Origin of the sequence: Mycobacterium sp. (genome assembly GCF_035697385.1) — a bacterium.
Lineage (GTDB): Bacteria > Actinomycetota > Actinomycetes > Mycobacteriales > Mycobacteriaceae > Mycobacterium.
Genome location: NZ_DASSCY010000272.1, coordinates 1 through 41,926 on the forward strand (window position 1 = coordinate 1; position 41,926 = coordinate 41,926).

Below are 41,926 nucleotides of genomic sequence, written 5' to 3' on the forward strand. Positions count from 1 at the left end.
ACAAGGTCGTACTGCGCGACCTCGTAAACGGTGCGCCCCGACGACACCAACAGAACGTCGCCAGGGAGTAGGCCGGCCGCCGACAACGCGCGACCGACGGCAGGTGCGAGGGCTCCGCCCATCACGTCGAGGACCGTCCGACCGGGTCCGGGATTCGGCAACGGATGGCTGAGGTACACGGTCGTCAGCGACAGGGCGCGCGTCAATCGGGCAGCGATATCGCCCGACGCGACCTCGGCAGGTGGCACTACCTCGATGCGCACAATGCCGCGCCGTTTGGCCTCCGCAAGCAGCCGGCTGACGGTTGCCCGGCTGGTGCTCAACTGGCCTGCCACCTCGGCCTGGGTCGCGTCCTCGCCGTAGTAGAGCTTTGCCGCCGCATACAGCAGCGAGGCTGAAAAATGGCCGGCGTCGGCGTCGGGCGCGGAGCCATCGACGTCGGCTGGATTGGCTGGCTGTGCGGGCCTGGGCACGTGACGAGTATGACACTGAACATCTGTTCGCGGCCAAATTTCTATGAACATTTGTTCTGGACATATGTGCATAGCCTGATTTAGTGTGACTGCAACCACACCGATATCGCGATGTGACCAGCCGGTGAGCAGCCGGGGCGCGAGAGCGAGAGGAGCCGCAGATGCCCGACCAGATTCCCGAGAAGATGCAGGCGGTCGTTTGTCATGGGCCGCACGACTACCGACTCGAGGAAGTGGCAGTGCCGCAGCGCCGGCCTGGCCAGGCTCTGGTCAAGGTCGAGGCCGTCGGCATCTGCGCCAGCGACCTGAAGTGCTATCACGGCGCGGCCAAGTTCTGGGGCGATGAAAGCCGCCCGGCGTGGGCGGAGACGATGGTGATCCCCGGTCACGAGTTCGTCGGGCGCGTGGTCGAACTCGACGACGTAGCCGCCGAGCGGTGGGGCATCGCGGTAGGGGATCGGGTGGTATCCGAGCAGATCGTCCCGTGCTGGGAGTGCCGGTTCTGTAAGCGAGGCCAGTACCACATGTGCCAGCCCCATGATCTGTACGGCTTCAAGCGGCGCACTCCGGGGGCAATGGCCAGCTATATGGTGTATCCGGCGGAAGCGTTGGTGCACAAGGTCTCTAGCGACATCGCACCGCACCACGCGGCCTTCGCCGAACCGTTGTCATGCTCGCTGCACGCTGTCGAGCGGGCGCAGATCACGTTCGAGGACACCGTCGTGGTGGCCGGCTGCGGACCGATCGGGCTGGGCATGGTCGCCGGCGCAAGGGCCAAGAGTCCGATGCACGTCATTGCGCTGGACATGGCACCCGAGAAACTGAAGCTCGCCGAGGCCTGCGGCGCCGACATCACGATCAACATCGCCGAGCAGGACGCCGTCGCCGTGATCAAGGACCTGACAGGTGGTTACGGCGCCGACGTCTATCTCGAGGGCACCGGCCATCCCTCGGCGGTTCCGCAGGGGCTCAACCTGTTACGCAAGCTTGGCCGGTACGTCGAGTACGGCGTTTTCGGTAGCGACGCCACCGTCGACTGGAGCATCATCAGCGACGACAAGGAACTCGATGTACTCGGCGCCCATCTGGGGCCGCACTGCTGGCCGGCCGCGATCAAGATGATCGAATCCGGCGTTCTGCCGATGGACAGCATCTGCACACACCAGTTGCCGCTGACCGAATTCCAGAAGGGCCTCGACCTGGTGGCCAGCGGTAAGGAATCGGTGAAGGTCTCCCTGATTCCTGCTTGATCCCGATAGTGCGAGCGAAGGGCCTCAAATGAGTCGAGAGCGATTCTCCGGGCAGCCGATGTCGCGGCGGAACATGTTGGCGGCGTTGGGACTTGCCGGGGCAGCCGCTGCCAGCGTTCCGATCCTGAGCTCCTGCGGCGTCGGTGGCAAGGCCAGCGCCCCGAACGGGGCCAACGAGGTCACCGGTGGCTTCGACTGGAAGAAGGCCTCCGGTACCACGATCAACGTGTTGCAGACCCCGCATCCCTACCAGAAGTCGTACCAACCCCTGCTTCGCGAGTTCACCGAACTCACCGGGATCAACGTCAACGTCGACCTGGTGCCCGAGGCCGACTACTTCACCAAGCTGAACACCGAACTGGCCGGCGGCACCGGAAAACACGACGCGTTCATGCTGGGCGCGTACTTCATCTGGCAGTACGGACCGGCCGGCTGGATCGAAGACCTCAACCCGTGGCTGCAGAACTCCGCTGCGACTGGGCCAGATTACGACTTCGAGGACATCTTCGAGGGGTTACGCACATCCACTCGTTGGGATTTCACCGCAGGCAACCCTCTTGGTAGCGGTGGACAATGGGCGATCCCATGGGGTTTCGAGAACAACGTGGTCGCCTACAACAAGGCCTACTTCGATCAGCGTGGCATCAAGAAGCTGCCGGATCGGTTCGACGACTTCATCCAGCTGGCGATCGATCTCACCGACCGCTCCGAAAACCGGTACGGCATCGCCACCCGCGGCTCCAAGTCGTGGGCGACGATCCACCCCGGCTTCATGACCCAGTATGTCCGCGAGGGCGCGGTGGATTACACGTTCAACGGGTCTGAACTCGTCGGCGAGATGGACAGCGACAAGGCGGTCGATTTCACCCGCAAGTGGATCGAGATGCAGCATAAGGCCGGCCCGACGTCGTGGACTGCCTACGAATATCCCAACGCCACAGGCGATCTTGGCGACGGTAAAGCGATGATGGTGTACGACGCCGACAGTGCCACCTATCCGAAGAACCAGCCCGGTGCCAGCGCAGAGGCTGGCAATCTCGGGTGGTACGCAGGCCCGGCCGGAGCCGACGGCAACTACAAGACCAACCTGTGGACCTGGAGCTGGGCGATGAACGCCAACTCCCGCAAGAAGCTCGCGGCATGGCTGTTCATCCAGTGGGCGACCGGCAAGGACTCGCTGAACAAGGCCGTCGAGGGCGGCACGTACGCCGACCCGGTCCGAAAGTCGGTGTTCGACACCACGTTCAAGCGGGTCGCAGCCAGCCAACCGGGCTACCTCGAAGCGTTCGAGACGGTGATCGGCTCGTCGAAGATCCAATTCACACCGCAGAAGAAGTTCTTCGACACCACCAAGGATTGGGCGGTCGCTCTGCAGGACATCTATGGCGGTGACGACGCGGCGTCACGCCTGCGAAGCCTGGCGAAGACAAATACCTCCAAGGTCAACCTGTAGGAGCCAGCCACATGACAACGCAGACACCCAAGGCACCGGTATCTACCGAAAAGCGCGCTGAGTCGACCGTCCGCTCGCTCCCACAAGTCCCGACCTGGCGCCGCAAGTTGCGGCCCTATCTCCTGTCCATCCCGGCATTGGTGATCGTCATCGGGATTCTGTATCCGTTTGTGGTTGGCGCGTACTACGCATTTCTCAACTACGCGGCGGTGAATCCCGATCCGCACTTCGTGTGGTTCGAGAACTTCACATCCGTTCTCGGAGACCAGATCTTCTGGCAGAGCGTGTCCATCACCGGGATCTTCGCCGTGGTGGCGACCGCCGTCGAGACCATGCTCGGTGTCGGACTTGCACTGTTGCTCAACCGCTCCAGCATCATCGGCAAGCTCTTCGAGCGAGTGCTGATCGTGCCGCTGATGATCGCACCGGTGATCGCCGGTGTGATCTGGAAGCTGATGTTCAACCCGCAGTTCGGCATCCTCAATCACGTCCTCGGGTTGGGCAGCACTTTCGACTGGCTGTCAGGCACCACCGCCCTTTGGTCGGTCATCCTGGTCGATGTCTGGATCTTCACGCCGTTCGTCGCGATTCTGGTGCTCGCAGGTATCCGGTCACTGCCCAAGGAACCGTTCGAGGCGTCCGAGGTCGACGGCGCGAGTTGGTTCTACATGTTCCGCAAGCTGATGCTGCCGATGTTGTGGCCGTACATCCTGGTTGCCGTCATCTTCCGGTTCATGGACAACCTCAAGGTGTTCGACCACATCTACGTCCTCACCGCCGGCGGCCCGGGCGTGGCCACCAGAACGCTGCAGATCGGCGCTTTCGAGGACTCGATCATCAACCTCGACTACTCCCGCGGCAGCACCTACATGTTGCTGCTCTGGATCATCGTCTTCATCACCGCGCGCTACCTGGTGAGCGTGCTCGGAAAAGCGCAGCGCCGCGCTGCCGGAGCGGAGTCGTAAATCATGGCACTGAAAATGACCAACCGCGAACAACTTCCGGGGCAGAGGCGGTTCTCCGTCGGGTCGGTGACCGCAGACGTCGGGCTGATCTTTTGGTTCGTCTTCTCCTTGTTCCCGATCGTCTGGATGGTGCTGCTCGCACTGAAGAACGCCGAGCAACAGACCACGACGTACTTTCAGTTCAGCCCCACCTGGTCGAACTTTGCGACGGTGCTGTCCAGCAAGGGCACCGAGATGACGAGCGTCGACTTCAAGGCGTCGCTGCTGACCAGTCTGATCAACTGCGGTGGCGCGGTGATCGTCTCGCTTGTGATCGGCATCCCCGCGGCATACGCCGCCGGACGATGGCAGTACCGGGGCAGCAACGACCTGATGTTCCAGATGCTGTCGTTCCGGTTCGCGCCCGAGCTGATGGTGATCGTCCCGTTGTTCGTGATCTACAACCAGATTGGGCTGTTCGACACCAAGGTCGGCATGATCTGGGTGTTGCAGCTTGTCACGATGCCGCTGGTGGTCTGGATCCTTCGGTCGTATTTCCAGGATCTTCCGGAAGATCTCGAGCAGGCCGCGCTGCTTGACGGCTACACCCGCAAGCGCGCGTTCTTGATGGTCGCGCTGCCGATCGTGCGGCCGGGTATCGCCGCCGCGGCCCTGCTGGCCTTCATCTTCGCCTGGAACAACTACGTGTTCCCGCTGATCCTTGCCGATACCAATGCCGGCACGGTGACGGTGGCCATCACGAAGTTCCTTGGTGGCGGCGGTCAGGCGTACTACAACCTCACCGCCGCGGCGGCGATCATAGCCGCGCTTCCGCCCCTGATCCTGGCGCTGACCATTCAGCGCTACCTGGTACGGGGCCTGTCATTTGGGGCGGTGAAGGCCTGATGGCTACGGTCACGATTTCGGACCTGCACAAGACGTTCGGCACGACTTCCAAAAAGATCCGAGCCGTCGACGGAATCTCGGTCGACATCGCCGACGGTGAATTCTTCGTCATCCTCGGTCCCAGCGGCGCAGGCAAGACCACGACGCTGAAGTCGATCGCCGGCCTGATCGACATCGACGGCGGATCGGTGAGCATCGGCGGCAACGACGTCACCAACGTCGAGCCCTACCACCGCAACGTCGCGATGGCGTTCGAGAGTTACGCGCTCTACCCGCAGAAGACGGTGAGCGAGAACCTGGCGTCGCCGCTGAAATCCGGCCGCACCGGTAACTACTCGGAGCAACAACGTGCCGAGCGCATCGATCAGGTCACCACCACGCTGGGAATCAACCAGCTGCTCAAGCGATTTCCGCGCGAGCTGTCGAACGGGCAGCGGCAGCGAGTGGCGCTGGGCCGGGTCCTTGTCAGACCCGCCGACATCTACCTGCTCGACGAACCGCTCAGCCACCTCGATGCAAAGCTGCGGGCGGCGATGCGGGCCGAACTCAAACAACTCGGCGCGATGTCGAACACCACCACCCTCTACGTCACACATGACTACCAGGAGGCACTAGCGCTCGGTGACCGCATCGCCGTCATGCGGGAGGGCAGATTGATCCAGATCGGAACGCCGCAGGAGATCTGGCGGCGGCCCGCCGACACCTTCGTTGCTCGCGCGCTCGGCCAACCGGAGATCAACATCCTCGACGGCGTCGTCGATGACGGCAGGATCCGGCTCGGCGACGGCACGTTCGACGTCGCAATCCCTACGGGCACGCCGTGCGGGCGCGGCGACCTGGTGCGAGTGGGTCTGCGGCCCTGCGATATTCACGTCGTAGGTGCTCACACCAACGGGTCGGGGATGCGCGGCAGGGTGGTTCTGGCCGAACGCCTTGGCCGCAACGTGGAGCTCACCGTCGACGTCGGTGGTGCTCAACTGATCGTGCTGGCTTCGGGGCGCGAAGGCGTCGAGGAGGGCGCGCAGATCGTAATGACGATCGCGGATTCCGACATCCACGTCTTCGCCGCAGGCGACGGTGACACCCCACGGCTTGATCGCGAGTCCGCATTGGAGGCAGCACAGTGAGCATGACGACGACTCGTTCACGCAGCCATCGCTCGAACGGTGCACCCCAGACCGCACAGAGCCTCACCCTGACCAACCTGGTCAAGGTGTACCACGGCAGGGAAGACGTGCCCGCGGTCAACGGCATTGACCTGTCGATCAACGCGGGCGAACTGGTGGCCCTGTTGGGCCCGTCCGGCTGCGGCAAGACCACCACGTTGCGAATGATCGCCGGATTGGAAACGGTGACAAGCGGTTCCATCCGCATCGGTGACCGGGAGATCTCTGCCCTGCCTGCGGCCAAGCGGGGCATCGGCGTCGGTTTCGAAAGCTATGCGCTCTACCCACCGATGTCCGTTCGCGAGAACCTGCTGTACGGCCTGAAGGCACGCAAGGTCAAGGGCGCCGAGCAGATGGTGGCGTCGCTGAGCCGCCGGCTGGAAATGGACGACATGCTGGAACTGCGGCCTGCCGGATTGTCCAGCGGCCAGAAGCAACGGGTGGCACTGGCCCGCGCACTGGTGCGCAATCCGCCGGTGCTCCTGCTAGACGAACCGCTCAGCCACCTCGACGCGTCGGCACGTCAGCGGGTACGTCGTGAACTCAAGGTCCTGCAGCGCGAATTCGGCTACACCACGATCGTCGTCACGCACGACCAGGTCGAGGCATTGTCGCTGGCCGACCGGCTCGCGGTGATGGACGCCGGTGTCGTGCAGCAGTTCGGCACCCCTGACGAGGTGTTCGACGACCCGGCCAACCTGTTCGTCGCGCAGTTCGTCGGGGAACCTCAGATAAACATCCTGCGCGGTGTGGCGAGGGTCGAGGCCGGCCGTGTGCGGGTCGAGATCGGTTCCAATGCAGGGAGTCTGGACACCGTCGTCACCAATGTGCCCGACGGAACGCGTGTCAACGTCGGCATCCGGCCGCAGGATTGCGCGATCACCGTCGATCCCTCAAAAGGCATCACCACGACCGTCGCGTACTTCGAGCACCTGCTCGAGTTCGGCTTGGCGACCAGCACTGCCGCCGGTGTCGAGGAAGGCATCGTCGTGCAGACCCCGGCCGCCGACAGTTACGAACCGGAGCAGCGGGTGGTGGTGACGGCTGCGCCCGAGCGGGTGTACCTGTTCGACGTCGAATCGGGGCAACGGCTCCGATGACCAAGCTGTTCAACGATCCCGCGCGGTTCACGGAGGACATGCTCGCCGGCTTCCTCGACGCCAACGCCGCCTACGTGACCGGTGTGCCCGGCGGCGTGGTGCGCGTGCACAAGACCCCACCCGGCAAGGTCGCCGTGGTGATCGGCGGCGGGTCCGGGCATTACCCGGCGTTCTGCGGAACCGTCGGTCCCGGATTCGCCGACGGCGCCGTCGTCGGCAACATCTTCACGTCACCCTCGGCGGAGGAGGCCGCCTCCGTGGCTCGGGCGGCACACAGCGATGCCGGGGCGCTCCTGACGACCGGAAACTACGCGGGCGACGTGATGAACTTCGGTCTGGCGGTCACCCAACTGCGCAGCGAGGGCATCGATGCACGCTACTTCGCCGTCACCGACGACGTCGCCAGCGCCCCGAAGGGCGAGGAAGCGAAAAGGCGTGGCATTGCTGGTGATTTCACGGTCTTCAAGTGCGCCAGCGCCGCTGCCGAGGACGGGCTGGACCTCGCCGGGGTGGCGCGGGTGGCCGAAGCGGCCAACACCGCGACCCGCACACTCGGGGTGGCATTCGACGGTTGCACGCTGCCCGGCGCCGACCAGCCCCTGTTCACAGTGCCCGAAGGCGTGATGGGCGTCGGTCTCGGCATCCACGGAGAACCCGGTGTGGCCGAGGAGAAGATGCCGACCGCGGCGGGTCTTGCCGCAACGCTGGTCGATGGAGTGCTCGGCGACCGTCCGGATACGCCGTCACAACGAATCGCGGTGATCCTGAACGGACTTGGCCGCACCAAGTACGAAGAACTGTTCGTCGTGTGGGGTGAGGTGGCGCGGCTGCTGCGCAACGCGGGCTACGAAATCGTGGAGCCCGAAGTGGGCGAGCTCGTCACCAGCCTGGACATGGCCGGCTGCTCGCTGACTGTGATGTGGCTGGACGACGAGCTTGAAAGATATTGGGCCGCACCGGCAGACACCCCGGCATATCGTAAGGGCGCCATCTCGGCCAGTCGGCAGACCGGTGAGAAGCGCGTGCATGCGCAGACCGAGACCGTCACGGCCGCACCGCATCCGGCGCAGCTTGCCGATGAGGACGGCCGCAGCGGCGGCAGGCTCGTCGCCCGCGCGTTGGAATCGATGGCGGCGATGCTGGCCGACGCCGAAGAGGAACTCGGCCGCATCGACGCGATCGCCGGGGACGGCGACCACGGTCGCGGGATGGTGAAAGGTTCGTCCGCCGCTTACAGGGCCGCCGCTGAGGCGGCCGATCAGGGCGCGGGTCAGGGCTCGGTGCTGACCGCGGCAGGCAAGGAGTGGGCAGCCAAGGCAGGCGGCACATCTGGCGTCCTGTGGGGCGTGTTGCTCAACGCCCTCGGCGCCCGGCTCGGAGACACCGGCCGGCCGGACGCAGCCACCATCGCCGCGGCCATGCGCGACGGATACGACGCGCTGATCCGGCTCGGCGGAGCGGCCCCCGGTGACAAGACGATGCTGGACGCCTTGCTTCCTTTCGTCGAGGAACTCGAACGCAGGGTGGCCGACGGCGAACCGTGGCAACAGGCGTGGCGGTCGGCCGCCGACGTCGCCGTGGACGCGGCACGCTCGACGGCGGACCTGCGTCCCAAGGTCGGGCGGGCCCGGCCGCTCGCCGAGCGCAGCGTCGGTACACCAGACGCCGGCGCGACGTCGCTGGCGATGTGCATGCGCACCGTCGCCGACTGCTTCACGCTCACCACACAAGGAGATACCTGATGGCCTTGCGGATAGTCGTCGGTTCTGACGACGCCGGCTACGAGTACAAGGAGGCCCTGAAGGGGGATCTGGCCGCAGACCCCAGAGTCGCCGAACTCACCGATGTCGGCGTCGGTGCCGACGAGAACACCGCCTATCCGCACGTCGCGGTGGCGGCCGCTCGTCTGGTGATCGAAGGCAAGGCCGATCGGGCACTTCTGGTGTGCGGCACGGGCCTTGGGGTGGCGATCAGCGCCAATAAGGTGCCGGGTATCCGCGCGGTCACCGCCCACGACAGCTTCTCGGTGGAGCGCTCGGTGCTGTCCAACAACGCTCAAGTGCTGTGCTTCGGGCAGCGGGTGATCGGGCTCGAACTGGCCAGGCGGCTGGCCCGCGAATGGCTGAACTACGAGTTCGATCCGCAAAGCGCGTCTGCAGGCAAGGTCGAGGCGATCGGAAACTACGAGCCGGCCACGCATTCCACCGCAAAATGACGATGGCCGAGACACTGCTCGAATGCTCCGGCATCTCAAAGAGTTTCGGCGGTGTGCCGATACTCAACGCCGTCACCTTGCGCCTCGAACCAGGAACGGTGACCGCGCTGGCCGGTGAGAACGGCGCTGGCAAGTCCACGTTGATGAAGATCATCAGCGGGCAGTACAGCGCCGACGACGGCACCGTATCGGTGCGCGACAGCATTCTGACACCTGGGAATCCACGCGACGCGGTCCGTCACGGGGTGGCCATCGTCCCACAGGAGCTAGCCTCCATCGAGGACATGACGGTCTATGAAAACCTGTTCGTGGGACGGGAACTGCGCCGGGGACCGTTTTTGAACCGGCGTGCGATGATCGCCGAGGCCAGGCAGACGCTGGGGCTGTTCGACGTCGCCATCTCGCCGACCGCGCGAATGGGCAGCCTGCCCGTCGGGCTTCGACAGATCGTCGAGATCGTCAAGGCCGCCCGCACCGGCGCCCGCGTCATGATGCTCGACGAGCCGACGTCGGCGATCTCCGAACGAGAGGTCGAGGGTCTCTACCGCATCGTGCGCCGCCTGCGTGACCAGGGCGTGGCGATGGTGTACACCACGCACAAGATGGCCGAGATCCGCGCCATCGCCGACCGCGTACTGGTGCTTCGCGACGGCGGACTGATCCTGGACAGTCCGATCGCCGAGGTGTCTGACGACGAGATCGTGACCGCGATGATCGGCCGCGAACTCGACGCGCTGTTCCCACAGCGCCCGCAGCCCGGCACTGACACCGTCCTCGAGGTGCGTGACCTACAGGTCGCCGGCGCCTCCGGCCCAGTGTCGTTCTTGGTGCGTGCCGGCGAGATCGTGGGGCTGGCCGGGCTTGTCGGCGCGGGCCGAACCGAACTGCTCGAGGCGATTTTCGGCGCGCGGCGCAGCACTGCCGGATCGGTGCTGGTGCACGGCAGGCCGGTCAAGCGCAACCAGCCTGCCGCCGCGATAACCGCAGGCATGGCGATGGTGCCTGAGGATCGCAAAGTCAACGGAGTTGTCTTGTCGATGAGCGTCCTCGACAACGGCTCGCTGCCGCGCCTGTCGTCGTTCTCCCTTGCCGGATGGCTGCGCGGAAAGGCCCGCAGCACAGCGGTTTCGGATGTGATGTCAGCGGTGCGCCTGCGCAGCAGCGGGCTCGGCCAGGAAGTCGGCACGCTCTCCGGTGGCAACCAGCAGAAGGTGGTGCTGGCGCGGTGGCTGACCGGTGACGTCAAAGTACTGCTCCTCGACGAACCAACCCGTGGAGTCGACGTCGGTGCCCGCAGCGAGATCTACCGCATCATCACCGAATTCGCCGCGAACGGCATGGCGGTGGTGATGGCGTCGTCGGACATGCCCGAGGTTGTCGGGCTGTCGCATCGCGCGTTCGTCATGCGCGCCGGCGTGCTGGTCGGCGAACTCGACCGCGACGCGCTGGACCACCCTGCGGTCCAGGAATCCGTCTTCCGGCTGGCCACCGCCCTGGATGCCACATCAACCCGCGTGCCGGCCGACACAGATCAGGAGGCTGCATCGTGACCACCCAGCTCGACGGCGAAGAGACCGCGTCCGCGCGGACTCGCAACGTGGCGTCGCCGGCAACAGGCGAGCCGGTGCGGCTGTTCTCCCGCGAGTGGTTCGCCGGCTTGGCGCTGCGCTACGCGATGGTGCTGGTGATGCTGCTCGTCATCGCCTACTTCAGTTACCGCAGTGCGCGATTCGGCACCGTCGACAACCTCGTCACCATTCTGGTTGCGGCCGCACCGTTCGCGCTGATCGCGCTCGGGCAGACCTTGGTGATTCTTACAGGCGGCATCGACCTGTCGGTCGGCAGCGTCATCGCGGCGTCGGCGATGGCAGGGGCGGCCACCGCCAAGGCCAACCCCGGACAGGTGTGGCTGACCGTCCTTGTCGCCATGATGGTCGGCCTCGCGGTGGGCTGCATCAACGGAATCCTGGTGTCGCGCATCAACGTTCCGCCGTTCATCGCCACACTGGGCACACTGACCGCGGGGTCGGGTATCGCCTACGTGATCGGCGGCGGCGCACCGATCAACGGGCTGCCGGCCGAATTCGGGTCGATCGCCAACACCAAAATCCTCGGCCTGCAGATCCCGGTGCTGTTGATGATCGTCGGCATCATCGCGCTGGCTGTGGTGATGAAACGCACCACCTACGGCATGCGGGTCTACGCGGTCGGCGGCAACCGCAACGCCGCCGAGATCGCCGGCATCAACACCAAGAACATGCTGTTCAGTGTCTACGCCATCTCCGGCCTGCTGGCCGGCCTATCCGGGGTGATGCTCGCCTCCCGCGTCATCTCCGGACCGCCGAACCTCGGGCAGGGCTATGAACTCGACGCCATCGCCGCGGTGGTGATCGGCGGGGCCAGCCTGATGGGCGGGCGGGGCACCATCTGGGGCACCGCGCTGGGCCTGCTGATGATCCAGACCCTCAACAACGGCCTGGACATCCTCGTCGTCCCCGCCTACTGGCAGGACGTCATCAAGGGCGTGCTGATCGTGGCGGCAGTCGCCGTCGACGTCTGGTCGTCGCGCCGCCGAACGGGCACTTGAACTCCTCGAACCGTCAGAACCGCCGATTCCACACAGAGAAAGAGAACCATCACATGAAACTCGCAACCAAGATCGGCGCCGTCGCCGCGGTCGGCGCCCTCACTGTCGGCCTCACGGCTTGCGGCGCCGGTGACACCGAAGCCAACAACGGCACCACCCGAATCGGGGTGACTGTCTACGACATGAGCTCGTTCATCACCGCGGGCAAGGAGGGGATGGATGCCTACGCCAAGGACAACAACATCGAATTAGTATGGAACTCAGCCAATCTCGACGTGTCGACGCAGGCCAGCCAGGTCGACTCGATGATCAACCAGGGCGTCGACGCCATCATCGTCGTTCCGGTCCAGGCGGATTCGCTCGGACCGCAGGTGGCCGCCGCCAAGGACAAGGGCATCCCGCTGGTGCCCGTCAACGCCTCACTCAACAGCAAGGACGTCGCAGGCAACGTACAGCCGGATGACGTGGCGGCCGGCGCGCAAGAGATGCAGATGATGGCCGACCGGCTCGGCGGCCGCGGCAACATCGTGATTCTGCAGGGGCCGTTGGGGCAGTCGGGCGAACTCGATCGCAGCAAGGGCATCGAGCAGGTGCTGGCCAAGTACCCCGATATCAAGGTGCTGGCCAAGGACACCGCGAACTGGAAGCGCGACGAGGCCGTAAACAAGATGAAGAACTGGATCTCAGGCTTCGGACCACAGATCAACGGTGTCGTGGCGCAGAACGACGACATGGGCCTCGGCGCGCTGCAGGCGCTCAAGGAATCCGGCCGCACTGACGTACCTATCGTCGGAATCGACGGCATCGAAGACGGCCTCAACGCGGTCAAGAGCGGTGAATTCATCGGCACCTCACTGCAGAATGGCACCGTCGAACTGGCCGCCGGTCTCGCGGTCGCCAACCGGCTCGCCAAGGGCGAGCAGGTGAACACGGAGCCGGTCTACGTCATGCCTGCAATCACCAAGGACAACGTCGACGTCGCGATCCAGCACGTGGTGACCGAACGCCAGCAGTTCCTGGCCGGCCTGACCGAGCTGACCAACAAGAACCTCGAATCCGGTGACATCGCCTACGAGGGCATCCCGGGCCAGAGCCAGCCGTGACCTCGGAAATCTCAGCAGGCAGAGTCGATTTCGACTTCCGGCTGGACGGCAAGACCGCCCTTGTGACCGGTGGGGCCGCCGGCATCGGGGCGGCGATTGCCGCGGGCTACGCCACCAAGGGGGCCCGCATCGCGGTCGTCGACCTCAATGAGACCGCTGCGGCCAAGACGGCCAGTGGTCTGCCCACCGAAAGTCGCGGGTTCTATTGCGACGTCGCCGATCCCGATTCGGTGCGCGGCACCCTCGACGCGGTGCTGGACGTGTTCGGGCGGGTCGAAATCCTGGTGAACAGCGCAGGTGTGGTGCAGCTTGCTGCGGCCGAGGAGCTGTCGGTGAAGGCGTGGGACGCCACCATCGACGTGAATCTCAAGGGCACCTTTTTGATGTGTCAGGCGGTGGGCAGGTCGATGCTCGAGGCGGGCGGCGGGGTGATCGTGAATATGGCCTCGCAGGCCGCCTCCGTCGCGCTCGACCAGCATGTGGCCTACTGTGCGTCGAAGTTCGGTGTGGTGGGGGTGTCGAAGGTGCTGGCCGCCGAATGGGGCCCGCGCGGTGTGCGCGTCAACACCATCTCGCCGACGGTGGTGCTCACCGAACTCGGCCGCAAGGCGTGGGACGGCCCGCACGGCGAGGCGCTCAAAAAGCTGATCCCGACCGGACGGTTCGCCTATCCGGACGAGATCGCTGCGGCCGCAGTGTATTTGGCGTCCGACGCCGCAGCGATGGTCAACGGCGCTGATCTGGTCATCGACGGGGGCTACACCATCAAGTAGGGCGGGCGCCAGCGGCACAGTCATAGGGCCTTGAAGTCGCTCGCGGGCGGCGACACGTCTAGTTGGGTTATGCACGATTCTCATCTTCGTGGCGGATCCTCGAACCGTACGGTTGTGCATGGAGTTTGCCCCCGGAGAGGAACTGGGCAATGCAACACATCAGGCGCGAGCATGTTTACAACATTCAAATGGCTCTGTTGCGCAACTACGGTTACGTCGCTCGGCGGGTGGACGTAAGCGACAAAGGTGGTGCAGTGATCGAGGTGATCGACGACGCCGACCATGCCGTCGTGACCATCACGGTCTCTACGGATGGACTCGACTGGGTGATCACGGGGCGTAGGAACGAGCGGGTCCTGAGGCCACTGAGCACACCGCTGTCTGAACTCGCGGAAACGATTGTCGGCGAATTGGATAGACCAAACTAGGCCGGTTTCGCACGACACTCACGTACACGTTCGGCTGACCGGTCGAGGTTGCAGCAACGGTCGTTTGTGCCCGATACGAAATGCGCTACACAGTACATAGTGCTGTGCCGCAACAACTGTCAGCGGGCCGCCGGTGCGCCGCTTCGCAGTAACAATCCGGTGATGACGACGCTAGATCAACTACTCGTTCGCACCGGCCTAACGAGGCCGACCTCGACTAGAGCCGTGTAGACCGATAGCACGTCAGTTCCCGACAGCGACAACTTGAATCGGCCAGGAGTTCAGCGTGCCGCCAACCACTTTGGGGTCCGCTCGCGGATGTGCGCGACCTCAACAGCGAGACGTATTGAGAATCGACCCACTTGACCTGATGGTAAACAAGTATTAGGTGTCTGGCGCAGTCGCCGGAAAGGATGGCCGATCGCGATGACCTATCGGGTAGCGGAGTGGGGCACAGGCAAACGTGGGTCGGCATGCGTTGAGAATGATCATCGAACGCCCTGATCTCGACCTTGTCGGGTTGCGCGTGTACGACCCGGCCAAAGTCGGTGTTGAGGCAGGCGATTTCGTCGATATGGCATCCGTCGGCGTAACGGCGACTGACGACAGTGAGGCGATCCTCACACTGGACGCCGGCTGGCCGAAAAGCCCTTCGAGATCGCCATCGGCACTGTGGAAGTCGGGACTATCGCCGCGATGAAATTCCACCTCGAGGGCATCGTCAAAGGCCGCGTCGCCATACATCTGGAGTGGGTGTGGCGGCTGACCGACGATGTGGCTCACGATTGGCCTAAGGGCGAGGGCCTTTGGGTCCACGACATTGCCGGCGACCCGCACATCAGATCGAGGATCCAACCAGCGACAACCTTTGATTCAGGGCGGTCTGTGTCGCTGTTGGTGTCGACAACCGGTCTCAATTCGATTCCCACCGTGTGCGCGGCGGAGCCCGGGCTGCTGAACAATCTTCGATTGCCCGCCCACGGGGGCGGTTATCTAGCTTCCCGGCACCGGCGTAGGGGCCTGTTGTGGGCTGCGATCAAGAATTTGGTTTCGGCAGCGTCGACGTGGGGCCGCCATTCATTTGAAGCGGAATCGGCTGAGTGAGTTCGGGCCTTTGAGCTGGCAGAATGCCCGCGCACAGCGCCCAATGATCTCCGCGGTCAAATCATTGACGCAACGCGCGTGCGCCCTCTAAGGTTGAAAAAACCAAAGGTTTGTATTCCTGGGTGGCTACTGTCGTCAACGAGCGGCATAGGCCGACGGACGAACCGCTGGTGAGTTTGGCACTGGCGGCAACTGCCGTCCGGAGAATCGCATCCGTACGTCGGGTGGCGCGAGGGCGAGAAGAAGGGGCACAGTGACGGGCTACGACGGAATCGACTACTTCACCGATGAAGGGATTCGAACCGACCCCTATCCCTTTTTCGATCTTCTGCGCGAGAGGAGCCCGATCCTGCCGGGCGCCGTTCCCGGCGTGACCGTCATCACCGGGTACCAGGAAGCGTTGAGCGCCTACAAGAGCCCGGCACTGTCAGCCTGTAATTCCGTGGTGGGGCCGTTTGCTCCGTTGCCCTTCGAACCCGAGGGCGACGACATCAGCGAGCAACTGGAGGAATTTCGCGGCCAAATCCCGTTGGCTGACCACATAACCAACATGGATGCCCCCGAACACACCCGATCCCGCGGGTTGTTGAGCAGGCTGATCACTCCTAAACGCCTCAGCGAGAACGAGGAGTTCATGTGGCGCCTCGCTGACGAGCGGCTCGATCTCGTCGTCGAAGCGGGAAAGTGCGAGTTTGTCGGGGAATTCGCGAAGCCCTTCACACTCTTGGTGATCGCCGACCTCCTCGGGGTACCGGTTGAGGACCATGCGTCGCTTTGCGCATCGCTGGAACCGGGCTTGGTCGAAGGGATCTCGGACGACACGATGCATAATCCGCTGATGTGGATCGAGTCAACGTTTGCCGACTACATCCGACACCGTCGAGAAGTACCTCAAAACGATGTGCTTTCACAGCTCGCGGCGGCCAAGTACCCCGAGGGCGACACGCCCGCTGTCGATGACGTGGTGAAGCTGGCAACTCTTGTGTTCGCCGCTGGGCTGGAAACCACGACCAAATTGTTGAGCGCGGCGATCCGCAATCTTGCAGAGGACAAGGACCTGCAGGACCGGGTCCGAGCAAATCGCTCACTTATTCCGAACTTCCTTGAGGAAACACTGCGGCTGGAGAGCCCCGTAAAGACTCACTTCCGCCTGGCCCGCCAGTCGACAGAGATCGGCGGGTGCCCGATCAAGGCGGGCACGACGCTCATGCTGCTGCCAGGAGCGAGCAACAGAGACGGGCGGAAGTTCGAGGATCCGAGCACTTGTAAACTCGACCGGCCCAACGTCCGTGAGCATCTTGCATTCGGACGCGGCGCCCATAGCTGTCCAGGTGCCCCGTTGGCTCGGGCCGAGGCGAAGATCGCGCTGAACCGAATCCTCGATCGCATGCATGACATCTCCGTCGACGATGCGCGTCACGGCCCGGCAGAATCTCGCGCATACTCCTACGAAATGCCATTCGTGTTGCGAGGGATAGCTGAGCTGTTCATCACGTATGTCCCGGTCGACGACACCGCCGAGAACCGCCGTCCAGCCCAATCGCAAGCTAGCCCCTAAGCCTGGCGCCTAGCACGGCAGCCGTCCGTTGCCCGCCGAATGTCTTCGTGATGTACAAACGTCTCATGAATGTTGGCGACCGAATCGAGCCATTTGAACGGCGAATGGTTAGGCGGCCCAGCGGAAAGCCGTGTCAACATCGCTCGCCAGTCGGTTGAAGCGCGGATGTCGGCTTCAATCCGCGCGGTCCGGTTTGAGAAATGTGGCTTCGCGATGCCAGGTAGATGGTCGATCCGGTTCTCACGGGCGAGCAGATGCGCAGCAGATCGCGGACTGTCCAGCCGGCGCACAGAGTTGGTGCACCAGGTCCCATCTCGCGCATGCTGGTAAGCAACGCCGCGCGCTCATCGCGGGCGACCGTCATTTCGAGTGGAGGACTTCAGGGAAGGAAATAGCCGCCACCGTGCGATGGGAGGGTCAGGTTATCCAATATCCCTGGAGCGGCTTCGCAGACGATTGGTACAGCGTTGAGCAACAGCGTTGCTACCGCGATAGACGTTCCGCGCCCGGCGTCTTCTGTCGTGGCGACGTTGATCGTGGAATCGATCGACGGATTGCCATCGACACGCAAAATCCAGCGACTGTCGCCGGTGGGCCATTCGGGCGCAACAGAATCGGTGATCCGCCAGATCCACTCAAGCGTGATCGCCGGCCGCCCGTTGACGAATCCACGATAGTTGAACTTCACTGCAGCGACAGTTCCAGCGGGGATCTCGCCAGCGGCAATGGAGATCGGTTCGTCGGTGACGGCGACCTCGCGGGAATACTCAACATCACCAAGTTCGACCTTTAGGCCGTCGGCGATCATGCGCATCGACAGGTAGAACGGCGACTGGTGAACATCGCCCATATGGGCGTCGATCGCGCTAGGCGCGTCAGGTGCAAGTCCGAAACCCATGATCTCTCGAACCATGTGGAACGAGGGATACCGCGTCATGTCGACGACTTCGATCACATGAAGGTGGTCGATTCGCGCGCAGAGCCTGGTCATGTGCAACGGCCAAATATCCATGGCGAAACCGGGATTGATGCCGACATGGAAGAACGTCGAGTTGCCCTCCGCGCACGCGCGCTCTAGGCGTTCATGAGCGTCACCCGCGCCCTTGAGCGCTAGCCCTGGCGGGAAGTACGCATGGAACTCGACGGCGCTGGAAACGACATTCTTGCCCGACGCGAGTAGTCGGCAGATGTCGTCTAGCGGGCCACCGCGTTCCTCGAGCGTCGAGCCGAGCGCGGTGTAACAGACGCAGTCAGCATCGAGCGCGAGGATCGTATCGACATCATCGGTGGCCGCCACCCCCGTAGCCGGTTGCCCACCTATCAAGTCGCCGGCATCCGTGCCGACCTTGTCGGGGTTGTAGACACGCACGCCGACCAACTCGAAGTCGGGGCGCTCCACAATAGTGCGCAGCGCATGCCTGCCGACATTGCCGGTGCCCCACTGGATGACTCGATAGTTCATTGCCCTAACACCTCGTCGAATCTGGCGACGAGTTTGGTGGGCGTGAGGTCGGTCTTGATGCCCTCTGGATCGAGCTGATTGGCAACGAGGAAGCCGCTGCCGACCCACCCGCGGTGCATCCACTTTCCGAAAGTGATACAGGTGCCGGGCGATCCACATGTCGCGGGCAGCATCTTGACCCGCTCGATTGCTTCCTTCGTCGCCAGAGGTGTCAGCGGATGAGTATCGCCCAGCGCGTGCGCGATGACGTTGGCGATGTCGTAAACCTGGGGCGGAATACAGTACTGCGGGCGGCGACCATACGCCTTCTCGTAGTCATCGAGCATCGCCTGGGCGACCGTGTTCGCCGGGTCCCACTGGTCCATCCCCGTCCACCCCTGGACCGCTCGCCAGATATGTTCGTTGATCCACGAATTCTGGAACGACGTCGGCATGTACCGGGGCGGATCCCACTGCAACTCTTCGAAAGACTGCCAGCTCATGATCATTGGAAAGAAGAAGCCGCAATGAACCAGGGCGGGCACCTGCGCGTCATAGAGGCGCTTGACTGCCGCAGAGCTGTCGGCAAACGTCTGGGGTAAACGTTCGACCGCCGTGATCTGTATGTCCTCCCGCGCAGCGGCCCGAACGAAATTCTTGTAGTAGAGCTCGCCCATCAAAGACTGCTCGACGAGAACCCCGACTTCCTTATGGCCGCCCTTGCGAATGAGTCTGGCCCAGAACACCGGTTCTTCCACATGCGAGCCCATCGGCAGCGAAAAGGTCCACTCGCCGAGGAACTCCTCAGATGCGCACATGCTGACCGATGGCACATGAAAGCGCTTTTCGATCTCGAGCTTGGTCGGCACCGCATTGTCGACGATCGACGGTCCGATGACGGCAAGGCAGCCCTCCTCGACAAGCTCTCCGTAGGCGTCGATGACGGCCTTCACCGTGCCCTTGGGCATCCCGTCGACCTCGCGGATCACAAGGTCGACGGGGCGGTCGATCAGACCGCTCTCGTAGGCTCTCTTGAACGCAAGTTCCGCCGGTGCGACGACGTCGGTCTTCAGTCCCTGCGGCCAGTCGTCGGGAATGATGATGTCCATCAAATAGCCGACTTTGATGGGCGCCTTGGCTTCGTAATAGGACGACGTCACGGACTGTCCTTTCTCAGTAGCGCGGTCACTTGGTGAGATAGCCGCCGTCGACCGGTAACGCGAGGCCGGTCACATTGGCGGACATGTCCGAGGCGAGATACAACGCCGCCGACGCGCAGTCCTCGGCGGTGATGAGACGACCGAGCGGATGCAGGGTTTTGGCCATGTCGAGCAACTCAGGTTCGAGTTCGGTGAATGCATCCTCATCGGACCTGCCGAAGTTGGTAAGCACCGCACCGGGGCATACGCAGTTGACCCGAATGCCATGTGGGGCAGCCTCGGCGGCCAATGCGCGGGTCAACTGGATGACCATTGCCTTGATGGAGCCGTAAACGACACTGCCCCACCCGACGATGCCTGCGATCGATCCGGTGTTGACGATGACGCCGCCGTCGCCCTGCTTCTTGAACTGAACAACGGCTGCGCGGCACCCGTGGAAAACGCCGCGTCCGTTGACCGCAAAGAGGCGTTCAACATCGGCGGAAGTGTGTTCTTCGAAGGGTTGACCCACCCGGTTGGAGGCAATGCCGGCGTTGTTGAACATGACATCGAGCCGGCCGAACTCGACCACCGCCTTTCTGACCGCGGCATCGACGTCTGCGGCGTTGGACACGTCGCATGTGAGAGGGACTGCAGTTCCGCCGCCCTCCGTCACAGCGCGCACAGCATGCTCGGCCCACTGGCTGCGGATGTCGGCGCACACCACGCGCGCTCCTTCGCGTGCGAACAGCAGCGCCGACGCAAGTCCTATTCCTGAGCCAGCGCCGGTGATGACAACAGATTTCCCCTGAAGGAGGTTCATTTTCGTGTCCCGATCAACAGTCATCGACGAGCCATTTCACGAAGCGGTGCAATGGGTAGAAACCGTCGTGGGGGAAGCCGGGCGCGACGTCGATGACCGCTCCCATGGGGACAAGTCGTTGCATACCGCGGGCGGCTAATCCGTCGCGCAGCCCAGCACCTCGTTCCGGAGGATAGATTCCGATAGTCTGGGTGGCGACGTTGACGTAGTCGAAGGCATCCTCGAGCGAAGATACGGCCACGACGTTCACAGTCTTGGCCGACGGGTGGAATTCGACGGGATCGTCGGTCAATATCACCAGACCGGAACCGTCATCCACGCCGAACACGTCGCACATGTCGGACATGGTGGCGAGCACCTGGATCTCCGCGCGGACTTCGGCTGGCAGTGGGGTGGGAACGACGGCATCGGCCAGATCGCGTTCACGTGCGAGCTGCTGCGCGAGCACGTCGCACCACTCGGCCAGTTCCGCACCGGTGCCCTCGGCGTAGATGAATCTACTTGCCGCACAAACCTCTTGATTGAATAGGCTGGCGTCGATGGCTGCGGCGCTAGCCGATTCCTGGATCGTTTCGCTACTGGCTAAAGCCTCGCGTCCCAGTAGAGAAATCGACACCTTGGGATCGAACGAGACCAGGTCGAATCCCGGGGCGACATATTTGATGGCGTTCTGGATCGCCGCATCACCGCCCCACGCGGAGATCCGATCGAAATACTGTGATCGGAACAGCGCTCCCTCGATGACAGGGTCTCCTCCGCGCCAGTAAACACAGGAAAATGACTGCGTCACAGGGTGGTTCGGGTCGAGTTCGGCCATGGTCCGCAGGATGGCGGTGCCGGTGAATAGGTCATTGGACGGCAACTTGAGCAGGTGCACGCCCTTCGTCAGAGCGCCGCGCAGAATGGTGGCGGCGGTGACGCCTGGCGCGTTACCGGCGAGAATGTGCACCATTCGCGGCGGAAACGCGCGCACTCGCCGCACTTTTCCGTGGAGATCGGTGACCGGCTTCCAGCCGTCCAGCCACTCGCGGCCGACCTCTTGGTCGACGGTGAACCACATTTCGTCGGGTTGGAAGGCGTATTTGAGTCCGCGGTAGCCTTGTTCGAGGATTCGTGCCCCCAGCGAGCTGCATGCCACACTCGCAGCCAGGGCCTCCTGGAGGTGCGGGTTGGTGTCCAGATCGAGGCGATTGCCGAGTTCGGTGAGGAACTCGACAATCTCGACCAACGGCATCTCGAAAGCCGGGCCCGGCTCTGACCTCGGCCAGATGAGTTCATCCAGATCGATTGGCGGGGTGGTGAAATCACCGTAGTCGGTGCAATCTGAGCCGTCAGACGGCCGGCGCACCTGGCCGCGGACCACATGGGGGACGGCCATCCGTGTCACGGTCATTCCATGATCCCTCGGACGTAGGTGTCGATCGTGCCGGCGCAGGTGAGTCGGTCATCGCCGCCTTCGGCGGTGCTGTACCGCGTGATGCTGTCGAGCGCGATGCTGATGTTCGGCGTGCTGAAGTCCGCAGTAACCCGGTCGCCGGTGATGACGCCTCCCCAGCGCCCGTCGACGGCCAGGTCCAAGAAGGCGAAGCGCCCCTCGGCGGTGCTCCTATCCTGGTGGATCAAGTTCTGGCCACTGTCATCCAATAGCAAGGGAATGACCCACGGTGGTGGGCGGTACGCACGGTCGATGCCGGCGAACGGCGCCGAGAGTTCGGACATGCCATAAGCGTTGGGTAGATCGGCGGCACTCATTCCGAAGAACCCCAGAATCTGCTCTTGATAGTCGGCGGGCAGATCCGCGCCCTTGGTGCCGCCACCAGCTGCCACCCTCGTATTTGGATGGAAATCGCCCGCCGTTGCACCGCGCGCTCTGGCCAACTCGACGATCGTCCACATCTGGGCCCAAGGACCGAGGATGATCATCGGGTCATGGCGGTATTCCAGGATCCTGTCGACGATGATCTCCAGGCGCATCGACATCGCTTCCTGGCGGGCCGCGCTTTCCTGCTGAAATGCCGCAATCTCGCTGGGTTTCGCCTTGCCCGAGCCGATCGCCGCACGCAGCCGCGCGAGCCTACTCATATCGCTGAGCCGCAAACGCTCCTCGGAAAGATAGAAGACGGCGTCCGGCCGGCCCATGGTCTCGGCAAGGCGGCGGAAGTGCCGCACGGAACGATGGGGTCCGTCCTGCGGACCGAGAATGACGACAACGCGGTCGTTTCTCGGTTCGCCGTAGGAGCGCAGCATCTCGTGGTCGAAGTTGAGCAGGGAGAAGTCCCGATCGAATGCTGTCGCCGGGAGGAACGAGTTCTTGCCGCTGGTGCCGCTCGTGACCGTCACATGGTGACCGTTGTCCTTCAGCCGATCCAGCCAATCATCGGAATCCTTCAAATCATCTGCGTCGAACGCTGCTACGCGCGTCGCCGATAGGGTGTCCAGCCAGCGACTCATCAGGTCCCACCGGCGTTTGGAGATGAACGAGTCCGAGTAGGACTTGTAGTTCGAGTGGGCGAAGAGCAAGGGAACGAGATCATCAAGGCGCCGAATCTCGTTGACGCCCTTGTCTTGCGCCAAACGAGACAGAACGGGGACGTGTGTCCTTTTCAACGCGAGCGCCTCGTTTGCAGCGTCAAGCCATAAGGGTTCGAGCTCCGAGCGGGGAATCTCGTGAAATTTCGGTTCGGACACGAGTCCGACCAAGCGGTCGCGAGCGGATATCATGGCTGTTGCCTCCAAAATCGGTTTCTCATGGCAGCGGCGACCACCGAGCCGACCGCAGATACCGACCACAGGAGTGCACCCCGTCGGGTAGCTGAGGTGTCAACGACCCAGACCAGTCGTCCCAGCCGACGTCGGTACGCCATGCGTTGGTGAGCGCGTGCGCATCGTTGATTCGGTAGAGAACGCGCGCCGCGGTATCGGTTTCCAGCGCCGGCTGAAACGCAGTGTCGAAGGTGAGTACGTCGTTGCCGTCGTGGAATTGATCAGCGGTCATCATCTGTGAGAGTGCCTCGTTGATCCCGGGCCCTTCGAGAATGTCTTCGCGGAAAAGTGCCGTGTCGTGGTCGACGTCTGCCACCGGAATGTCAGCAAGCTCGAGTTCTGGCGCGTCGATCCATTCAGCGCGCACCAGCAGGCTGCTGTGACAGCGATATCGCAACGCCGCGATCTGGGTGGCATATGCTGCCAGATCGCCGTAGCGCATGCGCTGAGCAAGACGGTCGAGCGCGGCACCATTGCGCACCGCTGTCAGCATCGTGACGAGGTATCCCTCTGATGAGCCGTGTACCGCGTGTAGATACGACAGAAACCGGGTGTCGTCGTCGGCGACCTCCGTCGCATAGCCTTCGCGGACAGCGTCTTCGAAGTCAAACTGATGAGCGCCGATGACCACGAAGGTGTCGTGAATGAAAAGCATTACAACCTCATCCGATTGGTGACCACGGCACCGACCGCATCAAGCGCGACGTCCAGGTGTCGCGAACTTTCAGGCCGTCGACCATCCACATGCCCGGCACGACTGCTTCGCGTGGCATCTCCAGGGTGAGCATTCTTGTCAGTGCCTCGGCGTTGGCGACCCGGGTCACCATGACGTTCTCAGGATATGTGCCGCCGCCGGTGATGGTTTCGAAGCAGGCCCATAACGGCGTACCGAGCTCGGTGTATTCACGCAGGAAGGCGTGCACTTCAGCCAGTTTCGTCTCGAATTCGCGCTGCATGCCGGGCTGTGGGAGCACGAAGTCGTGAACGTAGAGATCGCCCTGTTCCCGATGGGGCTCGGGATGCCCTGGAATCGAGGTGAGGTCAACGTCGAGAGTGCTGAAGTTCAGCTGTGAAACGACCCGTCGGGTCACGCCGCGTCGTGCGGCACCGAGGGCTGCTGCCCCCTCCCGTAGGTCACCGTGTCGTATGCGTTCGCCGAGGCGTTGTAGCGCAGCACAATCGGCCACGGCTGTCCAGGTGATGATCTCGGGCCGGCACACGGCGCCGGGCATCGAGCGGGCGCACCAAACCAATCGGACGTCTTCGTCGCGCGCCAACACTGGAGCCCACCGGCGTCGAAGGAGCTCTTCGAATGCGGCACCGGAGGTGCCAGTCAGCTGATGAACCTCGTTCACGAAGAGCACTCGCGTGCCCGCTCCTCTCCGGGTAAGAACTGCGGTCAGGCCGATCCGATCCGGTCCGTATTTGCTAGATAACCTAATACTTGTTTACCGTCAAAAGCAAGAAAAACCAGAGATCTGTTTCCCGTCTTCTGGGAGGTTAGCGTCTGTTTCGATGATGTTGACCGAGCGATCGGGAAAGCTCATGCATCGGCAAATTCAATGATTCCGCGGATGTTTCGACCCGCTCTCATATCGGCGATCGCCTCGTTGATCTCATCGAGCGCATAACGGCGGGTGACCATCTCGTCGAGGTTGAGCGAGCCCGCCCTGTACATCGACAAGAGCTGGGGCATGCTCACCCGAGGGTTCATTTCGCCGTACGTGGTGCCCTTGAGTTGCTTGACGGAGTTGGTCATGTCCACCGCGATCAGAGGCACCGACATCTCGGCTATCGGCGTCATGCCGGTCAACACACAGGTGCCACCTTTGCGCGTCAGCATCATGCCTACGGGGATGAGATCGGTATGGACAACGCCTGCGCACAGCACCACGCGGTCCGCCATGACTCCCAGGGTCAACTCGCGGACGAGTTCGATCGCGTCGTGCGCCCAGCTGGCCGTGTGGGTAGCTCCGAATCGTTTGGCGGAATCACGTTTGAATTCGACGGGATCGATGGCGACGATGTTCGTGGCGCCAGCGTTACGCGCACCCTGTAAGGCGCCCACCCCGACGCCGCCTAAGCCCACGACGACCACCGTGTCGCCGGGTCGAGTACCGGCCGACACCGTCGCTGATCCCCATCCCGTGGTCACGCCGCAGGACACCAGGGAGACAGCGTGGAAAGGGTAGGCGTCGTCGACCTTGATCAACGAGTTCTGCGACACCACAACGTATTCTGCGAACGTGCCGAGCTGTGTCGTGGCCATCAGGGCCTCGGTGCCCAGATGGCGGCGCACCGTTCCGTCGGTGGTCATCTCCTTCTTGAACAGTTGGGCCCCGACATCACAGATATAGCTCTGACCACTGGCGCACCACCGACATCTGCCGCACGCGGGTATGAACGACATCCCGACGTGATCGCCCGGCCGGAAATCGCTGACTTCGGGCCCGACCTGCTCGACGATGCCGGCGCCCTCGTGTCCACCCAGGAGCGGGAACATCTCAGGGGTTTCCAGCCCTGCAGCGCGCATCATGTCGGCCATCTCCGGCGATGGCACGCAATCGCCTGTGGCGAAATGGTCATCGGTGTGGCATACACTCGCGTTGATCATCCGGACCAGTACTTCGCCGGCGCGGGGCTCGTCGAGCTCGATCTCGCACACTTCCCAATCCATACCGACTCCGCGGAGGATTGCGCCTTGGCACTTCATCGTGTTCTCCGGCTTCGTTGTTGACGGTGGATCACGTTTCGTCTTCCTCGATCTGCAGTGATTTAGCGACCATGGCCAAGGCGAAGTACCCGCCGATCGTCACGACGAGATCCATCAACTCCTCGTCACTGAAATGCCGACAGAGTCGGCTCCATGTCGACTGCGTGATCGTGTGAAAGCTCGCGAGATCGTCGACTGCGCGGACCACGAGCTCGTCTTTCTCATCGCTGCATCGCTCTACGTGGATCTCGATCATTTCGGTGACGGTCAGACCGACCTCAAGTGCGATCGGCACGTGGTGCGACCACAGATAGCGGCATTGGGTGCGGTGCGCAACGCGCAGTATCGCGACTTCTCGAGTTCGTGGACTAAGGCGGGAATTTCGTATCAGATAGGCGTTGAACGGCAGATACGCTGCGGCGAGGTCTGGATGGCGCACTAGAGTCGCCAGCAGGTTGCCGGATTCTTTCGGATTGGCCCGCTCCGCGGGCATCATTGAAACCAGCGCCTGGGCGATCCTGTCGTCCCACTCGTCAGCGGGGAGCGGCCGAATTCTCGGCTCTTTGAAGTCCGACATCCGCTAGGTCCGGCGTTGTCCCAGTCGATGGCGGCTCACCTGACAGGCGGATTTGTTCACGAAGGTTCTCTTTTCGGATTGGGCGTTGATGTTCGCACGCACGTCTGGTGGCAAGGCACTTCGAGCCGAGGACCTCATCTGTCAGAAGTTCAGGTAGACGTTCTTGATAGACAGGAATTCCTCGATACCGAGGCGGCTGCCCTGCCGTCCGTATCCGCTTTGTTTCATCCCGCCGAACGGTGCGGCCGGCGATAGCGATACGGGGCCGGTGTTGTTGATCTGCACGCTGCCGGCGTGCAGCGAATCGACCAGACGGCGTGCGCGTGCCATGTCATTGGTGTGCGCGTAGGCCGCCAGTCCGAATTGAGTGTTGTTGGCCAGTGCTACCGCCTGGTCTTCCTCGTCGAACGGCATCATGCACAGGACGGGGCCGAAGATTTCGGTCTGCGCAATCGTCGAACTGTTGTCGACGTCGATCAGGATCGTGGGCTCCACAAAGAACCCGGACGCCAAATCGCCGCCGATCCGATTGCCGCCCATGATGACTCTGCCCGCGCCGGACTCCTTCGCATCGGCGACGATGTTGATGATGCGGCTGGCCGATGCTTCGGTGATCACCGGTCCCATTGTGACGCCAGGGTCGAATGGGCGCCCGATGATCACCTTGCTGACGAGGTCAGCGACCCCTTCGATGACCTGTTCGTAGATGGGGCGTTCGACGAGTAGCCGAGTCGGCATCGTGCAGCCCTGACCAGCGTTGAACGTCCAGCGCGCGGCTTGAGGAATGACTTTGCTGAGGTCGGCGTCGGAGAAGACGATATTTGCCGATTTGCCGCCGAGTTCCATCACCATGGGCTTTAGGGTCTGCGCGCATGCCGCTTGGAGCTTGCGAGCCGTGGCAACGCCGCCGGTGAAGCTGATCTTATCGATGCCTGGGTGCGAGGCGATGGCGTGTCCGATCTCGGGCCCGCCGTTCACGACGTTCACCACACCAGGGGGGATACCGGCTTCCAGGCAAAGGCGGCCGAATGTCAACGCCGAAAATGGCGCGATTTCAGGGGATTTGATGACCAGGGTGCAACCAGCCGCAAGCGCGGGCGCGCCGCCCATCGCGCAGAAGCCCAGCGGTCCGTTCGAGGCAACGAACAAACCGACGACGCCGACTGGTTCCGGCACGGTGAAGTCCAGGCCCGGCATCGGGTAGGCGTTAATGCGTTCGCCGCTCAGTTTGTCGGCCCAGCCGGCGTAGTAGCGAAACCAGAGCGAGGGAAACCAACCGGCCATCGGGCTGAACGGCTGGCCGCCCTCGAGCGCGATGACGGTGCCCAGTTCTTCCCCGCTGGCCTCCAGCAATGCGGCGAGTTTGATCAGGACGTCGCGGCGAGCGTCGGGCGTCCAACGTCGCCATTCTTCGAAAGCTGTTCTCGCGGTGGCCACCGCTTCGTCCAGCTCGCTCAGCGATGCTATGGCGACCGCCTTGTTCACCTGCCCCGTCGCCGGATTCAGATGCTCGAGCTGTCCGCCTTGCGACGATCCGATCCGGCGGTCACCGATGATGAGTTCGGTTGCCAGGCAGGCTGTGCGGTCCTCAGCCACGTGCCTTTCTCCGATCAGCAGGATCGAACAGAACGGGAATCTCAGTGGCTGCGCGCTCGTACATCCCAATGATCTTGGGGGGGTCGGCCGCCGGATCGAGACGAAGATTCGGGAGCCGGTCGAGCAGGGCGCCGATCGCTGTGGTGAGTTCGGCGAACGCGACATGCATTCCGAGGCACACGTGGGGTCCGCTGCCGAACGCAAGCGTCGGCTTTTGAGCGCGGTAAGTGTCGAATTCGTCAGGGCGGTCCCACCGAGCGGGATCTCGGTTGCCCGCAGCGAGATTGATGTGGACGACAGAGCCCTTCGGCATATGAACGCCATAGAAGTCGACATCTTTGGTGGTGTACCTGGAGAACATCGGGTCGGTGGGCATCCACCGCAGCGATTCCTTGATCACCAGACGAAGCACTCCCCGGTCGTCGCGGACCGCTGCGAGCAATTCTGGCCGCTGCAACAGCAGGTGAAGTGCGATACCCATCTGCTTCCAGGTGGTTCCCGAGCCGGCAGCCAGCAAAAGCAGTGCGAATGAATAGATTTCGGCATCGCTGAGGCGGTGCACCGTGCCGTCTTCATCTTTCATCTCGGCATGCACAAGAATGCTTATGAGGTCGTCCTGCGGGTCGGTACGCCGAGACTCGACGATCGGCGTAAGTATCTGGACGATCTCCATTGGTGCGAGGATGGCCGCTCGGACGTCTAACGCGCGCTCCACGGGGATGCCGAAGCTGCCGGTGATCGTCAAGACGGGAATCGCGGCGCAGAAGTCCACGTTCAACTCCGCGTGGCCGTCGTCGACGAATCCATCGATGAGGGTGTGGACGGCCTCATCGACCCAGTTGCGAATCCACCATTGCGCCTGGGTGGGAACGAATGACGGCTGGACCAGTCCGCGGTAGCGCTTGTGACCTGGCCCGTTCATGAAGAGCATGCTGTTGATCGGGCTGAGTTCGCCACCGGCGGGGTCCACCGGGTCGGGCCACTGGGCGAAGGTCTCGGGTGCGCGGTAGACCGCTTCGCACGCGTCGTAGCTGAACGTTGTGAAGTGCTCGCGATCCGGTTCCGGCAACCCTACGAACATGGCCGGCCCTTCGAAACCCGTCAGTTCGTGTAACACCCCCGGATGTACTGGAGCCTGTTCTCGCAATCGATGCCAGACCGGGTACGGGTCGTCGTGGTAGGTCCCGCCGAGTAGCGCGTAAGTGGGGCCACGCAGATCGAATAGCTCGCGAATTCGCGCTCGATCGAGTGTGCCGAGATCGGTCACTGGTGCTCCTGACGATCGTCTGAATCGAGACTGAGGGCGCCGGTTGGGCACGCGGAAACTGCGCTGCGAACGGTCTCCGGCGGATCACCGTTCGGATCCACCACCCAGGCCTTCAGTTCAGGATCTAAGTCGAACGTGTTGGGCGCATAGATCGTGCATTGCCCGCTGCCCATGCAGATTTCTCGGTCGACGATCATCCTGATCATGCCTTCGTCATCGCCTGGTCAAACCCTGTTCGGGACCTCTCATAGGTCGAGACGGTAGCAAAAGAGGGTGGAAAAACAAAGATCTGGTTAGCTGAAAAACAAAGATCTGTTTGAAACCTTGTCGCCGCACCAAACAAGTATTAGGTTGTCGGTTACCGCCACCGCACGCGGTGGTTGAACAGCACCGGGAGGGATTGGGCGAATGCGCGCAGGCGCGATGACTGCCGTCGATCGCTTCCAGGTGGATGAGGTCACGATGATCGAACCGGGCGGCCATGACGGAGGTACCGGTGCGCTGCGGGACTTTCTGCGCGATGTCGAGTTGATCGAGTCCGCCCGGCTGGATTTGGCGAGCATGATCTCGCGCCGAATCACTCGCGACGAAGTCGGCGAAGCACTCGGGCTGCCTTCCGCTGACGCTGTCCGCACAGTGGTCGCGTCGTGGTGAGTCGAATGACCAAGCGCTGTTACTGATTTCAACTGTGAGAAGGAGATGAACACATGCGTATGGAAGACATGATCATGGTGAGTATCGATGACCACATGGTCGAACCTCCGGACATGTTCGACAACCACGTTCCGGAGAAGTGGCGGGACCAGGCGCCGAAGCTGGTCCGCAGGGATGATGGCACCGAGGGTTGGCAGTTTCAGGGCCAGAGCACGGTGACACCTCTGGGAATGGCCGCGACGGTGGGATGGCCGAAAGAGGAATGGGGTTTCGATCCGGCGGTCATGGCCGAGTTGCGCCCCGGTTGCTTCGATGTCCACGCACGGATCCGCGACATGGACGCCAACGGCATTCTGGCGTCCATGAACTTTCCTACGATGGCGGGTTTCAACGCTCGGACTTTCGCCGAATCGGAGGACAAGGAACTCGGACTGGTCATGTTGCAGGCCTATAACGACTGGGCGATCGACGAATGGTGTGCTGCCTACCCCGACCGATTCATCCCGATCGGCGTCGTTCCGATGTGGGATGTCGAACTCGCCGCCGCCGAGGTACATCGACTGGGCAAGAAGGGTTGTCGCTCAATCAGCTTCATGGAGACCCCGCACGCGTGGGGCTACAAGAGCCTCATCTCGGGCTATTGGGATCCGATGTATAAGGCGCTATGTGACGAGAACATGGTGCTGTCGCTGCATATCGGCGCCGGAATCGCGGCGATCAACCATGCTCCGGAAGCGCCGATCGACAATATGATGATCCTGGCTTGCCAGATATCGGCGCTCGTCGCACAGGACCTTCTCTTCGGTCCGGTCTTTCGTGACTTCCCCGACCTGCGCGTGGCCCTCTCCGAGGGCGGGATCGGTTGGATTCCTTTCTATTTCGATCGGATCGACCGGCACGTGGCAAACCAGGCCTGGTTGGACCACACCAATGACTTCGGCGGGAAGCGGCCGTCGGAGGTGTTCCGCGAGCACATCCTGGCCTGCTTCATCACCGATCCGTCGGGCCTTCTTCTCCGCGACCGGATCGGCACCGACATCATTGCGTGGGAGTGCGACTATCCCCACACGGATACGACGTGGCCGGAGTCGCCGGAGATGTTGTGGGCCGAGTTCCAAGAAGCGGGTGTGTCCGACGAGGACATCCACAAGATCACCTGGGAGAACGCGTGCCGGTTCTTCGATTGGGATCCGTTCAAGCTCACTCCGAAAGATGAGGCCACGGTCGGAGCGCTGCGTGCCAGGGCCACCGATGTCGACGTCACGAGAATGCCTCGCGCTGAATGGCGCAAGCTCAACGAAGCAGCACAGTCCGCTGTGTAGCCCGCACAGCGAAATCCGACCGACCGCGATTCAACGGAGAGGAGATCGACGCGCATGTTTGATCGACTCCTTCGCCGAAGGTCGGTCGGAGGTGACGGTTGGCGGAACGGGCGGCCGGTCACCGCACCGATCGTGGGTGCGGTGACCATCGCGTCGGTCGTCGCCATCATCGGCCTTGTCGCGGTCCAGTTCCGCGGAGGTTTCGGCGGCCATGCCGACGTGATCTTGCTGACCGAGCGGGCGGGACTAGTGATGAATCCCGACGCCAAAGTGCAGCTGCTCGGCACCCCCGTGGGCAAGGTCGACCGGATCGAGGAGAGGCCGGATGGAACCGCAGCCATCCACCTGTCGATCGATCCCGCTCAATTGCAGGTCATTCCGGCGAACGTGCGTGCTGAAATATCGGCGACGACAGTGTTCGGGGCCAAGTATGTGCAACTGATTCCACCGGATGACCCGACGCCGGAGTCCATGTATGTCGGCCAGGTCCTGACTGCCCAGAATGTCACGGTCGAGATCAATACGGTCTTCCAACAGCTCACCACGGTGCTGGCGAAGATCGAGCCCGAGAAGCTCAACGAAACTCTGGGCGCCATTGCGACCGCATTCAACGGCCGCGGAGAAAAGATCGGAGAAACCCTTTCAGGTCTCGACGAGCTGCTGACCAAGATCGAGCCGCATTTGCCGGCGTTGACTCACGATCTCGAGCTGGCGCCGCAATTCTTGAGTGCCTACGCCGATGCGGCGCCCGACATCGCCGAGATCGCCGCGAACACGACCGCGGTGGGCCAAACGATCGTCGACCGGCGAGATGATCTCGATGCAGCATTGTTGAGCGCGATCGGACTTGCCGAGCTCGGACACGCGGTGTTGGACCAGAACTCCGCACCACTAGCTCAGGTGCTCGGCCTTTTGGTGCCGACAACCGATCTCGCGCGCCACTACAACGCCAGCCTCTATTGCGGGGTCGCCGGCCTGTTGGTGATGGCGAATATGCCGCCAGCGGATGTTCCTGGGGTCAACATCATGGCCGGTCTTGAGTGGGGCGGTGAACGGTACCGCTATCCATCGAACCTTCCCAAAGTCGCGGCTACTGGCGGACCGCAGTGCACCGGTCTTCCGCGCGTACCCTTTGAGACTTCGCCACCGTATGTGGTCACCGACACGAATGCTAACCCGTTCGAATACGACAACCCCGGCGTGGTGCTGAACTCCGACGGCCTCAAGCGGCTGCTTTTCGGAGCCATCGACGGGCCCCCGCGCAACATCGGTCAGATCGGCCAGCCAGGATGAGGCCCACTGCAACTCCACTGATCATGTTCGGCATCTTTGCCGCCGTGATGACACTGTTGACCGCAATGCTATTCGCGGTCTTCGGCCAGTACCGGCCGGGCGACACGACCGCCTACACGGCAGTGTTCTCCGACGTGTCGAGACTCAAGGCCGGCGACAGTGTGCGAATTGCAGGAGTCGTCGCGGGCACGGTCACCGATGTCGAATTGCGCGATGGCAAGACCATTCTGGTCAGTTTCACCGCAGACCGCAGTGTGGCGCTCACTACCGGCACGCGGGCGCTGGTTCGCTACCTGAACCTGGTAGGGGACCGCTACCTTGAACTGACTGAAGGGGCAAGAGCGACCACCATACTTCCGGCTGGGTCCCAGATTCCCCTTCAGCAGACCGCGCCGGCGTTGGACCTCGATCTGCTGCTGGGCGGTCTCAAGCCGGTGATTCGCGGATTGAATCCACAAGATGTCAATGCGCTCAGTGCATCTTTGATTGAAATCGTCCAGGGACAGGGCACCAACCTGGAATCGCTGTTCTCCCAGGTGTCGTCGTTTACGAACAACCTTGCCGACCGCAGCGCGGTGATCCAGGAGTTGATCGGCAACCTGCGGGGTCTGCTTAAGACACTGTCGGATGACCGCGACGACTTGTCGTCGGTGATCGACCGTCTCGATCGGCTGGTCGGTGAACTCTCCGCAGAACGCGACCCCATCGCCGAGGCGATCACCTCGCTGGAGAGCGGCACCGCCTCGTTGACCGACCTGTTGGCGTCGGCGCGGCCCCCGCTGGCGAAGACTGTCGAGCAACTAAACCGGTTGGCGCCTGCACTCGACGACAAGAAAGACCGTCTCGAAACGATGTTCAACCGGTTGCCCGACGATTATCGCAAACTAGCCCGCATCGGGAGCTATGGCAGCTTCATCAATTACTACGCGTGTGCACTCACGGTGCGCGCCACCGACTTACAGGGCCGTACGGTCGTCTTCCCCGTATTTCGGCAAGAGGGCGGAAGGTGCTCTGAGCCCTGATGCTGAAATACCGTCAACGAAAGCTCATTCGGGCCGGCTTCCTAGGCGCGGTCTTGATTCTGCTCGTCATCGCGGTGGGACTGCAACCAGAGCGCATCGTCGCGTGGGCGTCGTCGATCGGGTATTCCGCGATCTTCGCCGAAGCGGGCGGACTGACGACCGGCAACGACGTGACTATAGGCGGCATGAAGGTCGGCAGTGTCACCGCCATGAAGCTCGAGCAGGGCGACGTCGCTGTCACCTTTCTCATCGAGGGCAACGTTCGCCTCGGTTCACGCACCACCGCGCATATCAAGACGGGAACGCTGCTGGGCGAGAAGGTCCTCAGTCTCGAATCCGATGGCAAGGGCCGGATGCATCCAAACGATGTGATACCCGTGACGCGGACATCGTCGCCCTATTCACTGACCGAAGCCGTTGACGAACTCACAACGAACCTCGAGGGAACAGATACCGCACTGCTCAATGAATCTCTCACGACCCTCGCGCAGACACTCGATCAGATTGCACCACAGCTAGGCCCGGCTTTCGATGGGCTCACCCGGGTCTCCCAGGCGGTCAACAAGCGGGATGAAACGCTTAGCGATCTGTTGAGGTACGGCCGTGACGTCGCGGGAATTCTCGGCCAACGTAGCCAGCAGGTCAACGCACTGATCCTGAATGCCAACGACCTGGTGGAGATGTTGGCTGCTCGGCGACAAGCGATCGTCGCACTGTTGGCCAACACATCCGCGGTCGCCCAACAGCTGTCTGGTTTGGTGCATGACAACGAGGAGCGTCTGGGGCCAGTCCTGGACAGGCTCAACTCGGTCGCTGCCATGCTGGAAAACAACCGCGACAACATTTCCAAATCGCTGGCGGGACTGGCCAAGTTCGAGAGCACGTCAGGTGAGGTGGTTGCCAGCGGACCCTTTTACACCGCGCTAGTGCCCAATCTCGACATGCCGGTCATGCTGCAGCCCTTCTTCGATTACGCGTTCGGGTTCCGCAGGGGAGTCAATGCCGGGCTACCACCGGACACCGCGGGGCCGCGCGCGGAAATACCGTTCCCGTATAACGGAATACCGGGACCAGGAGAGTAATGGTCGCGCTGGCACGTCGACATCGGACCATAGCCTTGGGACTGACACTCGTGTTGGTCCTCGGTAGCGCTGCAGCGTTCCTCGCATTCCGCACGTGGATGCGACCCACAACGGTATTCGCCTACTTCCCAACCGCCATGTCGATCTATCCAGGTGATGACGTCCGCGTATCGGGTTTGAAGGTCGGGACCATCACCGCCATAGATCCTGACGGGACCCAGACCAGGCTGACTCTTGAAGTGCAGCGCCAAGTGCCTATCCCGGCGGACGCGAAAGCTGTCCTGGTAGCACCAAACCTGGTCGCGGCCCGTTATATTCAGCTCACACCGGCGTATCGGACCAGCGGCCCGGCCATGGCCGACGGCGCTGTGATCCCCGTCGAGCGTACGGCGGTCCCCGTCGAATGGGATCAGGTCAAAGAGCAACTGACACGTTTAGCCGCAGAACTCGGGCCGAACAAGAATGTGTCGACGCCGGCGGTCTCGCGGTTCATCGACAGCACGGCGAACGCTCTCGACGGAAACGGGGACAAGCTCAGGAACACGTTGAGTCAACTGGCCGGTTTGGGTGCCATCCTGTCGGATGGCACCGGCGATATAGTCACGACGATCGAGGGCCTGCAGACGCTCGTTACCGCATTGCGTGATTCCAAGCAGCAGATCGTGCAATTCCAGGACCACATGGCCACCTTGAGCAGTGTGCTCAACGGCAGTCGGTCCGATCTGGATGCGGCGCTGACCAATCTGTCGACGGCCCTTGTCGAAGTGAAGCGATTCGTGACCGAGTCCGGCGACAAGACTTCAGAGCAGATCCAGCGACTGGCCAACGTCACACAGACACTGTCTGAAGAGCGGATGGTTGTCGAGCAGATTTTGCATGTCGCGCCAACCGCGTTGGTCAACACCTACAACATGTTTGATCCGCGAACAGGCGCGCCCGCAGGACAGTTCGTCGTGAACAACTTTTCCGACACTAATGGATTCGTCTGCACCATGCTGGGCGCCATCGCCAATGTCACCGCGCCGGAGACCGGCAAGCTGTGTGCCCAGTACCTGGGTCCGGCGCTGAACCAGACGACTGTGAACACCTTGCCGATTCCCTTCAACCCGTTCCTGATGGCACGCCCGCCGTGGCAGTCCCTGATCTATAGCGAGGACCGTCTCAAGCCCGGAGGAGAGGGGCCAAAGCCGCACACACCGGATCTGCCGCCGGCGGTCTCTGCATACACGGGGGAGCCGACCGGTGTGGCCGAGGCGGGGGTGCCGGCACCGACTCCTGACCCCGGAGGCGATCCACCGCCCCCCGGCGGTCATCTGCCTGCAGAAAGGCCGGTTCCATGAGTGTGCGACGCCGACTGTGCACGTCGATCAGTGTCGTCATGTGTCTGGCGATGGCACTGAGCGGTTGCGGTTTTCAAGGCCTGAACTCGCTGCCGCTTCCCGGTGCAGTCGGGCGTGGATCCGGCTCCCAGGTTTTCTACGTCGATTTCGCGAATATCGGTTCGCTTGAGTCGAATTCACCAGTCATGATCAACGACGTCATCGTCGGCAGTGTCGGCAGGATCGCGTTGCGCGGGTGGCACGCCAATGTCGAGATCTCGGTCAAGCCCGATACCGTGGTGCCTGCCAACGTGGTGGCTAACATCGGGCAGACCAGCCTGCTGGGTTCCATGCACGTGGCGCTGAACCCGCCGCTGGGCGAACAGCCGCGGGGTCGGCTCCCGTCAGACACGACTATCCGGCTCAACAAATCGTCGACCTACCCCTCGACCGAACAGACCCTCGCCGCACTTTCGGCGGTGGTCAACTCTGGGGGACTCGGACAGCTCGGCGATATCATCCACAACTTCAATGCCGCCGTTTCCGGGCGCGAACCGCAGATCCGTGACCTGATAGTTCGACTCAACACCCTCATCGGAACGCTGAACGGTCAGCGCGACAACATAATTGCAGCGATGTCCGAGCTGGGCGGGTTTGCCGGGACACTGAACGACAACCAAGACATCATCGCCCGTGCGCTCCGTACCCTGCCGCCGGCGCTGGAGGTTCTGCTGGCCGAGCGGCCCAACCTCACCGCTGCGCTACACAAGCTCGGGGTGTTCAGCGATACCGCGACTCGTGTGATCAACGAAACGCAGGAAGATCTGGTGACCAACCTCGCGAACGCGGCACCGGCGATCTGCGCGCTGGCCGATGTCGGCCCCGATATCGACACCGCGTTGGCTTACGCTCCCTTGTTCCCGTTGGGGCAGAATCTCATCGACCGAGGCTTGCGCGGCGACTTCATCAACCTGTTCGCCACCGTCGACATCACCGTGCCCGCGCTCAAGCGCTACCTCGGCCCGGGTACACCGCTGTGGCAAGGTGATGCGGCGCTTACCCCAGCCCCCGGGGATCCGGGTTATGACGAGTTCTATCGAAAGTTCCCTGACGGCAAGGGAATCCGGCCGATACCTCCGTGGCTTGAACACCTACCCGAGGGAAGTCCACCCTTGCACCAACGCGGTGTTGCGCCGCTTGGAGTGCCAGCCCCGATCTTCACCCCACCCCCGGCGACGACACCGAGCGAGTGTGGCTGATGCTGACCCGTTTCGTCCGGATTCAATTGACAATCTTCGCCATTCTGTCGGTGATCGGCATGGTCGCTCTGCTAATCAAGTATGTGCAGGCCCCAACCCTGTTGGGCATTGGCCGCATCACCGTAACGATGGATTTGCCGGCCACAGGAGGCCTCTACCGTTTCAGCAATGTGACCTACCGCGGCATGCAGATGGGGCGGGTCACCGACATCCGAGTCGTGCGCAAGGGGCCGCGGCCTAGCGTGGAAGCCGAACTGTCACTGATGCGTTCACCTAAAGTTCCGGCCGACCTCGTCGCCGAGGTGCACAGTGTTTCGGCGATTGGCGAACTGTACGTCGATCTCCGGCCGCGGACCTCGTCCGGGCCCTTTCTGAGGGACGGATCGGTCATCGCCAGCTCAGACGTCATACTCCCGCCACAGGTCGGACCGATGCTGGATAAAGTCAGCGCGCTCGTCGACAGCGTGCCCGAACAGCGAATCAGTGACCTTCTCGACGAATCCTTCAAAGCGTTCAACGGATCCGGTTACGACTTCTCGTCGCTGGTCGATTCGTCGTCGAAGGTGACAAGCGGTCTCAACGGCGCCGCCGATCGCATCGGCACCCTCTTCGACGACAGTCAGCCGCTCATAGAATCTCAAGCAGAAACCACCGACGCACTGCGCCTTTGGACACATAGCCTGGCCGGCGTCACCGAGCAGATAAAGGACAACGACACCGAGATCCGTACTTTGCTCCGCGAGGCCCCCGGTGCTGCCGATCAAGCCACGAGGCTGCTTCAGCAGGTTCAGCCGACGCTGCCGGTGCTGCTGGCGAATCTGACCACGGTCGGACAGATCGGAGTGACCTACAACAAATCACTCGAGACATTGTTCGTGATACTGCCGCCGGTCGTGGGCTACACCCAGGCCATTAGCCCCTCCAATAACGCCACCGGATTGCCTATTGCGGTGTTCCGGGTGTCGGCCGCCGATCCGCCGGGATGCACTGTCGGCTTCCTTCCACCGTCGTCTTGGCGCAGTCCGGCCGACGAGACGATTGTCGACACCCCCGACGGCCTCTACTGCAAGCTGCCACAGGACGCACCGATTCTGGTGCGCGGGGCCCGAAACCTTCCGTGCATGGGCGTTCCCGGTAAGCGCGCACCCACGGTCGAGGAATGCTACAGCGACAAGCCCTTTCAACCGTTGGCGATGCGACAACACGTCACGGGTCCTTATCCGATCGATCCCAACCTGGTGTCACAGGGCGTCCCCGTGGACGGCCGTGTCAACCTCGACGAGCGGATCCACGCACCCATCGAGGGAACCCCGCTCCCGCCGGGAGCAACGGTTCCGCCGGGGACGCAACCTGGGGTGCCCGCGCCCTTCGAGCAGCCACCGCCTCCGCCCACGACGGCGCCTGGCGGTGTACCGGCCGCTCCCAATGCGGTCACACCGGACGGACCCGCAGTCGCGATTGCCCAATATGATCCGAAGACCGGTCGCTACGCCGCACCCGACGGTCGGGTGCTGCAACAGGCCGATCTTTCCGCCGACGCACCAAAAACCTGGCAGCAGATGATGATTCCGGGGAGCAGCCCGTGAAGCGGCGCGCAACGGCGTCCATCGTCCGAACGATCGGTCTGGCCCTGATGCTGACGCTGAGCAGCCTGTTGACGGCAGCGCCGGCTCAAGCCGCCGACTGCGCCCAGCCGTTCATTGGGCGCTACACCGCGTTCTCCGATGGCAATTGGGCCGAGAGTTACTATTCGTACCGCGACGAAGTCAGCGTCATAGCGACGTGGACGGTAGACACCAACTGCCGAGACTACCTGTACTGCACGGGCACCGTCGTCAGCGACCAGGGCTGGACAGGCCCCGCGATCTGCAAGAGCGGGATGTGGACCATCACTCATTACGTACCGAACTGGGAGCCCTGTCCCGATGGGACCGCGGCGACGGGCCAGCAGAGGTTCACCTTCTTTTCACTGACCGATTCACTGCAGTTCCAGGGCTGGGATAGGACGCTGGGTCCCAGTGGCGCATGCGGGATCAATAAACATCTGATTATCGAAATGCCGTTTACTCTAACGAAAATCGAGTAGCCGTGGCGCCCGTCAGCCGCTCCACGCCGGATCCGCAGCACCCTGAATCACCGTGTCACGCGCCAACGCGTGCGCAGCACGAGTTCCTGAACTTCGAACGATAGTCTCTGGCATGGCGATCAAATCGAGAATGCATCGCGCACGCATGTTGGACGTGCCGCCCACAAGGTTGATCTCGCCGGCTTTCTCGCCTTCGGCAATCAAAGCCTTCAGGCGGCGCAATTGATCCGAATACAGATGCCCGAGATTCTTTGCAGTGGGCGGAGTCTGACGCAGCCAGGACAGCATGATCTTCACTTCGTCGCTGAAGCGCTCGAGAGCGTTGATGTCGAGCCACAATAGGGCGTCGAGCTTTTCCAGAGGTCTCGACTGAGATCCGAGCACTTTGTCCCAAGCCGTCGCCATGCGCTCGCTGAACTCACCCATGACGGAGAGCAGAAGTTGATCTTTTGAGCCGATCCACTTGTATACCGTCGACGTCGAAATACCTGCGGCGGAGGCGATGTCGCGAAGGGTCGTGCCCTCATAGCCGCGACGGGCGAATTCGGAGCGCACGATATTGCGGAGCCTGGTCGCATTGTCGTCTGCCGATGGCTCCTCGATCCACGTCGCCATCGTGTCGTCGGCAGCGGCCAGCGCGGGCGATCCGTCCAAAAAGCGGGCAGCATTCGCATCCACTGCAACTCCGTTGAGCAGTATTCGAGCCTTCATTGCCGGAACGCGGTCATTGCCAGGCCCCGGGTGCAGTACGCCGACGCCCACGTGCAGCATGCTCCTGCAGAGACGCTCAGCCAGACGCCCGAGGTCTATGCCGGACCTGATGTACCCGCTCTCGCGCCCGGTGCGGAGAAGCTCAAGCATCGCGGCGTCGATCGCCATGGGCGTTCGACCTGCGAGCTTGACAAGTTCATCGGAGGCGCCCGACGCCGGCTCGTACACGGTGAGAAGAAGCGCTGCTCGATGTTCGACAGCACACGCTGCGATACGCGTACCCAGGGAGACGATCTGGTCGGAGATGGCGGGGGGCGTTTGGCCGCCTGCCTCCTCGAGCGCGCGCTCGGCGAGACGATCGAGGTCGGCCTGGTATCGCCTGACCAATTCGATGATGATCGCTTCTTTTGATTCGAAGTGATGGTAGAGACTTCCGCCGAGAACGCCGCACTTCTTGCCGATGTCATCCAGCGATACGCGAGAGCCATGTGAGGCGAACAATGAAGCCGCCGCCTGAAGAATCTCTTCTCTCCGACTACCGTCGCGCGCCATCAAACCTGCCTACCTGCGATCCGTCGTTGCCCGTTTTCGACACAAATTGTACTGCTCAGCGCGGCTAGCCGTTAGAGAACAAATACTTGGCTACAGGCTTGCGAACAAATACTTGGCTACGATACTCTTTGCCCTGATGTTGAAGACTTTTGCCCCCACGGTCCTCACTTTTGATGCCGAGAGGTCGGCGATTTTCCGCCAGCTCCGCGACTATCAGCCGGTGTTCTATGACGAGCCGACCGAGACTTATTTCCTGAGCCGGTTCGATGACGTCTTCGCAGCTGCAACCGATCCCGCAACCTTCTCGTCGGTCACGAGCGACGCGTCATCGCTGTTGCCCATCCTCAACCATCTCGATGATCCACGCCATGGGGAGCTGCGGCGTCTTGTGTCGAAGGCGTTCACACCCGCCAGAGTCAATGCTTTAGAGGAGAAAATTCGCCAGCTAGCGGTGGACTTGCTCGACAAGTACCTCGCGGGAGGAGGCGGTGACCTCATCTCGGGCTTCAGCGGTCCATTCGCCTCGACTGTGATCGGCAGGCTTATCGGCATTCCTGAGGACCGCCTGGAGAGCTTCCGTCATCTCACCGACCAGTTGCTCATTCTGGGTCAACGCGGCGAAGAAGAAGCGACGATGGCGGTGGCAGCGCAGATTTACGCCGGATTCGACGAACTGCTCAACCTGCGCCGAGAGAAGTCCGAGGACGATCTGATGTCTGCGCTCACCGCGGTGCAGCGTGACGGTGATCTATCGGATACTGAACTGCTGGGTTTCTGCTTTCTTCTGGTTGCCGGCGGCAACGACACCACCGCCAATGCCATCGCAAACGGCTGGTGTTTGTTGCTCGAGCATCCCGAATCGATGCAAGAACTTGCCGAGGACCGCGATTTGATTCCGCAGACGGTCGAAGAGATCTTACGTTTGCGTCCGCCAGCAGAGACTCATGCGCGATGCATGATGCGCGACTTGGAGCTGCACGGCATAGTGATCCCCAAAAACGCTCGGGTGCAGGTTCTTTGGGGAGCCGCAAATCTCGACGACCGCGAGTTCGCCCAACCAGAGGTGTTCGATATCAGGCGCCGCATCGACCGGCATCTCGCGTTCGGCCGTGGCAGCCATTTCTGTCTGGGTGCCTCATTGGCTCGCGTCGAGACGCGGATTGCGCTCAACGGCCTGCTCGACAAGTGCGCTCACCTCGAGCTTGTCGAGCCTCCTGTTCGGCATCCCTCGCCGTGGGCGTACAGCT

The 41,926-nt window shown here is 62.5% G+C and carries 39 protein-coding genes; 25 read left to right on the forward strand and 14 right to left on the reverse strand.

Annotated features, from left to right (window positions below; genetic code table 11):
- Positions 1 to 473: sigma factor-like helix-turn-helix DNA-binding protein (locus VFH65_RS23010; RefSeq protein WP_353324542.1), on the reverse strand; the 473-nt coding region annotated here is incomplete at its 3' end.
- A gap of 161 nt (positions 474 to 634) precedes the next feature.
- Between VFH65_RS23010 and eltD the strand changes: the two genes are divergently transcribed.
- The 15 genes from eltD (at position 635) to VFH65_RS23085 (ending at position 17,060) form a co-directional block, all read left to right on the forward strand.
- Positions 635 to 1,723, forward strand: a complete 1,089-nt coding sequence (gene eltD, locus VFH65_RS23015; RefSeq protein ID WP_353324544.1) for an erythritol/L-threitol dehyrogenase — start codon at positions 635 to 637, stop codon at positions 1,721 to 1,723.
- Positions 1,724 to 1,751: 28 nt separating this feature from the next.
- Positions 1,752 to 3,176 carry an extracellular solute-binding protein gene (locus VFH65_RS23020; RefSeq protein WP_353324545.1) on the forward strand — a complete coding sequence of 475 codons (1,425 nt, stop codon included), beginning with the start codon at positions 1,752 to 1,754 and terminating at the stop codon, positions 3,174 to 3,176.
- 11 nt (positions 3,177 to 3,187) lie between these two features.
- Positions 3,188 to 4,141 (forward strand): carbohydrate ABC transporter permease, encoded by a 954-nt coding sequence (locus VFH65_RS23025; protein WP_353324546.1) that lies wholly within the window; start codon positions 3,188 to 3,190, stop codon positions 4,139 to 4,141.
- A 15-nt stretch (positions 4,142 to 4,156) separates the two neighbouring features.
- A complete protein-coding gene (locus VFH65_RS23030) occupies positions 4,157 to 5,026 on the forward strand; it encodes a carbohydrate ABC transporter permease (protein WP_353324602.1) in 870 nt (289 codons plus the stop codon).
- Positions 5,026 to 6,153, forward strand: coding sequence for an ABC transporter ATP-binding protein (locus tag VFH65_RS23035; protein WP_353324548.1), 1,128 nt, complete (start codon positions 5,026 to 5,028; stop codon positions 6,151 to 6,153). The genes VFH65_RS23030 and VFH65_RS23035 overlap by 1 nt, the downstream gene beginning before the upstream one ends.
- 2 nt (positions 6,154 to 6,155) lie before the next feature.
- On the forward strand, positions 6,156 to 7,292 hold the full coding sequence (locus VFH65_RS23040) for an ABC transporter ATP-binding protein (RefSeq protein WP_353324550.1): 1,137 nt from the start codon (positions 6,156 to 6,158) through the stop codon (positions 7,290 to 7,292).
- Positions 7,289 to 9,034, forward strand: coding sequence for a D-erythrulose 4-kinase (gene derK / locus VFH65_RS23045; protein WP_353324551.1), 1,746 nt, complete (start codon positions 7,289 to 7,291; stop codon positions 9,032 to 9,034). Before VFH65_RS23040 ends, derK begins: the two co-directional genes overlap by 4 nt.
- Positions 9,034 to 9,507: a ribose-5-phosphate isomerase gene (locus tag VFH65_RS23050; protein ID WP_353324553.1), complete on the forward strand. Its 474-nt coding sequence runs from the start codon at positions 9,034 to 9,036 to the stop codon at positions 9,505 to 9,507. The genes derK and VFH65_RS23050 overlap by 1 nt, the downstream gene beginning before the upstream one ends.
- Positions 9,508 to 9,509: 2 nt before the next feature.
- Positions 9,510 to 11,057 carry a sugar ABC transporter ATP-binding protein gene (locus VFH65_RS23055; protein ID WP_353324555.1) on the forward strand — a complete coding sequence of 516 codons (1,548 nt, stop codon included), beginning with the start codon at positions 9,510 to 9,512 and terminating at the stop codon, positions 11,055 to 11,057.
- Positions 11,054 to 12,094, forward strand: a complete 1,041-nt coding sequence (locus VFH65_RS23060) for an ABC transporter permease (protein WP_353324556.1) — start codon at positions 11,054 to 11,056, stop codon at positions 12,092 to 12,094. Before VFH65_RS23055 ends, VFH65_RS23060 begins: the two co-directional genes overlap by 4 nt.
- Before the next feature lie 53 nt (positions 12,095 to 12,147).
- Positions 12,148 to 13,197 (forward strand): sugar ABC transporter xylitol/D-threitol-binding protein ThpA, encoded by a 1,050-nt coding sequence (gene thpA / locus VFH65_RS23065; protein ID WP_353324558.1) that lies wholly within the window; start codon positions 12,148 to 12,150, stop codon positions 13,195 to 13,197.
- Between the two features lie 8 nt (positions 13,198 to 13,205).
- Positions 13,206 to 13,970, forward strand: a complete 765-nt coding sequence (locus VFH65_RS23070) for an SDR family oxidoreductase (RefSeq protein WP_353324603.1) — start codon at positions 13,206 to 13,208, stop codon at positions 13,968 to 13,970.
- Positions 13,971 to 14,158: 188 nt separating this feature from the next.
- On the forward strand, positions 14,159 to 14,398 hold the full coding sequence (locus VFH65_RS23075) for a hypothetical protein (RefSeq protein WP_353324559.1): 240 nt from the start codon (positions 14,159 to 14,161) through the stop codon (positions 14,396 to 14,398).
- A gap of 484 nt (positions 14,399 to 14,882) precedes the next feature.
- A complete protein-coding gene (locus VFH65_RS23080; protein ID WP_353324561.1) occupies positions 14,883 to 15,098 on the forward strand; it encodes a hypothetical protein in 216 nt (71 codons plus the stop codon).
- A 657-nt stretch (positions 15,099 to 15,755) separates the two neighbouring features.
- Entirely contained in the window at positions 15,756 to 17,060 is a 1,305-nt protein-coding gene (locus VFH65_RS23085) for a cytochrome P450 (protein ID WP_353324562.1), read from the forward strand.
- A gap of 379 nt (positions 17,061 to 17,439) precedes the next feature.
- Here VFH65_RS23085 and VFH65_RS23090 read toward each other — a convergent pair whose 3' ends face one another.
- From VFH65_RS23090 to VFH65_RS23145, 12 genes are all read right to left on the reverse strand, one after another.
- Complete coding sequence (locus VFH65_RS23090; protein WP_353324564.1) at positions 17,440 to 18,357, reverse strand: hypothetical protein; 918 nt, start codon at positions 18,355 to 18,357, stop codon at positions 17,440 to 17,442.
- Positions 18,358 to 18,518: 161 nt separating this feature from the next.
- Positions 18,519 to 19,610: an ABC transporter substrate-binding protein gene (locus VFH65_RS23095; RefSeq protein ID WP_353324605.1), complete on the reverse strand. Its 1,092-nt coding sequence runs from the start codon at positions 19,608 to 19,610 to the stop codon at positions 18,519 to 18,521.
- A gap of 76 nt (positions 19,611 to 19,686) precedes the next feature.
- The gene (locus VFH65_RS23100; protein WP_353324566.1) at positions 19,687 to 20,487 is read right to left on the reverse strand and encodes an SDR family NAD(P)-dependent oxidoreductase; all 801 of its coding nucleotides are present in this window, start codon (positions 20,485 to 20,487) and stop codon (positions 19,687 to 19,689) included.
- Positions 20,477 to 21,856 carry an acyl-CoA reductase gene (locus VFH65_RS23105; protein WP_353324568.1) on the reverse strand — a complete coding sequence of 460 codons (1,380 nt, stop codon included), beginning with the start codon at positions 21,854 to 21,856 and terminating at the stop codon, positions 20,477 to 20,479. The genes VFH65_RS23100 and VFH65_RS23105 overlap by 11 nt, the downstream gene beginning before the upstream one ends.
- A complete protein-coding gene (locus VFH65_RS23110) occupies positions 21,853 to 23,253 on the reverse strand; it encodes a hypothetical protein (protein WP_353324569.1) in 1,401 nt (466 codons plus the stop codon). Before VFH65_RS23110 ends, VFH65_RS23105 begins: the two co-directional genes overlap by 4 nt.
- A complete protein-coding gene (locus VFH65_RS23115) occupies positions 23,210 to 23,881 on the reverse strand; it encodes a hypothetical protein (protein ID WP_353324570.1) in 672 nt (223 codons plus the stop codon). The genes VFH65_RS23110 and VFH65_RS23115 overlap by 44 nt, the downstream gene beginning before the upstream one ends.
- Before the next feature lie 7 nt (positions 23,882 to 23,888).
- Entirely contained in the window at positions 23,889 to 24,590 is a 702-nt protein-coding gene (locus VFH65_RS23120) for a hypothetical protein (protein ID WP_353324572.1), read from the reverse strand.
- A gap of 179 nt (positions 24,591 to 24,769) precedes the next feature.
- Complete coding sequence (locus tag VFH65_RS23125; RefSeq protein ID WP_353324574.1) at positions 24,770 to 25,939, reverse strand: NDMA-dependent alcohol dehydrogenase; 1,170 nt, start codon at positions 25,937 to 25,939, stop codon at positions 24,770 to 24,772.
- Positions 25,940 to 25,970: 31 nt separating this feature from the next.
- Positions 25,971 to 26,516 (reverse strand): carboxymuconolactone decarboxylase family protein, encoded by a 546-nt coding sequence (locus VFH65_RS23130; protein WP_353324575.1) that lies wholly within the window; start codon positions 26,514 to 26,516, stop codon positions 25,971 to 25,973.
- 141 nt (positions 26,517 to 26,657) lie between these two features.
- Positions 26,658 to 28,112, reverse strand: a complete 1,455-nt coding sequence (locus VFH65_RS23135; RefSeq protein ID WP_353324576.1) for an aldehyde dehydrogenase family protein — start codon at positions 28,110 to 28,112, stop codon at positions 26,658 to 26,660.
- Positions 28,105 to 29,379 (reverse strand): cytochrome P450, encoded by a 1,275-nt coding sequence (locus tag VFH65_RS23140; RefSeq protein ID WP_353324578.1) that lies wholly within the window; start codon positions 29,377 to 29,379, stop codon positions 28,105 to 28,107. Before VFH65_RS23140 ends, VFH65_RS23135 begins: the two co-directional genes overlap by 8 nt.
- Complete coding sequence (locus VFH65_RS23145; protein ID WP_353324580.1) at positions 29,376 to 29,576, reverse strand: ferredoxin; 201 nt, start codon at positions 29,574 to 29,576, stop codon at positions 29,376 to 29,378. Before VFH65_RS23145 ends, VFH65_RS23140 begins: the two co-directional genes overlap by 4 nt.
- Before the next feature lie 226 nt (positions 29,577 to 29,802).
- Here VFH65_RS23145 and VFH65_RS23150 point away from each other — a divergent pair, with 226 nt between their 5' ends.
- Genes VFH65_RS23150 through VFH65_RS23190 form a run of 9 tightly spaced genes read left to right on the forward strand, consistent with a single transcriptional unit; the run spans position 29,803 to position 39,416 of the window.
- Positions 29,803 to 30,033 (forward strand): hypothetical protein, encoded by a 231-nt coding sequence (locus VFH65_RS23150; protein ID WP_353324582.1) that lies wholly within the window; start codon positions 29,803 to 29,805, stop codon positions 30,031 to 30,033.
- 53 nt (positions 30,034 to 30,086) lie between these two features.
- On the forward strand, positions 30,087 to 31,355 hold the full coding sequence (locus tag VFH65_RS23155; protein WP_353324584.1) for an amidohydrolase family protein: 1,269 nt from the start codon (positions 30,087 to 30,089) through the stop codon (positions 31,353 to 31,355).
- 54 nt (positions 31,356 to 31,409) lie between these two features.
- Complete coding sequence (locus VFH65_RS23160; RefSeq protein WP_353324586.1) at positions 31,410 to 32,648, forward strand: MCE family protein; 1,239 nt, start codon at positions 31,410 to 31,412, stop codon at positions 32,646 to 32,648.
- On the forward strand, positions 32,645 to 33,670 hold the full coding sequence (locus tag VFH65_RS23165) for an MCE family protein (RefSeq protein ID WP_353324587.1): 1,026 nt from the start codon (positions 32,645 to 32,647) through the stop codon (positions 33,668 to 33,670). Before VFH65_RS23160 ends, VFH65_RS23165 begins: the two co-directional genes overlap by 4 nt.
- Complete coding sequence (locus VFH65_RS23170) at positions 33,670 to 34,752, forward strand: MCE family protein (protein WP_353324589.1); 1,083 nt, start codon at positions 33,670 to 33,672, stop codon at positions 34,750 to 34,752. The genes VFH65_RS23165 and VFH65_RS23170 overlap by 1 nt, the downstream gene beginning before the upstream one ends.
- A gap of 8 nt (positions 34,753 to 34,760) precedes the next feature.
- Entirely contained in the window at positions 34,761 to 36,092 is a 1,332-nt protein-coding gene (locus VFH65_RS23175) for an MCE family protein (protein ID WP_414688489.1), read from the forward strand.
- On the forward strand, positions 36,089 to 37,330 hold the full coding sequence (locus VFH65_RS23180; RefSeq protein ID WP_353324592.1) for an MCE family protein: 1,242 nt from the start codon (positions 36,089 to 36,091) through the stop codon (positions 37,328 to 37,330). Before VFH65_RS23175 ends, VFH65_RS23180 begins: the two co-directional genes overlap by 4 nt.
- Positions 37,330 to 38,916 carry an MlaD family protein gene (locus VFH65_RS23185; RefSeq protein ID WP_353324594.1) on the forward strand — a complete coding sequence of 529 codons (1,587 nt, stop codon included), beginning with the start codon at positions 37,330 to 37,332 and terminating at the stop codon, positions 38,914 to 38,916. Before VFH65_RS23180 ends, VFH65_RS23185 begins: the two co-directional genes overlap by 1 nt.
- Positions 38,913 to 39,416 (forward strand): hypothetical protein, encoded by a 504-nt coding sequence (locus VFH65_RS23190; RefSeq protein WP_353324596.1) that lies wholly within the window; start codon positions 38,913 to 38,915, stop codon positions 39,414 to 39,416. The genes VFH65_RS23185 and VFH65_RS23190 overlap by 4 nt, the downstream gene beginning before the upstream one ends.
- A 12-nt stretch (positions 39,417 to 39,428) precedes the next feature.
- Here the strand turns inward: VFH65_RS23190 and VFH65_RS23195 are convergent, their stop codons facing one another.
- Positions 39,429 to 40,679, reverse strand: a complete 1,251-nt coding sequence (locus tag VFH65_RS23195) for a TetR/AcrR family transcriptional regulator (RefSeq protein ID WP_353324598.1) — start codon at positions 40,677 to 40,679, stop codon at positions 39,429 to 39,431.
- 112 nt (positions 40,680 to 40,791) lie between these two features.
- Between VFH65_RS23195 and VFH65_RS23200 the strand changes: the two genes are divergently transcribed.
- Positions 40,792 to 41,926 (forward strand): cytochrome P450 (locus VFH65_RS23200; protein WP_353324600.1); only part of this gene is annotated, 1,135 nt, incomplete at its 3' end.

Coding starts and splice junctions, on each gene's coding strand:
- eltD (WP_353324544.1), top strand. CDS start 635: ATGCCCGACCAGATTCCCGAGAAGATGCAGGCGGTCGTTTGTCATGGG.
- VFH65_RS23020 (WP_353324545.1), top strand. CDS start 1,752: ATGAGTCGAGAGCGATTCTCCGGGCAGCCGATGTCGCGGCGGAACATG.
- VFH65_RS23025 (WP_353324546.1), top strand. CDS start 3,188: ATGACAACGCAGACACCCAAGGCACCGGTATCTACCGAAAAGCGCGCT.
- VFH65_RS23030 (WP_353324602.1), top strand. CDS start 4,157: ATGACCAACCGCGAACAACTTCCGGGGCAGAGGCGGTTCTCCGTCGGG.
- VFH65_RS23035 (WP_353324548.1), top strand. CDS start 5,026: ATGGCTACGGTCACGATTTCGGACCTGCACAAGACGTTCGGCACGACT.
- VFH65_RS23040 (WP_353324550.1), top strand. CDS start 6,156: ATGACGACGACTCGTTCACGCAGCCATCGCTCGAACGGTGCACCCCAG.
- derK (WP_353324551.1), top strand. CDS start 7,289: ATGACCAAGCTGTTCAACGATCCCGCGCGGTTCACGGAGGACATGCTC.
- VFH65_RS23050 (WP_353324553.1), top strand. CDS start 9,034: ATGGCCTTGCGGATAGTCGTCGGTTCTGACGACGCCGGCTACGAGTAC.
- VFH65_RS23055 (WP_353324555.1), top strand. CDS start 9,510: ATGGCCGAGACACTGCTCGAATGCTCCGGCATCTCAAAGAGTTTCGGC.
- thpA (WP_353324558.1), top strand. CDS start 12,148: ATGAAACTCGCAACCAAGATCGGCGCCGTCGCCGCGGTCGGCGCCCTC.
- VFH65_RS23075 (WP_353324559.1), top strand. CDS start 14,159: ATGGCTCTGTTGCGCAACTACGGTTACGTCGCTCGGCGGGTGGACGTA.
- VFH65_RS23080 (WP_353324561.1), top strand. CDS start 14,883: ATGATCATCGAACGCCCTGATCTCGACCTTGTCGGGTTGCGCGTGTAC.
- VFH65_RS23095 (WP_353324605.1), bottom strand. CDS start 19,610: ATGGACATCATCATTCCCGACGACTGGCCGCAGGGACTGAAGACCGAC.
- VFH65_RS23100 (WP_353324566.1), bottom strand. CDS start 20,487: ATGACTGTTGATCGGGACACGAAAATGAACCTCCTTCAGGGGAAATCT.
- VFH65_RS23105 (WP_353324568.1), bottom strand. CDS start 21,856: ATGACCGTGACACGGATGGCCGTCCCCCATGTGGTCCGCGGCCAGGTG.
- VFH65_RS23115 (WP_353324570.1), bottom strand. CDS start 23,881: ATGCTTTTCATTCACGACACCTTCGTGGTCATCGGCGCTCATCAGTTT.
- VFH65_RS23125 (WP_353324574.1), bottom strand. CDS start 25,939: ATGAAGTGCCAAGGCGCAATCCTCCGCGGAGTCGGTATGGATTGGGAA.
- VFH65_RS23130 (WP_353324575.1), bottom strand. CDS start 26,516: ATGTCGGACTTCAAAGAGCCGAGAATTCGGCCGCTCCCCGCTGACGAG.
- VFH65_RS23145 (WP_353324580.1), bottom strand. CDS start 29,576: ATGATCGTCGACCGAGAAATCTGCATGGGCAGCGGGCAATGCACGATC.
- VFH65_RS23150 (WP_353324582.1), top strand. CDS start 29,803: ATGACTGCCGTCGATCGCTTCCAGGTGGATGAGGTCACGATGATCGAA.
- VFH65_RS23155 (WP_353324584.1), top strand. CDS start 30,087: ATGCGTATGGAAGACATGATCATGGTGAGTATCGATGACCACATGGTC.
- VFH65_RS23160 (WP_353324586.1), top strand. CDS start 31,410: ATGTTTGATCGACTCCTTCGCCGAAGGTCGGTCGGAGGTGACGGTTGG.
- VFH65_RS23165 (WP_353324587.1), top strand. CDS start 32,645: ATGAGGCCCACTGCAACTCCACTGATCATGTTCGGCATCTTTGCCGCC.
- VFH65_RS23170 (WP_353324589.1), top strand. CDS start 33,670: ATGCTGAAATACCGTCAACGAAAGCTCATTCGGGCCGGCTTCCTAGGC.
- VFH65_RS23180 (WP_353324592.1), top strand. CDS start 36,089: ATGAGTGTGCGACGCCGACTGTGCACGTCGATCAGTGTCGTCATGTGT.
- VFH65_RS23185 (WP_353324594.1), top strand. CDS start 37,330: ATGCTGACCCGTTTCGTCCGGATTCAATTGACAATCTTCGCCATTCTG.
- VFH65_RS23195 (WP_353324598.1), bottom strand. CDS start 40,679: ATGGCGCGCGACGGTAGTCGGAGAGAAGAGATTCTTCAGGCGGCGGCT.